Genomic DNA, 57,671 nt, shown 5'->3' on the forward strand with positions numbered 1-57,671 from the left:
GATCGATGAGCCTGAAGCGCGGCGACACGCTGGTGGCCGCGATGACGTTCACGGGATGCAGGAACAGGCGGCCGAGCGTGCGCTCGACCAGCCCCGGCCGGACGGCGCCCGTGGCCGCTTCGGAACCGATGTTGGAAGAAGACATGAAGAACTCTCCGAGGTGATGACGCGAAAATACACAAAAATCTAACGACGTTAGATAACGCGGACATCATAGGCTAACGATGTTAGTTTTGGTCATTCGAACCGCCAAACGCAACACTGTTTGCAAGACGCTTCGCGCGCGTTGTCCTTTCACAATTCGGTGATACACTCCAATAAGAATAGTTCTTATTCAAGTCCCTCGCCCGCTTTTTCAAGCCCGCATGCATGCACGCGGGCCGAAGGCGCCGGGGCTCATCGTCGATGCTTGCGAGAAGGCGGCCGGATGCGCGACCTCGTTCAGGAACTGGTAGCTCACTACGCGGACTTGCGCCGGCAGCTGACCCGCGACCTGAGGGATCCGCACTACGCGGCCGACATCGCGCAGTCCAGCTTCGAGCGCGTCTACGAGTCGGCGCTGAAGGCCCGCGGCGGCGCGCAGGGCGATGCCGCACCAAACGCGCAAGACACCATCGAATCGCCGCGCGCCCTGCTCTTTCGCGTGGCGCGCAACCTGTGCATCGACGACGCGCGCCGCCGCAAGGTCGCGCAGGAGTGGGCCAGCTCGCATGCGGAGGTCGGCATGCACCAGACGGCGCAGTCCAGCGAATACATCGTGGCCCAGCAGCGCGTGCTCGCGCGGGTGGTCGACACCATGGAAAAGCTCCCGCCGCGCCGCCGCGAAGTGTTCCTGCTCTTTCGCGCCTACGGCCACACGCGCGCCGAGATCGCGCAGCGGCTCGACATCACCGAGATGGCCGTGGCCAAGCACCTGCTGCGCGCCACCATCGACTGCTCGCGCGTGTTCGCCGAGCTGCGCGCCGAACTGATCGAGCCGCAGGTGATGCTGAACCGTCCCGGCTTCGACGCGGCGCTGGCCGAAGATTTCTCGTGAGCGGCGGCATGGCCATGGGCGCGCCGCGCGAACGGCTGGTCGAGCGCGCGCTGGCACTCATCCTCGAAGGCGAGATGGCGCCCGGCGATGCCGCGGGCCAGGCCCGCACCGCCCTCAACCAGTGGCGCATCAAGTCGGACGAGCATGCGGCCGCCGTGCAGGAAGCGCGGCAACGCTGGGACGCCCTTGGCGGCATGGCGCACGACCTGCGCGCGCACTTCGACGAGCCCGAAGGCCCGCTGATGGCCAACGCGGCCAACGCGGCCGCTGCGGCGGCCGCAACCGCATCGTCCACCCACCGGCAGCAGCGCCGCAAGATGCTGTTCTCGGTGGCGGGTCTGCTCGGCGCCGGCCTGGTGGCGGGTCGCGGCGTGCAGTGGTACTGGCAGCAGCCGGTGTTTCGCTCGGCCTACCGCACGCGCACCGCGCAGATGCTGAAGGTGACGCTGGCGGATGGACGCAGTGGCCGAAACGGGGCCATCGGGGCCATCGGTGCAACCGGGGCGATGGGCAGCCAGCTCGACCTCGCACCGCAAAGCGCCATCGACGTCACGCTCTACCGCCAGCGCCGCTTCGTCGACATGGCCCATGGCGAGGTGCGCTTCGAAGTCTCTCCCGACCGCGACCGCCCGTTCGAGGTCCACACGCGCAGCGCCACCATCGAGGTGGTCGGCACGGCCTTCACCGTGCGCGACCGCGGCGGCCCCGTGACCGTGGGCGTGGAGCACGGCCACGTGCGGGTGCGCGTGACACCGCCCCGCGGGCTCGCCGGCGCGGAGACCCGGGTGATCGACCTGTACAAGAGCGACCAGCTCGAGATCGTCGACGGCCAGCCCGGTCGCGTGCAGCAGGCCGACACCGCGGCCTTGTCCGCGTGGCGCGACGGCTGGCTGGTGTTCGAGAACACGCCGCTGGGCGACGCCCTGGCCGCGGTCAACAGCTACCGTGCGCGGCCCATCGTCAGCAACAGTGCGCGCATCGACGCGATGCGGCTGTCGGGCCGCTTTCGCACCGGCGACTCCGAAGGCCTGCTGGCCGCGCTGCCGACCATCCTGCCGCTCACGACCGTGGTGCACCCGGACGGCAGCGTGGCGTTGCAGGTGCGCTGACGCAGCAGCCCGCCAGCGCCCGGGGCGCGCGGGGCGCGCGCCTCAGGCGTTGCCGGACCCGCCGCGCGCATTGCCCACGGGGTGCCCCGACTGCACCAGCCCCCACTCGGTGAGCGCGATGTCGAGCGCACGCACATGCAGCGGGTCCTTGCCCAGCCATTGCGTGAGCCGTTCGGCGTTGTCCGGCGTCAAGGCCGCATGCATTCCGGCGAAGAGCGACCAGGCGGTGCGCACATGGGCATCGGTCACGGCACCGGCCCCCGATGCGCCGCCCGCCGCCGGGGCCGTGGACGCAAGGGCATCCTCCGCCGCCCGCACGCACGTCGCGCCCCTCATGCGCCTCATGCGCCTCATTCGAGCCCCCCGGTGGGCGGATGGAGATTCCTGCGGCGGTTGACGGCCAGCGCGGCGCCCGCCAGCGCCCAGAGGCGCAGGGCACGGTCGAAGGCCTGAAGATGCGCAGGCTCTTCACGCACCCAGTGCGTCAACTTCAATGCCACCGTGCGGCACGGGTTCTCTCTGAGTTCCATGTAGAGACGCCATGCGGTCTCCTCGGCGGAGGGCGCCTCCGGACGGTTCTGCGGGGCCACGGCTACTCCAGGCGCTGTGTGGGTGTGGGTTCGGGAGGATGCCCGTGCAGCGGCGCCAGGCGCCAGCGGGTGCGCCTGCGAGGCGCTTCATCCAAAGAGACGATCCACCGGCCCGAATGTTCAACCGGAAGTGCCGGCCCCGGCCGCCGGCTGCCGCAGGGCCGGCCCGGCGGCAGCGGCTGCGGCCTGCGGTTGCCGGCTCCTGGCGCCGGCACGGCGCTTGCGCAGCCAGATCACCACGCCCGTCACGCTGAGCATCGCCACCACCAGGCCCATTGCCGAGATCAGGATGCGCCCCGGCAGCCCGAGGATGCGGCCCGAGTGCACCGGGAACTGCGCCTGCACGAAGATGTCGGCCGCCGTGCCCTTCCACGGCTCGCTGCTGCCGACGAAGCGGCCGTCGCGGCCGTCGATGTACAGCACGCGGTGCCCCACGCCGCCCGCGCCATGCTCGTCTTCGGGCGCAAAGAACTGCGCGCCGTAGATGCCGAACAGCTGCGCGTAGAAGAGCGAACCCACGGGCTCTTCCCACCCCCGGCGCCGAGCCTCCTGCGCGGCCTTGGCAAGCACGTCGGCGTAGCCGAGCAGCGGCACCACGGGCTTGGCCTCGTCGGCGGGCTCGCGCTGCTCGAACGGCGTGGGCGTGACGTTCGACACCATCGACATGACCGGGAAGAACACCTCGCGGTACAGGTTCAGCGAGAACGCCGTGAAGGCGATGACGAACAGCAGCGCCCAGGTCCACAGGCTGCCCGCGCGGTGCAGGTCGAAGTTCAGCTTGTAGCTGCCGGCGCCGCGGCGCACCTTCCATGCGGGCTTCCAGCGCTGCCACCAACGCTTGCCTGCCGGACCATCGGGTGTAACGGCAGCAGCGGCCTTGCGGGGGCGGCGCAGCGGCAATGTCAGGTAGAAGCCGCTGAAGCAGTCGAGCGTCCAGACCAGTGCGATGGTGCCCAGCAGCCAGACGCCCCAGCGGTCGATGCCCCACATCTTCGGCAGGTGCAGGGTGTAGTGCAGCACGTAGAGGAAGGAGACGAAGTTCTCCTTGCCGATGGGCCAGACCGCGCCCCAATCGCGCCGGCCGAGCTCTTCGCCCGACGCCGGATCGACGAAGACCTGATTGAAGCCGGGCTTGAAGCGCTGGCCCGTCGCGGGGTCGACGCGCGGCTCGACGCCGAACGACAGCGAATGCCCCGTCTCGGCGGCCATCGGCAGCGAAGTGACGAGCACCTGCGGATGGCGCGCCTCGAGCTGCCGCGCGAGTTCCAGCGGCGGCAGCGCCGGGCCGGTGGTGCGCGCATCCGTCAGGTGCGGGTTGAGCCATTCGTCGAGCTCGTGGTCCCACGAGATCACGGCGCCCGTCAGGCCCGAGACGAACAGGAACCCTGCAATCGACAGGCCGGCCCAGCGGTGCAGGGCCACGAACATCAGGCGCATTCGAAAGTTCCTTCGACGGTCGGGGCGGTAGTGGGGGCGGTGGCCGCGGCGGTGGCCGTCGGACATGGCCGAGCCTGCCAGCCGCCGCCCATCGCACGATACAGCGAGACCCTCGCCTGCAGGCGTGCCATGCGCAGCTGCACCGACAGGTCCTGCGCAACGTAGAGGGTGCGCTGCGCGTCCAGCAAGGTCAGCAGCGTTTCGGCGCCCGCGCGGTAGCGCGACTCCGACAGGCCGGCCGCACGGCGTGCCTCGGCCAGCTCGACAGCCTGCGCCGCGGCCTGCGCGTCGGTGGCCGATACGGCGTTGAGCGCGGTTTCGGCATCGGCGAACGCGGCGGCGATGGCGCCCCGGTAGGCCGCCAGCAATTCCTCGCGCCGCGCCTGCGCCAGTTGCCGCCCGCCGGCCAGGCGGCCGCCATCGAAGATCGGCGCAGCCAGTCCCGCGGCCAGGCTGTAGACCGGGTTGTCGAACAGCCTGCCGAAGCGGCCCTGCCCCGTCCCCACGGAGGCGCTCAACGAGACGGTAGGCAGCAACGCGGCGCGCGCGGCCAGCACGTTGGCATCGGCGGCGGACAGCTGCGCCTCGGCGCGTGCGATGTCCGGCCGGCGCACCAACAGGGCCGACGGTGCGCCCGCGCCGATGGACGGCACCTGCAGCGCATCGAGGGCCAGGCCCTGCCCCGCGGCCACCGGCGACGTCGCGCCCAGCAGCACGGCCAGCGCGGCTTCGGCGTCGCGCGCCTGCTGCTGTAGCGCCGCCACGCTGCGAACCTGCGAGGCCACCAGCCCGCGCTGCTGCGCCAGGTCGAGCGGCGACGCCGCGCCGGCGCGGCTGCGGGATTCGACCAGCGCGAGCACACGGCGCGCGTTGTCGAGATTGCGCTGCGCGATGCCGGCGCGCTCGCGCAGTGCCTGGCCCAGCAGCCAGGCCGAGGCAACGCTGGCCGTCACGCTGAGCCGCACGGCGTCGCGCTCGAAGGCGCTCGCGCGCAGGTCGTGCAGCGCCTGGTCGCGCCATGCGGCGTCGCGGCCCCACAGGTCGAGTTCGTAGCGGGCGCTGAAGCCGGCGGCATGGGTGCTGCCGTCGACCGCCGCACGGCCGCCCAGCCGGCCCTCGCGGGCGGCGTCGAGTGTGGCCGTGACCTGCGGCCGCGGCGCCGCACCGGCGATGCGGGCCAGCGCATCGGCCTGCGCCACGCGCGCGGCGGCGGCGGCCAGGTCGTTGCTCTGCACTTGCGCGCGCGCAATCAACGCGTCGAGCTCGGTGCTGCCGAAGCCGCGCCACCAATCCGCATCGACAGTGCCCGCCGCGGCTGACGCGGGCGGCGCGGCTTGCCATCCGGACGGCAGCGCCACCGCACGGTCGGCGCGGTCGCCCTGCAGCGCGCAACCGCCCAGCAATGCCATGCCAGACAACAGCCAGGCGGCGCGCAAGGCGAACGACATGCGCGGCATCGTCATTCCCCCGCCAGCGCCACGACCGGGTCGAGCCGCGCCGCATTGCGCGCCGGCATGAAGCCGAAGACCACGCCCGTCAGCACGGCGCAGCCGAATGCGCCGACGCTCGCGGGCACCGAGAACTGCACGGACACGCCCGCCAGCAACAGCGCCACCACGATGCCCAGCCCGGCGGCAACGCCGACGGTGCCGCCCACCGAGGTCACGAGCACCGCCTCGGTCATGAACTGGCGCAGGATGTCGCGCTGGCGCGCGCCGGTGGCCATGCGGATGCCGATCTCGCGCGTGCGCTCGCGCACCGTCATCAGCATCACGTTCATCACGCCGATGCCGCCCACCACCAGCGACACGACCGCAATCAGCCCCAGCATCATCGTCATGGCACGGGCGGTCTCGGTCTGCACGCGCAGGGCCTCGACGCGGTTCCATATCAGCACGTTGCGTCCGGCCTGCAGCCGCTCGAGCTGCGCCTCGATGGCGGTGGCCGTTTCCTGCGCCTTGTCGATGTCGCGCACCTGCACCGCGATCCACGTCGGGTTGGGATGGCCGTAGACCCGGGTGGCGGCCGAAGACAGCGGCACCACCACCCGGTCGTCCTGGTCCTCGCCGTCGGTGGCGCCCTTGGACGCCAGCACGCCGACCACCTGGAACGGCACCTTGTCCACCAGGATGTCCTGGCCGACCGGGTCCTGCCCGTCGGCGAACAGGCGCTTGCGCACCGTCTCGCCGATCACGGCGACCTTGGCGACGCGCCGCTCGTCCTCGGCGTCGAACATCACGCCCTGGCTCACGCCCCAGCCCAGCACACGCGAGAAATCGACCGTGGCGCCCCCGCCCTCCGTGAGATGGTCGACGTTGCCGCGGCGCACCACCACCTTGTCCTCGATGTAGGGCGCGACGCCCTCGACGTTCGCCAGCGTGCGGATGGCCAGCGCGTCGTCCAGCGTGAGCGGCGCGCTCGGGTTGCGCAGGCTGGCGATCTGCGCGGCAACGAACATGGTGCGCGTGCCGAAGGTCTCGAACTGCGCCATCACCTTCTGCTGAGAGCCGCCGCCGACCGCGAGCATCACGATGACCGAGGCCACGCCGATCACGATGCCCAGCAGCGTGAGGCCGGTGCGAAACCTGTTGCTCCACATCACGCGCCAGGCCGCCCGCGTGGCCTCGCGGATGTCGGCCAGCAGCGAGGCGCCGCCGGGCGAGGCCGGGTGCCCGAAGGGCGTCGCCGGCGCAGCGGCGTGCGCGGGCGTGGCCATGGCCTCACCCTCCGCGCTGCCCGCGTCCGCCACGATGCGCCCGTCGCGGATCTCGATCACGCGGCGCGCCTGCGCGGCCACCGTCCGGTCGTGCGTGATGAGGATGATGGTGTGGCCCGCGTCCGCCAGCTCGTGCAGCAGCGTCATCACTTCGGCGCCGCTCTTGCTGTCGAGCGCACCGGTGGGCTCGTCGGCCAGGATGATGCGCCCGCCGTTCATCAGCGCGCGGGCAATGGCCACGCGCTGCTGCTGCCCGCCCGACAGCTGGTGCGGCCGATGGTCGAGCCGCGCGCCCATGTCCAGCCGCTCGAGCAGTGCGGTCGCGCGCGCGCGCCGTTCGGCTTCGGGCATGCCGGCATAGAGCGCGGGGATCTCGGTGTTCTCGCGCGCCGATTCGCTGGGCACGAGGTGGTAGCCCTGGAACACGAAGCCGAAGGCCTCGCGGCGCAGCCAGGCGAGCGCGTCGGCGTCGAAGCTGGCCACGTCCTGCCCGTCGAACAGGTAGCGGCCGGCGCTCGGCCGGTCGAGGCAGCCCAGGATGTGCATCAGCGTGGACTTGCCCGAACCCGAAGCGCCGACGATGGCCACGAATTCGCCGGCATGGATCCGCAGCGAGATGCCGTGCAGCACCGTGGTCGCGGGAGCGCCCGCCGAGGCGTTGTTGCCGCCGTACGACTTGCGGATGTCCTGCAGCTCGATCAGGGGCCGGGGCGTTTCGCCGGAAGCGCTCGCCGCCGGCGTCATGGCTTCGCCGCCCTGGCGGTGACGATGCGTTCCCCCGGCTGCACGCCCTCCAGCACCTGGGCGGAAAGCCGGTTGCGCACGCCGACGCGCAGTTGCCGCGCCTCGACCTTGCCGTCGGGGCGCAGCACGCGCGCGGTGAAGCGGTCGCTGCTGCCGGCCACGGGCACGAGCGCGGCCAGCGGCACGGAAAGCGCGTCCTTCTCGGCGTATTCGACGAAGGCGACCTTGGCCGTCATCTGCGGCATGAGCTCGCCGTCGGCGTTGTCGACGTCGAACAGCGCCGTGTAGACCACCACCTTGCTCGCCGCGCTCGAGGGCTTGGCGCCGCTGTCGCCGCCCGACTTGTTCTCGGGCACCGGTGGCGCGGGCAGCAGCTGCCGCACGCGGCCCTGCCAGCGGCGCTGGCTTTCGCCGAGCGTGGTGAAGTAGACCGGCATGCCGGTCCTGATGCGCCGCACGTCGGCCTCCGACACCTCGGACCACACCGTCATCGACGACAGGTCGGCGATGCGCAGCACGTTGGGCGTCTGGTAGGTGGCGTTGAGGGTCTGGCCTTCACGCGCCTCCACCGACACGACGGTGCCGGCCATGGGCGCGTAGATGCGGGTGTAGCCCAGGCGGGCCTCGTCGGCCTTCAGCGTCGCCTGGGTCTGTGCGACCTGCGCCTCGAACTGGCGCACGCGCGCGCCGGCCGATGCCAGCGTGGCCTGCGCGGCCTGCACGTCCTCGTCGCGCGTGGCGCCGTCGGCCGCCATCTGGCGCTGCCTCGCGTGCTGCTGCCGCGCCAGCAGGTGCTGGGCCTGCTGGTCGTCGCGCTGCGCGCGCAGCCCCGCGAGCGAGGCACGGCCCGCGTCGACGGTGGCCTGCTGCACGCTGGGGTCGATCTCCACCAGCAGTTGCCCGCGCTTGACGACGTCGCCCGGCTGCACGTGCAACCGAAGGATCTGCCCCGAGACCTGCGCGCCCACGTCCACGTAGTGCCGCGGCTGCAGCACGCCGAGCGCCGTGACGCTGGATTCGATGGTGCCGCGCACGAGCGCCACGGACTCGACATCCGCCGCATCGCCGCGCCCCCACAACAGCCCCGCGCCGGCCGCCGCGCACAGGAAGACCAGCAGCCCCGCCACCGCACGGCGGCGCCAGGCGCCTTGACGCACATCGCTCACGCCGCCCTCCCGCTACGCCGCCAGGCGCTGTGCGCGCGCACGCGGACGGGCCAGGAAACCCGCGAGCGGCAGCATCCCGGCATGGCCGCTCGATCCGCTCTCGCTCGATGGCTCACCCGAAGGCTCTCCCGATAGCCCGCCCGACGGCATGCCGGCGCCGGCTTGCCGGCACGCCGCGCAGGCGCCGTGGATCTGCACGTCGAAGGTGCCCGTGGGCGGCAGGCCCTGGTTCAGCGCCACGCGGGTCAGCGCCTCGTGGAGTTCGCGGTCGTGCACCTCGGTGGAGGCGCCGCAGCCGCTGCAGCGCATGCGCACGGTCGCTGCGTCCGCCTGCGCATCGGGCGCGGCGTAGCGGAACACCGCCAGCGCGCCGCCCCGGCTGCGCACCCATTCGCGCTCGATGAGGCCGGAGTGCTCGAACTCCTTGAGGACGCGGTAGACCGTGGTCAGGCTGGCCGAGGTGCCGCGCAGCAGCATGCGGCGGAACACCTCTTCGCCGCGCTGCCACTCGGTGCCCGCGTCCGCCAGCGTCTGCAGCACGCAGAGCCGGACCACCGACGGCCGGATGCGCGCGCCCCGCAGCTGCGTCATGAACGCCGGGCGTTGCACGTCGTTGGGTTCCAGGCCGTCGTTCATGCAGCAAGGCTCTCGAGGTGGGCACGCGGCCGGTCGTCCGCGATGCGGCCGGCGCGCATGGTGATCACGCGGTCGGCCAGGTGAAAGTAGCGGTCGTCGTGCGAGATCACGACCAGCAGGTGGCCCTTGGCGCGAAGCTCGGGCAGCAGCTCGGTATAGAACAGGTGGCGGAAGGTCGGGTCCTGGTCGGCCGCCCATTCGTCGAACACCAGCACCGGGCGCCCTTCCAGGTAGGCGTGCACCAGCGCCAGCCGCTTGCGCTGGCCGGTCGACAGGTCGGTGGTGGTGAAGGCGCCATCTTTCAGGCTCACCTTGTGGGCGATCTCCAGGCGCTCCAGGTAAGGCAACGCGCGCTGCGGCAGCACCTGCATGCTGGCCTCGCCGTGCGCTTCGCCCTCGCCGGCGGCCAGGTCCTCGAACAGGTAGAAGTCGGAGAACACCGTGGTGAAGAGCTGGCGGTAGTCGTCGCGAAGCTCGGGGCCGATCGCGGTGCCGTCGATGGCCACCTCGCCCTCGTGCGGCGCGTACAGGCCGAGCAGCAGCTTGATCAGCGTGGTCTTGCCCGAGCCGTTGTCTCCCACCACGAACACCATTTCGCCGCGGCGCAGCCGCAGGTCGATCGGCCCCAGCGCGAAGGCCTCGCCGCCCTCGGGCGCATCGAAGACGTAGCGCACGCCGCGCAGCGCGATCTCGCCCTCGAGCTTCAGCGGATCGCCGGCGCGCCCCACGTGCAGGTGAGGCTCCGGCGTGGCGAAGCGCGCCGACAGATCGGCAATGCGCCGGAACGCGACACGGGCGCGCCCCACGGCGGGCAGCGCGCCGGCGATCTGGTCCATCGGTCCCTTGAGGTACAGCAGCACCAGCACGAAGCCGCTGAGCACCGCGGGCTCGGTGGGCCGGAACGCGGCCCATCCCAGGATCAGCGCGATCAGCAGGAAGAACAGGCCCGAGCCGAACGCCGCGGCCACGACGAAGGTGTTGATCGCCCGCCCGTTGACGGTGCGGATGTTGTCCACGATGCGTTCGATCTGCCCGCCGAACATGCGCTGGCGGCGCACGCGGTGCATGCGCAGTTCCTTGGCGCCCTCGCTGATCGCGCGGTAGGCCTTGTGCAGCTGGTCTTCGTGTTCGCGCGCCTTCCAGAACCCGTTCACGCCACGGATCTGCGCCACGGTCTGCACCGAGGCGCCGACCACCAGCGCCACCATCAGCACGCCGAACAGCGGCAGCGACAGGTAGGCCAGGTAGGCCAGGCAGCCGAGCGCGGTGACGCAGGCGATCAGCGTTGCCGAGAGCGCGAACGCCACGTCGCTGATCATGTCCACGTCCTGCGACAGCACCGGCATGAGCCGGTGGGTGCGGTAGCGCTCCAGCGCATCGATGGGCGCCGAGAGGATCTTCTGCGCCAGGCTCTTGCGCACCTGCGCAACCACCCGCTGGCCGACGAAGTTGGTCGAGACGTCCGACACCATGCGCCCGAACAGCGCCGCGGCGCACAGGCCGATGAAAGTCAGCAGCAGGCCGCCCGAAAGGCCGCCCTGCCCGTTGAGCACCCGGTTGATGGTGCCCAGCAACGCGACCGTGGCCGCGCCCGCGCCGATGCCCATGACCGCCGACAGCAGGATCCACGGCAGGAACGGCTTGAGCAGGCGTGTGAACTCGCCGTCGGAGGCGGGGGCAGTGGTCATGCAAGAACTCTTTCCGCCCGCAGGCGACTGGGGTCCGGTGGCAGGGACGACCCCTGCCGCCGGACGCGAAACGGATGGCGGCGGCCCTGCCGCGCAAACGCCGGGCTGCCGGCGGCGCCGGACCGCCTGTACCCCTCTAGACGGGTGGCCCGCACAAATGTTCACGCCGCGGTTCGCGCCGTGCGCCATGAACACCCGCGCGGCCCATCCGTCCTAGCTTCATGCACCCTGCAAAACGCCGCGCCGCCGGCGCCCGACCGCCCCATGGCCGCCCCATGGCCGCACCGTGAACGCGCCATGATCGCGCTGCTGGAACCCCTGTTCCAGGGCGATCTGGCGCCGCACGGCGAGGCGCTGCAATGCGCGGCGCGGCCGCCCGCGGGCGCGCTGCGCGTGGCCGACCTGGTGCGCTCCCCCGACCTGCTGGACCGCGTGCTGCGCCAGCATGCGGCGCACCTCGGCGTGGAGGGCGAAGACCTGCGCGCGGTGGCCTCGGCCTGGAGCCTGGACTACCTCGGCATGCTGCTGCCGCCGGCCGCGGCCGCCGCCAGCGTGCTGCAGCACGTGTTCCCGATGGCCGCCGACCAGGTCTGGGTGCGGCTCGACACGCACGCCCACCCCTTGCGCTTTCACATCCGCGAGCTGGGCCGGCCGCAGCGCGGCGCGAGCACCGCGGAACGCTATGCGGTGCTGCTGCGCGGGCACCTGGAGCCGCTCTTCCAGGCGCTGCGCCAGCGGACGGGCATTGCCGCCAAGATCCTGTGGGGCAACGCGGCGCGCAACCTGGAGCCGGTGCTGGACCAGGCCCTGGCGCTGACGGGCGGGTCGCCGCCCATCGCGCTCGATCGCCAGCAACTGCTGCACAACCCCGATTGGGTGGCCAGCAGCCCTTCGCCCGATGCCGCCGATGCCGCCGATGCAACCAATGCAGCCGAAATGGCCTGGACCAACCCCCTGCCCGGCCCGCAGCGCGAGATCCGCGTGCGCTTCGAAGGCCGCGACCACGCCGTGAAGCTGCACCGCCAGTGCTGCCTCTTTCACCTCCTGCCCGGCGAAGGCTACTGCGGCGTCTGCCCGCTGTCGCCGGCGCACCGCTGAATTCGGCCGCGCCTCTTCTGTCTCCTTTCACCCATCAACCGAGCGCACATCCATGTCCAAGGCAAAACTCGTCTACATCATGTCCCTGAGGAATGCGGCGGCCGACAAGGCCGGCCAGCACATCGACTACAAGGGCGGGCAGCGCTACATGAAGTCCCCGCTGGAGTCGCTGGCGCAAGCCCTGGACAGCACGCCGCTGGGCGACGCCTACGCGCTCGAGGCGGTGCTGTTCGACGACGACGAAGGCTCGCCGCGCGACCGCAAGGCGCTGCAGGACTACGGCTTCGGCTTCGAGCCGTCGCGCCAGTGGATCTTTCCCGGCGAGCTCCAGGCGCAGGGACGCCGCGTCAACGACATGTTCCACAACGTGCCCTCGACCTACCGGCGGCTGCCGCTGGACGCCACCACCGAACGCGCCGCCGGCAAGAAGGACTTCGAGCAGCGCCTGCTCGAGCGCCTCCATGCGCTGGAAGCCGACGTTGTCGTGCTCGACGGGCTGCTGGTGATCCTCGACCAGCTGGCGCGGCCGGAAAGCCCGTTCTTCCGCCGGATCGTGAACATCCACCCCGGCATCACGCGGCTGGAGTCGCCCTTCGAGCGCCGCGGCGCCTGGGCCACGCTCGACGCGCTGCACGGCGCCCGGGGCCAGCGGGTGGTCGACTGGCGCACGCGCGAGACGGTGCCGGTCGAGCCGGTGCTGAAGACCGGCGCGTCCTTCCACTACGTGGACACCGGCATCGACTCCGGCGAAGTCATCTTCGACGTGCTGGGCACCGACATCGATCCCGCGGACACCATCCTCGAGCTGCGCTGGAACAACTTCAATCGCAGCCTGTTCCCGGCGCTCCACCAGGGCCTGGCCCTGATGGCCGAGACCGTGGACGCGTGAACATCCGGCGCCGCCGACCGTCTTCTTACACACGGCCCAGGGCCGGCCGCCGCGCACGGCGCGCCGCCCTCCACCACAGGAGTTGATTTCCATGCCACACGTCCATGATCTGGTCGGGATCGGGTTCGGCCCGTCCAACATCGCCCTGGCCATCGCCCTCGAGGAGAAGCGCCACGCGGGCCGGCCGCTCGACGCGCTGTTCATCGAGAAGCAGCTGAGCTTCGCCTGGCATCCGCACATGCTGCTGGACCACGCGCACATGCAGATCTCCTTCCTGAAGGACCTGGCGACGCTGCGCAACCCGACCAGCCGCTTCACTTTCGTCAACTACCTGCACGAAAAAGGCCGGCTGACCGACTTCGCCAACCTGAAGAGCTTCTTTCCCAGCCGCCACGAATTCAACGACTACCTCTCGTGGGCGGCCGAGCAGTTCGAGGACGCCTGCGCCTACGGCGAGGAGGTGTTCGAGGTGCTGCCCGAGGACCAGGGCGGCGAGGTGGCGCTGCTGCGCGTGCGCTCGCGCAACCACGCGGGCAAGCTGGTGGAGCGCCTGACGCGCAACCTCGTGGTCAGCATCGGCGGCACGGCCAACATTCCCGATGGCTTTCGCACACTCCGCAACGACCCGCGCGTGTTCCATTCGAGCAGCTACCTGCAGGACATCGCGCAGCATCCGGAGGCCCGGCGCATTGCCGTGGTGGGCGCAGGGCAGAGCGCGGCCGAGATCTTCATGGACCTGCAGGGCCGCCCCGGCGCGCCGCAGGTCGACCTGGTCACGCGCGCCCGCTCGATCCGCCCGGCGGACGACAGCCCCTTCGTGAACGAGATCTTCAACGCCGAGTTCACCGACTACACCTTCAGCCGCTCCGAGGACGAGCGCGCCGCGCTGCTCGACGAGTTCTGGCACACCAACTACGCGGTGGCCGACCTGGAGCTGATCCAGCAGATCTACAAGGCCTTCTACCAACAGCGCGTGACCGGCGGCAACCGCCTGCGCTTCCTGCGCCAGCACGGCATCCGCAACGTCGTGGCCGACGCCCAGGGGGTGCATCTCACGCTGTGGGACCAGAACGCCCAGCGCGAGCACGCCGTGCGCTACGACGCCGTGGTGCTCGCCACCGGCTATGCGCGCGAGCAGCACAAGGCCCTGCTGGCGCCGCTGGCGGGCTACCTGGGCGACTACACGGTCGACCGCCAGTACCGCCTGCAGGCCACGCCCGACTTCCATCCGGCCATCTACCTGCAGGGCGCCTGCGAGGATTCGCACGGCCTGAGCGACACCCTGTTGTCGGTCACCTCGGTCAGGACCGGCGAAATCGGCAGCGCCCTGCTGGCCACGCCGGCCGGCGCCGCGCAGCACCTGCGGCGGGAGGCCGAGGCCATCCAGACCTGAAATTTCGCGGTGCGTGCGCGCTGACGAAAAAATGTGACGGGAAGGTGTCTCTGTTTGATGAGTTCGAACGTCTTACTCATAGATGCGCCATGGACCGGAAGTTGGGCCGGCGTCCGCACCTGAATGTGAATGCGTCGTAATTCAAAAAACTGGAGTTGCCTTTTTATGCGTCCCCTGCCTCGTCAACATCTGCTGAATGCCGCGCTTGCCGCGGCGTTCGGTTCCGTTCTCACCGTCTGGGCCCCCGTGGTTTCGGCACAGGCTTCCGGCCAGGCCGTGGCGAAGGTGTTCGACGTGAAGGTGCCCTCGCAGGCCCTCGGCGCGGCGCTCAACGAGTTCTCGCGCCAGACCGGCGTGCAGGTGTTCGCCGCCGGCGAGGTGGTCGCCGGCACCAGTTCGCGCGCCGTCGAAGGCAAGCTGACGGTCGACCAGGCCCTGCGCCAGATGCTCACGGGCACCGCGCTGGAAGCCACGCGCACCGCCAACGGCGGCTTCGCGATCCGCCGCACCGCGGACATCCCCGCCTCCCAGAGCACCCTGCCCGCGGTGCAGGTGGTGGCCAGCGCCGAGGAATCGCCCACCGGACCGGTGACCGGCTATGTCGCCCGCCGCAGCATCACGGCCACCAAGACCGACACGCCGGTGCTCGAAGTGCCGCAGTCGATCTCCATCATCGGCCGCGACGAAATGGAAGCCCGCGGCGCCCAGGACATCATGGACGCGATCCGCTACACGCCCGGCGTCACGACCAGCATGTACGGCCCCGACAACCGCGGCTGGGAAGACATCCTGCTGCGCGGCTTCGGCACCTACAACAGCAGCTACCGCGACGGCCTCGCGCAGACGCCGTTCAGCGTCAACTACTACATCTCCGAGCCCTACTCGCTCGAGCGCGTCGAAGTGCTGCGCGGCCCGTCGTCGATGGTGTTCGGCCGCGGCGACGCCGGCGGCATCATCAACCGCGTGAGCAAGCAGCCCACCGGCGAGCCGATCCGCGAGATCGAGGTGCAGTACGGCAGCTTCCAGCGCAAGCAGCTGGCCTTCGATCTCGGCGACCGCATCGGCAACACCGACCTGAGCTACCGGCTGGTGGGCGTCTCGCTCGACAGCAACGACCAGGACCGCTACTCCGACGGCCAGAAGCTCAACCGCACGCGCGCGTACCTCGCGCCGTCGGTGCGCTGGCAACCCAACGCCGACACCTCCCTCACGGTGTTCGGTGAATTCCTCAAGAACCGCTCGGGCGAGGACCCCTACTACATCAACGCCAACGGCCGCTTCACCAACGTGAAGATGGGCGACCCGAGCTTCAGCGGCATCAAGCAGGAACAGGCATCGCTGGGCTACCGCTTCGAGACCAAGCTCGCCCAGGACTGGACACTGCGCCAGAGCTTGCGATACACCACCATCGCGCTCGACCGGCGCGTGGTCTGGGCCGATTCGGCCGCCGAGGACGAGCGCACCATCTACCGCATCGCGCGCACGTGGAACGACCCGCTCAAGCAAAGCGTGTTCGACACCAACGTGCAGGGCAAGGTGCGCGCGGGCATCACGGAACACACGCTGCTGTTCGGCGTCGACTGGAACGAGCTGAAGGGCAAGTCACGCCAATTCCGCGGCGCCGCGCCCGACCTGGACCTGTACCTCCCGGTCTACAACCAGCTGGTGACGCCGCCCACCGATCCGCTGCAGAACTACCGGCAGACGACGCGCCAGATCGGCATCTACGCGCAGGACCAGATCAAGATCGCCGACAAGTGGATCGTCACGCTGGGCGGCCGCCAGGACCGCGTGACCTCGATCACCGACGACATCCTGAACACGACCTACACCAAGAACCGCGACGACGCCTTCAGCGGACGCGCCGGCCTGACCTACCTGGCGGGCAACGGCTGGGCGCCCTACCTGAGCTACAGCGAATCCTTCCTGCCCAACAGCGGCGTGGACGGCAACAACGAACCCTTCAAGCCCAGCCGCGGCAAGCAGGTGGAAGTCGGCCTCAAGTACCAGCCCGAAGGCACCCGCACCTCGTTCACCGCCGCGGTGTTCGACCTGCGCAAGACCAACGTGGTGACGTACGACCCGGTGACCTTCGAAGGCCGCCAGATCGGCAAGCAGCGCTCGCGCGGCCTCGAGCTCGAGGCCAAGGGCGAACTCGCGCCGGGCCTGAACATCGCCGCCTCGTACACCTGGCTGGACATGAAGGTGCTCAACAGCGCCGACCCGGACGAACTCGGCAAGATCCCGCCGCTGGTGCCCAAGCAGTCCGCCTCGGTCTGGCTGGACTACACGCTGGGCAACGGCCTGGGCTTCGGCGGCGGCGTGCGCTACATCGGCAAGCGCCAGAACGACGAGCACAACACATCCTATGAACGCGGCGTGACCGTCGCCGACGCGGCCGTGCACTACGAGACCGGCCCGTGGCGCCTCGCACTCAACGTCACCAACCTCTTCAACAAGAAGTACTTCTCGATCTGCTATCACGGCGAGTGCTACCGCGGCAACGAACGCGCGGTGACCATGACGGCACGCTACAAGTTCTGATGCCGCGCGGCGCCACGCGCGCCGCCTCCTCATCGCTGTCACACGACCATCGGCCCCCGCCGCCTTGCGCGCCGGGGGCCGAATCGTTTGAATGCGACCGCAGCGTCAGGCCGACTCTGCAGCTTCCTCTTGCGCTTGCCGCACCTCGGCAAGTGCCTCGCGCACCGCCTCGAACAGCCCGGCGTCGCGCACGATCCCCTGGTGGTTCGTGTCGACGTCCGTGCCCACGCGCGCACGGCCGCGCAGTTCGTGCAGCAGCTGCACGCGGTCCTGCGCGGTGCGCCCCCTGCTCCACCAGACGTGCGCTTCGGCCTGCAGCACCGGCAGCGCGGGCATTGCCGCGGTGGCCGCATTGAAGCGGCGCGACATCGCGATGCGCTCGCCGACGTCCACCTCTCCCATGTCGATGCCGAGCGTGCCCAGGATCTCGGCCACGGCGCGGTCGACCACCGCGTCGGACGCATTGCGGATCGACTCGAAGCGATCGAGCAGCGCGTCGACCTGCGCCTTGCCCGCGCTCTCGTAGGCCAGGTCGGCAACGAACTGCCGCAGCTCGTCGTACCAGTCGCCCGCGTCGAAACTGTCGTCCATCACGAAGCTGTCCACCAGGCCCACGAAACTCACGGCCACACCCTGGCGCTCGAGCACGTGCGCCACGTGCACGGCCATGACCGTGCCCAGCGACCACCCGAGCAACGCGATCGCGCCCACGGGATGCGCGGCACGGATGCGCTCGGCATAGCGCTCGGCCATCTGCCCGACCGACTCGGGCAAGGGCAGCCCGCTGTAGCTCACGCCGTAGACCGCGCGGCTGCCCTCGAGATGGCGCGCCAGCGGCTGGTAGTCGAACGCGTTGCGCAGGCCGGGCGCAATGCAGAACAGGGGCACGGCGCCGGGCGGCTGCGTGGCCTCGTTCAGGCGCTCGACCGCCTCGCGCGCACGCCCGGTGTCGCTCGAAGCCGTGAGCCGCGCCAGCGTCGGCTTCTGGAGCAGGTCCTGCAGGGAGAACTTCATCCGCGGATCCTGCGTCCGCTGGATGTGCGCGAGCAGCTTGAGCGCCACCAGCGAATCGCCGCCGAGCTCGAAGAAGTTGTCGTGGCGGCCGACCCGCGGCACGTCCAGCACCTCGGCCCAGATTGCCGCCAGCGCCTCCTCGAGCGCGCCGCGCGGCGCCTCGCAGGCCTTGTCGATCGCAAAGGCCGGCGCGGGCAGCGCCTTGCGCTCCACCTTGCCGTTCGGGTTCAGCGGCAGCGCGTCGAGCACCACGAGCGCCGAAGGCACCATGTGCTCGGGCAGCGTGTCGCCCAGCCGCGCACGCAGCGCCGGCGGCGCAAGCGACTGGCCCGGTTGCAGCGAGACATAGCCCACCAGCCGCGCACCCGCCGGGCCTTCGTCGGCCACCACCACGGCCTCGCGCACCTCGGGCTGCGCCAGCAGCAGCGCCTCGATCTCGCCCAGCTCGATGCGGAACCCGCGGATCTTCACCTGGTGGTCGATGCGCCCGATGAACTCGAGCTGGCCCTCGTGGTTCCAGCGCACGAGGTCGCCGGTGCGGTAGAGCCGCCCGCCCCGGTCGTCGAACGGGTCCGCGACGAAGCGCTCGGCGCTCAGCCCGGCGCGCCCCAGGTAGCCGCGCGCCAGCCCGTTGCCGCCGAGGTACAGCTCGCCGACCGCGCCCAGCGGCACCCGCTCCATGTCGGGGCCGAGCACGACCGCATGGCGCTCGCCCACCACACGCCCGATCGGCGCGCAGTTCCACGCGCCCCGCTCCTCGGCATCGGCGCTCCACACGCAGGGCGTGACCACGCATTCGGTCGGCCCGTAGGCATTGAACAGGCGCCGCGGCGCGAAGGCCTCGGCGGCGGCGCGGAAATCGGGGTTCGCCCAGGCTTCGCCGCCCGCGATGCACATCTTCACGCCGGGCAGCCCGCCGGACGGCGCCCCTGTCATCTCCGCCAGTTCGGCCAACGCCGCCTGCGCCAGGTGGCGCATGTAGGCCGGCGCGAAATACAGCACGTTGACCTCGGTGCGCCGCGCCAGCGCGAGCAAGTCGCCAGGCGACTGCTTGCCGGGCGGCGGCAGCACGATCGACGCACCCACGCCCAGCGGCAGCAGCCACTGCTCGCCGGCCGCATCGAAGTTGATCGACGCGAACTGCAGCAGCCGGTCGGTGCGCGCCAGGCCGTACACCCCGGCAACGGACCGCATGTGCATCGCGAGCGGCCCGTGCGCCACGGCCACGCCCTTGGAACGCCCCGTGGACCCCGAGGTGTAGATCACGTAGGCCACGTTCTGCGCGTGCAGGCGCACGGCCAGGCCATGCCCGGGTTCGGCGCGGGTGTCGATGCGGTCGACCACGAGCGACACGATGCCCGGCCCCTGCGGCGCGCGCGCCTGGACCGCGCTGTGCGTCAGCACGACGGCGACGGCGCTGTCCTGCACCATGTGGGCCAGCCTGTCGGCCGGGTAGTCGGGGTCGAGCGGCACATAGGCACCGCCCGCCTTCAGGATGGCCAGCAGGCCGATGAACATGTCGGCGCCGCGAGGCATCGCAATGCCCACCCTCACCTCCGGCCCGATGCCGCGCCGCACCAGCGCATGCGCCAGCCGGTTCGCCTGCACGTCGAGTTCGCGGTAGCTCAGCACGCGCTCGCCGTCGATGAGTGCCACCGCGTCCGGGTACCGCGCCGCCTGCTGTTCGAATTGCCGATGCGCCAGCGCCGGGTCGTGCATGCCCTGGTCCTGCCTTTGCGAGGGCTGGGCAGGCTGGACGGACTGCGTGCCCGGCATGTCCCGCGCGTCGAACAGCTCGATGTCCCCCACGCGCAGCTGCGGCGCATCGGCCAGGGCCTGCAGCAGCAGCTGGTAGTGCGCCGCCATGCGCTGCATGGTGGCCGGCTCGAACAGCTCGCGGGCGTAGGTCAGTGTCACGTGGACGCCGCCGCGCTCGTCTTCCAGCAGTTCGAGCGTGAGTTCGAACTGCACCGTGCGCTCGGCCAGCGCCTGGTCGTGCAGCGTGAGGCCGGGCAGTTCGGCCAGTGCCTGCATGCGGCTGCGCTGGTGGTTCACCATCACCTGGAACAGCGGCGTGCGGCTGGCGTCGCGCTCGGGCTGCAGCGCGTCCACCAGTTGCTCGAAAGGCAGGTCCTGGTGCATCTGCGCACCCAGGGCCGTCTCGCGCGTCTGCAGGAACACCTCCTGCAAGGTCTTGCGGGCGTCGATGCGGCCGCGCAGCACCTGCGTGTTCACGAAGAAGCCCACCATGCCTTCGGTGCCCGGGCGGTGGCGGTTGGCCACCGGCAGGCCGACGCGGATGTCGGGCTGGCCCGTGTGGCGGTGCAGCAGCACATGGAAGCAGGCCAGCAGCGCCATGAAGAGCGTGCCGCCCTGGGCCTGCGCCTGGCGTTGCAGGCGCTGCACCAGCGCGGCCGGCAAGGTGAGGCCGTGGTGCGCGGCCGCGTAGTGCGCGCGCGCCGGCCGGGGATGGTCGGCGGGCAGCCGCAGCACCGGCTGCTCGCCGCCGAGCTCCTGCTGCCAGTAGGCCAGCTGCCGCGCGCTCTCGCCGGCCTGGAGCCAGTCGCGCTGCCACACGGCGTAGTCGGCGTACTGCACCGGCAGCGGCGGCAGCGGGTTCGCCCGCCCCTGCACGCCGGCGCGGTAGAGCGCCACGAACTCGTCCACGATCACCTGCACCGACCAGCCGTCGGAGACGATGTGGTGCATCACCACCACCAGCACGTGCGAGCGCGGCTCGAGCCGGATCAGCTCGACGCGCAGCAGCGGCCCGCGCCCGAGATCGAACGGCGTCTTGTGGGCCAGCCGCACCAGCGCGCGCGTCTCGTCCTCGCGCGCAATGGAGCCCAGCGCGCTCAGGTCGGCCAGCGGCACCTCGAAGCCGGGCGACGGCAGCACCACCTGGTCGGCCAGGCCGTCTTCGCGCGCACGGAACACCGTGCGCAGCGACTCGTGGCGCTGCACCAGGCTGCGAAAGCTCTCGCGCAGCACCTCGACGGACAGCACGCCCTCGAGCCTCAGGCCACCGGCCACGTGATAGACGGTGCTGGACGGGTCCAGCTGCCACAGGAACCACTGGCGCGCCTGGGCATGCGACAGCGGCAGCGCGCCCGCGCGCAGGTGCGGCGCGAGCCGGGCGATCGGAGCAATCGCAGCCACGGGCGCCAGCGACTCGGACGAAGAAAGTGCGTCGCCCGTTTCACCGCCGTCGCCTTCCACCGCCTCGCTCACGGCCGCCAGTGCCGCCACCGTCTGCCGCTCGAGCAGCTGCCGCGGCGTGACCCGGCGGCCCGCCGTGCGCAGCCGCGCGACGATCTGCAGGCTCAGGATCGAATCGCCGCCCAGCTCGAAGAAGTTGTCGTGGCGGCCCACGCGCGCCACGCCGAGCACCTGCGCCCACACGTGCGCCATCAACACCTCCGCCTCGCCCTGCGGCGGCGCATAGGCACTGTCGCCGGTGAACTCCGGCGAGGGCAAGGCCTTGCGGTCCAGCTTGCCGTTGGGGTTCAGCGGCAGCGCCTGCAGCACCACCAGCGCCGCGGGCACCATGTGCTCGGGCAAGGCCGCCGCGAGCCGCGCGCGCAGCGCGGCCGGCTCCATCGCGCAAGCGGCCTGCAGCGAGACATAGCCGACGAGCCGCGCGCCCGCCGGCCCCTCGCCGGCCACGACCACCGCCTCGCGCACTTCGGGTTGCACCAGCAGCTGCGCCTCGACCTCGCCCAGCTCGATGCGAAAGCCCCGCACCTTCACCTGGTGGTCGATGCGCCCGAGGTACTCCAGCTGCCCGTCGCCGTTCCAGCGAACCAGGTCGCCGGTGCGGTAGAGGCGCGCGCCTTCGCCGCCGAACGGATCGGCCACGAATTTCTCGGCGCTCAGCGCCGGGCGTCCCAGGTAGCCGCGCGCCAGCAGGTCGCCGCCGATGCAGAGCTCGCCCGCCGCGCCCTGCCGCACCAGCGACAGGTCGGGGCCCACCACGCGCAGCGCGCGGCCGGCCAATGCGCGGCCGATGGGCATCTGGCGCGGCAGCGGCGCCTGTGCATGCAGGCTGGCCGTGCAGTCGAGCGTCGAGGCCGTGACGACCGCTTCGGTCGGGCCGTACGCGTTGATCACCGCCACATGCCCGAGCCCTGCCCGGCGCCAGGCATGCAGCCCCTCGCCCGACATCGCCTCGCCGCCCACGTGCACCTGGCGCAGCGCACCGAAGGGCCGCGGGCCGTGGCGCGCGAAGTCCTGCGCAAGCAACAGCCAGTACGGCGTGGTGAGGTCGGCGACGGTGATGCGCCGCGCCAGCAGCTCGCGGTAGAAGGTCTCGCTGTCCCACAGCGCCGTGCCGCGCAGCACGATGGCCGCGCCGGCGGCCAGGGGCGGAAAGACCTGCTCGATGAAGCTGTCGAAGTTCGGCGTCGAGAACTGCAGCACCCGGTCGGCCGGCGTCAATGCGCCGTAGCGAACGGTCTCCTGCACGTGCGCGGCCAGCGCCGCGTGCCCGATGCCCACGCCCTTCGGACGGCCGGTGGAACCCGAGGTGTAGATCAGGTAGGCCAGGCTGCCGCCGTGCAGCTCGCGCCGCGGGTCGTGCACCGGCTCGCCGGCAAGGTCCAGCGTGTCGAGCTGCAGCACCGCGAGCGACGCCCCGGCGGCAAAGCGATCGGCCAGCGACGACTGCGTGAGCACCAGCGCAACGCCGCTGTCACCGATCATGTAGGCCAGCCGCTCGGCGGGATAGTCGGGGTCGAGCGGCACGTAGGCACCGCCCGCCTTCAGGATCGCGAGGATGCCCACGATCATGGCCGGCGAGCGCTCCACCGAAATGCCCACGCGCGACTCCGCCGCGACGCCCAGCGCCACGAGCCGGTGCGCCAGGCGGTTGGCCTCGGCGTTGAGTTGCGCGTAGCTGCGCGTCTCGTCGCCGAAGACCAGCGCCGCGGCGTCCGGCTGCGCCTGCGCGCGGCGCTCGAACAGCCGGTGCACCGGTGCGTCGCCCGCATGCCGCAGCGTGTTGACGCCCTGGCTGCGAAGCGCGGCGCGCTCGGCCTCGTCAAGCAGGTCGATGTCGGCAAACAGCCGGTCCGGGTCGGCCGTGAGGGCTTCCAGCAAGCGCACGTAGCAGGCGGCCAGGCGCCTTGCCGTGGCCTGCGAGAACAGGTCGGTGTTGTATTCGAGCTGGGCACTGGCGCCCTTCGCGTCGATCTGGAAGTCCAGCGAGAGATCGAACTTCGCGCCGATGTGCTCGGCCTCCAGCAGCTGCGCGTGCGCATCGCCGAACCTGAGCTCGACGGCGGCATCCACCATCTGCACGCCGAACATCACCTGGAACAGCGGCGGCCGCGCGGCATCGCGCTGCACCTTGCGGCTGGCCAGCAGCACCTCGAACGGCAGGTCCGCATGCTGCAGCGCGGACAGCGCGTCGGCGCGCACCTGCCGGCAGATCTGCCGCAGGCTCAGCTGCGGGCCGAGCCGCGCCCTGAACACCTGCGTGGTGATGAAGAAGCCCAGCAGGTCGCGCACCTCGTCGCGATGGCGTCCCGCGTTGGGCGTGCCGATCGCGAAGTCGTTCTGCCCGCTGTACCAGCCCAGCAGCATCTGCCAGGTGGCCAGCAGGATCATGAACGGCGTGCACTTCTCGGCGCGGCAGAGCTTCTGCAGCGCGATGCTCAGCGGCGTGTCGAGCGCGAAGCCCAGCGTGGCGCCGTTGAAGGTCTGGCGCGGCCCGCGCACGCCGTCCACGGGCAGGTCCAGCGGCGGTACCTCGTCGCCCAGGTGCCGGTTCCAGTGCGCGAGCTGGCGCGCCAGCTCGTCGCCCTGCACGCGTTCGCGCTGCCATACCGCGTAGTCGGCGTATTGCACCGGCAGCGCGGGCAGATGCACGTCGGCGCCGGTGCGCGAGGCGCGCTCGTAGGCCTCGGCAAGGTCCTTTGCCAGGATCGGGTTCGACCAGGCGTCCGACACGATGTGGTGCAGGCACACGGCCAGCACATGCTCGGCGGGCCCCAGCGTGACCAGCCGCGCCACCAGCGCGGGCGCCACGCCCAGGTCGAACACGTGCAGCGCGGTGCGCCGAAGAATCTCGTCGACGCCCGCCTGCCGCGCGTCGTCCGCCAGCGCGCGGAGGTCGATGCGCTCCAGCGAAAAATCGACCCGCGGCTGCACCACCTGCACCGGCACGCCGTCGCGCTCGAAGAAGCGCGTGCGCAGGATGGCGTGGCGCCCGATCACCGCGCGGAACGCACGCTCCAGCGCGGCCGCATCCACCGCGCCGCGCAGCCGGAACATGCGCGGCAGGTTGTAGGCCGTCAGGCCCGGCTCCAGGCTCTGCAGGAACCAAAGCTGCTCCTGCGCGCAGGAAAGGGGCGCCTCCTCGCCCTCGGGAACCCGGCGCACGATCCGGTCTTCTTCTTCGTCGTCCTCGTCGTCGAGCCAGGCCGGGTCTGCGGGGACGCGTTGCGCTGCGTGGGTGCTGCTGTTCATCGATGTTCCGTGCGGCGGGCGCGTCATGCGTCCTGGGTGGCCCGCGAGGGCATTGGAGAAGTCGTGGCCGGCTGGCTGGCCTGGCGGTGCGCCTGCGCGAGCGCTTCCATGCGCGGCACGTCGTTCGCTTCGTCGGCGCGCAAGGCCGCGGCCAGCTCGGCCGCGCTGGCGTGGTCGAACACCAGGCCCGGCGCCACCTCGGTCTGCAGCAGCTTGCGCAGCCGCGCAACCAGCTTGATCACCAGCAGCGAGTGGCCGCCGAGTTCGAAGAAGTCCTCCTCCACGCCGATGGCGTCGCGCTGCAGCAGGCGGGCCATGGCTTCGGCCAGCACGAACTCCAGTGCGTCGCGCGGCGCGGTGGCCCGCGGCTGCTGCGCGTCTTGCATGGCCAGCGCCGACAGCGAAAGCCGGTCGATCTTGCCGTTGGGCAGGCGCGCGAACGCCTCCACGAAGGTGTAGCCCGAGGGCAGCATGTGCGCGGGCAGCAGCGTTGCAAGCTGCGCCGCGAGCGCGGCGCGCGCGGCGTCCAGGGCGAGCTCCGGGCCGGGCACGACAAAGGCCGACAAGGTCGCGCCGGCGGCGGCACCGGCGGCGGGCAGTGCCAGCACCACGGCCTGCCGCACACCGGCTTGCGCCAGCAGCGTGGCCTCCACCTCCGCCGGCTCCACACGGAAGCCGCGGATCTTGACCTGGTGGTCCGCGCGCCCGGCCAGGCGGATGCCCCCTTCGGGCAGCACGTGCGCCAGGTCGCCGGTGCGATAGAGCCGCTCGCCCGGCCGGAACGGGTCCTCCACGAAAGCGCCCTCCACGTCGCGGTTCAGGTAGCCGCGGCACAACTGGGCGCCGCCCACGTACACCGCGCCCAGCCCGCCGCTGGGCACCAGCTGCAACGCCTCGTCGAGCACATGCACGCGGTTGTTGGCCAGCACGCGCGACAGCGGCAGCACCGGCACCGCGGCATCGGCCGACGACACGCGGTGCACCATCACGCCCACCGTGGTCTCGGTCGGCCCGTAGTGGTTGTAGACCGCGCATTCCGGCGCCAGCCGCGCCAGCCGCTCGACCAGCGCGCGCGGCGTGGCCTCGCCGCCCAGCACCAGCGTGCGCGGCAGCACCGGCGCGTCGTCCTCGAGCAGCGCCTCGAGGTGGGACGGCACCATCTTGAGCGCGTCGATGCGGCGCTCGCGCATGAAGCCGGCAAAGGCGCGCGCGTCCTTCACGTCGGCGTCGCCGGCCACCACCAGGCATGCGCCGTTGAAGAAGGCGCCGAACAGCGCGGTGTTGCCCAGGTCGGCCACCACCGAGCTGGTCAGCCCCCAGCGGCGGCAACGCGCGAGGTCCATGGCCGCCGATGCCGACGCCACGTAGTTGAGCAGGTTCGACTGTGCGATCACCACGCCCTTGGGCGTGCCGGTGGACCCCGAGGTGTAGAGCACGTAGGCCAGGTCGTCCATCGATGCCGCATGGCCGGGCGGGCTGTCGGGGAAGTCGCCGAGCTCGATGTCGGCCGGCACGGCCTGCGGCCATGCGGCCTCGTCACCGGGTTGCGGCGCCACCGCCTGCAGCACCAGCGAAGGCGCGGCGTCGGCCAGCACGGCGCGCCGGCGTGCCGCGGGCCACTCGGGGTCCAGCGGCAGGTAGCTCGCGCCCACCCGCCAGGCGGCCAGCATCGCGACCAGCAGGTCGGCCGACCTCGGCAGCTCGAGCGCCACCCGGCCGCCGGCCGCGACGCCACGCGCCTTCAGCCAGTGCGCCATGCGGTTGATGCGCGCATCGAACTCGCGGTAGCTCATGCGCAGCTCACCCGCTTCGAGCGCGGGTGCGTCCGGCGTGGTTTCGGCCCAGCGGGCGACATGCGCCGCCAGCGTGCGGTCGCCGAAATCGACGGCCGTGCCCTGGGCCGCCAGCAGCATCGCGCGCTCTTCGGCCCCCACCACGGGCAGGCCGGACACCGGTTCATCGGGCCGTGCCGCCGCGCCGTCGAGCAGCGTGGCCAACTGCAGCAGCAGGCGCTCGGCCGCGCGCGGCGTGTAGCGCGACGCGTCGGCGTGCAGGGCCAGCGTGAACGTGTCGCCGCTGCGGTTCACCTGCAGCGCCAGCTCGAAGCAAGGCATCGGGCCCGGCGCCTCTTCCACGCGCCATACCGTGCCCGTGCCCGTTCCCATGCCTGCTTGCATGTGCGCGTGTTCACTGACCGCGAAGCCCACGGCGAGGTGCGCCACGGTCTCCGGCGCGTCGACGGCCCAGTACTCCTGCGCTTCGGCATGCGCGCCCAGTGTCTCGCCCAGGCGCACGGCCCAGTCCGCGAACGGGGTGTGCGGCGCCAGCTCGATCCGCACCGGCAGCACCTTCTCGAACACGCCGACGGCCCCTTGCATGACCTCGTAGTCGCGGCGGCAGTCGTGCTGCCAGCCGCCGGCGAACGGCCGGTAGCCGTTCAGCCGCGCAACGAGCGACCACCACGCGGCCTGCAGCAGCGTCTCCACCGGGATGTTCGCGGCGGTGGCGGCGCTGCGCAGCCGGGTGGCGAGCTCACTGTCGATGCGCTGCGTGCGCGAAAAGCGCGCAGGTAGAAGTGCAGGTGCCTGCGACGCGGAAGCGCCCTCGCCCCGCAGGTCCAGGCGCGGCGCCGACAGCGTTGCCGCATCGCCGACGTGGCCGCGCCAGTACGCACGGCCTTGCGGCGCTTCGTCGCCGCCGTCCAGGTCCTGGCGCCATTCCACGAATTGCGCGTACTGGAAAGTCTCTTCTTCGTCGGGCGCCTGGCCGCCGGCATGGGCAGCGGCGATCTGTGCGAACAGGGTGTGCAGGCTGCCCGCATCCGCCGCGAACGCGCTGGCCGCCAGCGCGAGCCTGTGGCGCGTCTCGCCCAGCCGAACGAGCCCGGCGCGCACCGGCACGCCGTCGGCCACGTCCAGCGGCTCGTTGGCGAACGCGGCGAACCAGTCGGCGAACACGGCCGCGCTGTCGGCGCTGTCGCGCAGGTCCAGCGCCTGCCAGCGCAGCGGCGGCATCGCGTCGCGCGTGCGCTGCCGCAGGCCGCGGAAACCGGGGACCTGCAGCACCGCGCAACGCAAGGCGCCGTGCGCCTGCAACACGGCCTGCACGGCGGCCTTCAGGCGCGGCGCGTCGAGCGCACCTTCGATGTCGGCGAGCAGCACGAGCGTCGCGCCGGCCGCCGACGTCTCCGCCGGCAGCATGGCCGCGACGGCCCGCTGCTCGGGGCTCAGGGCGAAGGTGGCGCCGGTGGTGTCTTCGAGAATGGCAGCCATCGGTCAGCCTCCCGCCGCCAGCGCGAGCGCCGCTTGCGCCGAGGGGTTCGGCACGCCCTGTACCCGATCGGGCGGCGCCTCCAGCGCGGCGCGATCGCACATCGCGCCCATCGCCACCACGATCTTGCGCGGCCCCTCGTACGGGTCGCGCGCATGGGCGGCCAGCATGTTGTCGAGCATCACGACGTCGCCCTGGCGCCAGTCGAAACGCACGGCGCATTCTTCGTAGGCACGGCCCACGACGGCCATGGTCTCGTCGGCGATCGGCGAGCCGTCGCCGTAGGTCACGTGCCGCGGCATGCGGTCCAGCCCGGCCATGGCCACCAGGTCCTCGCGCACGTCGGGCTCGAGGCAGCTCACGTGGTGCAACTGCACCTGGTTGAAGAACACGCGGTCGCCGGTGACGGGGTGCGTGATCACCGCCGGGCAGCGGGTGCGGGTCTGCAGCGTGTCTTCGTCCAGCCAGCGCCAGCCGATGTCGGCAGCCGCGAGGCGGGCCTCGACCTCGGCCCTGCTGTCGGTCTTGAAGAAGGTCTGCCAGCTCACGTCGAAATTGGGCGTGAACGTGCGCACGTAGAGCAGCCCCTTGCGCTCGAACCCGGCGACCACGTCGGCCGGCAGGCGGCGCAGCATCTCGCGGCAATCGACGATGGGCGTGGCGCCGCCCACGGGCGACGGCAGCTCGCAGAAGAACCACTGCTTGCGCGGCCAGCGGTCCAGGTGCGAGCTCTCGTTGTGGTACAGGATCATCTGGCGCTCGGGGTACGGCGTGGAGCGGTAGGTCTTCTTGCCGCCCTCCTTCTTCGGCAGGTCGCCGTAGCTGCCGTAGAGCTCGGGTTCGATCACTTCCGCGAAGGCCTCGAACTCCTGCGGCGTGCGCAGGCCGAAGTTGCGCAGCAGGATGCCGCCATGGGTGCGCAGGCTGGCCTCGATGAACTCGCGCTGCTCGCGCGCCCAGGCCACCGCATCGATGTCGCCGCCCGTGGCTTCGATCACGAGCGGGAAATCGCGTTGCGGCGACAGGAACGAAGTGCGCACCGGCAGGCGCGGCGCCGGCGCGCCGGTGCGGTCCTTGTCCACGAGTTTCTTGAGCTTCTGCAGCTTGCCCAGCGCGGGAGACGGAGATGACATGGTCGGGGTTTCCAGTGGAATGGGAATGACAAGGTTCTCCAGCATTCCGGTTGGCGATGTGGCTACCTGTTGCAGGAGGTCGCGCCACGCGGCGGCGGCCTGTTCGATCGACTCGCGCCGGTACAGGCTGGTGGCGTAGACCCAGTTGGCCGTGAAGCCCGTGCCTGCCGAGGTGCTTTCGCTCACGAACACGGCCAGGTCGAACTTCGATGCGACCACGGGTTGTTCCACGGCCTCGATGACGATGCCGGGAATCTCGAGCCGGCTCGCCGGCATGTTCTGCATGACGAACAGCACCTGCACGAGCGGGTTGTGCTGCTGGCTGCGGGGCACGCCCGCGAGCTCGACGATCTGCTCGAAGGGCACGTCCTGGTGCTCGAAGGCCGACAAGGTGCTCTCCTTGACCTGCGCCAGCCACTGCGCGAACGTGAGCCGCGGCGCCAGGCGCGAGCGCAGCGGCACGACGCCGACGAAGAAGCCGATGAGCTTTTCCAGGTCGGGATGGCCGCGCCCGGCCACGTCGGTGCCGACCACCACGTCGTTCGAGCCGGCCTGCCGGTGCAGCATCAGCAGGAACACCGAGAGCAGCAGCGTGTAGAGCGAGGTGCCGTGCCGGCGGGCCAGCACGCCCAGCGCCTGCGCCAGTTCCTTGTCGACCTCGATGGCGACGGCGTCGCCGGCCGTCGATGCCGTGCGGGGGCGTGCGTGGTCGGGCCTGAAGGTGGACAGCGCGGGCGCACCGTCGAGGTAGCCGCGCCAGAAGGCCGACTCGGGGGCGAAGCGCTGCGCGAGCTTGCGGTGGTGCCAGTCGGCGTAGTCGGCGTACTGCACGCGAAGCGGCGGCAGCGAGGCATGCCGCCGCTCGCGCAGCGCGGCGTAGATCGCCATGAAGTCCTGCACGAAGATCGACTCCGACCATCCGTCGAACACGATGTGGTGCACGCACAGCAGCAACAGGTGCGTCTCGGGCGCGGTGCGCAACACCGTGGCGGCCAGCAGCGGCCCCGCGGCCAGGTCGAACACCGTGCGCGCATGGGCGTCCTGCGCGGCCTGCACCCCGGCTTCCTGCTGCGCCGGCGCAAGGCCCGTGAGGTCGTGCAACGGCACGGCGAGCGGGCCGGGCAACTGGACGCACGCCACGGGCTCGCCCTCGTCGTCCTGCGGGTAGGTGGTGCGCAGCACCTCGTGCCGCGCGACGATGGCGTCGAGCGTGGCGCGCAGCACATCCGCGTCCAGCGCGCCCCGAAGCCGCAGCGCCGCCGTGATGTTGTAGGCGGCCCCCTTGCCGGACAGGCGGTCGACCAGCCACAGCCGCTGCTGCGCGGGCGAGAGCTTCATCTGCGCGGCGCGCGCCACCGGCTCCAGCACCGGCACCGGCACGGCAACTGCCTCGCTGCCTGCGGGATGGACGCCATGCGCGTCCTGGAGGTGGCTTGCCAGCGCATGCAGCACCGGATGCTCGAAGACCCGGCGCAGCGGCAGTTCGATGTTGCGCGCCGCACGCACGCGCGAGGCGATCTGCGTGGCCAGCAGCGAGTGGCCGCCGATCTCGAAGAAGTTGTCGTTGCGCCCGACGCGCGGCACGCCCAGCACCTGCGCCCAGATCGCCGCCAGCGCCTCCTCGAGCTCGCCCTGCGGCGCCTCGTAGGCGAGGTCGTTCGTGAATTCCGGCGGCGGCAGCGCCTTGCGGTCCACCTTGCCGTTGGGGTTCAGCGGCAGCGCGCCGAGCACCACGATCACCGACGGCACCATGTAGTCGGGCAAGGCGCCCCCCAGCCGCTCGCGCAGCACGGGCGCGTCGATCGCCTGCGCGGCGTGCAGCGACACATACCCCACCAGGCGCGCACCCGCCGGGCCTGCGCCGGCGACCACCACGGCCTCGCGCACTTCCGGCTGTGCCAGCAGCTGGGTTTCGATCTCGCCCAGTTCGATGCGGAAGCCTCGGATCTTCACCTGGTGGTCGATCCGCCCCAGGTACTCGAGCCGGCCCTGGCCGCTCCAGCGCACGAGATCGCCCGTGCGGTAGAGCCGCCCGCCCGCCGTGTCGAACGGGTCCGCCACGAAGCGTTCCGCGCTCAGCGCGGCGCGGCCGAAGTAGCCGCGCGCCAGCCCGATGCCGCCCAGGTAGAGCTCGCCCGCCACGCCGGCCGGCGCCAGGTTGAGCGCTTCGTCGAGCACGCGGACCTGCGTGTCGGCAATGGCGCTGCCGATGGCCGGCACGCCGTGCATGCCGTTCACGCCGTTCGCGCTGTTCACGCGGTCCGCCGTCGACCAGATGGTCGTCTCGGTCGGGCCGTACATGTTCCAGAGCTCGATGCCGAGTTCGCACAGGCTGTGCGCCAGGTCGGCCTGCAGCGCCTCGCCGCCGCACAGGCCCTTCAGGCGCGCGGGCCGGCCGTGCAGCCGCAGGTCTGCCTCGAGCAGCCGCCAGCCCGAAGGCGTCGACTGCAGCACCGTGGCGCCGCTGTCGCGCAGCAGGCGGCCGAGCGCTTCGCCATCGCGGGCCACGTGCTTCGCCGCGAGCACCAGCCGCGCGCCGCACACCAGCGGCAGATACAGCTCGAGCGCCGCGATGTCGAAGGACAGCGAAGTCACCGCCACCAGCACGTCGTCGGCCGACAGGCCGGGTGCCTCGCGCATGCTCGACAGGAAGTGGCTCAGTGCGGCGTGCCGCACCATCACGCCCTTGGGCTTGCCGGTCGAGCCCGAGGTGTAGATCACGTAGGCGAGGTTGTGCCCGTTCGACGGCACCTGCGGGTCGCTGGCCGGCGGGTCTGCCGGTGCGTCTGCCGGTGCATTGGCCAGTTCATCGTCGGTCGGCAAGGTATCCAGCGCAAGCACCCGCAGCCCCTCGGCCGCGGCCGAGAGCTGCGCCACCAGTTCATGCTGGTGGCTCTGCGCGAGCAGCAGGCGGATGCCGCTGCTGGCCACCATGTAGGCCAGGCGGTCGGGCGGGTACTCCGGGTCCAGCGGCACATACGCGCCGCCGGCCTTCAGGATCGCAAGCAGGCCCACCACCATGTCGATCGAGCGCTCGGCGGCAATGCCCACCATGCTTTCCGCCTTCACACCCAGCGCCATCAGCCGGTGCGCCAGGCGGTTCGCCCGCGCATCGAGTTGTGCGTAGCTCAGGGCCTCGTCGCCGAACACCAGCGCCACCGCCTCGGGCGTCTGCCGGGCCTGGCGCTCGAACAACCGGTGCACGGGGGTTTCGGCGTCGTGGCGTCGCGCATTCACGCCCCAGCCGTGCATTTGCGCCTGCTCGGCTTCGCCCAGCAACGCCACGCCGCCCACCGGCTGCTCGGGATGGTCGGCCAGGGCACTCAGCACTGCCAGGTAATGACCCGCCATGCGCGCCATCGTCTGCGGTTCGAACAGCTCCGACGCGTAGCGCAGGCTGGCCTGCACGCGGCCCTCGGCGTCTTCGGTGGTTTCCAGCGTGAGTTCGAACTGCGCCGCCTGCACACCCAGGTCGCACTCGGTCAGCGAGAGGCCGGGCATGCCTTGCAGCGCACCGGCGTCGCCGCGCTGGTGGTTGAACAGCACCTGGAACAGCGGGTTCGCGCCCAGCACGCGGTCGGGCTGCAGCGCTTCCACCAACTGTTCGAAAGGCAGGTCCTGATGGGCTTGCGCACCAAGCGCGGCATCCTTAGCGCGGGCCAACACTTGCGACAAGCTCTCGCGCGCATCGAGCACGCTGCGCAGCACCTGCGTGTTGACGAAGAAACCGATCACGCCTTCGGTCTCGGCCCGGTGCCGGTTGGCGATGGGCACGCCCACGCGAACATCTGGTTGGCCCGTATAGCGGCTCAGCAGCACCTGGAAACCCGCGAGCAGCGTCATGAACAGCGTGGCGCCCTGCGCCTGCGCGCGACGCAGCAGGCCTCCGGCCAAGGCAGGCGGCAGTTCGAAGGCGTGGCGCGCCAGGCTGTAGCGGCCATCGGTGCGCCGGGCATGGTCCGCCGGCAGTTGCAGCACCGGTTGCTCGGTGCCGACGTGCTTTGTCCAGTAGGCCAGTTGCCGCTCGCGCTCGCCCGCCTCCAGCCAGTTGCGCTGCCACGCGGCGTAGTCGGCGTACTGGACCGGCAGCGGCTGCAGCACCGGCACACCGCCCTGCACACGCGCGGCGTACTGCGCCACGAACTCGTTCACGAGGATCTGCATCGACGCGCCGTCGGACACGACGTGGTGCATCACCACGACGAGCATGTGTTCCTCGTCCGCAAGGCGGACCAGGCCCACGCGCAGCAGCGGCCCTTCGGCGAGGTCGAAGGGCGTGCGGCTCAGGCGGCCGGCCTCCGCCTTGCTGCGCGCCTCGCGTTCGTCCTGCGACGTCACGCCGCCGAGATCGAGCACCGTGAAGCCGGGCTCCACACCCTCGCGGATCACCGCTTCGGCGGCGCCGCCGTCCGCGGGGCGAAAGACGGTGCGCAAGGACTCGTGGCGCTCCACCAGCGCGCTGAAGCTTGCGCGCACCGCGTTCACGTCGAGCCGGCCCGCCAGCATCAGGGCGCCGCCGATGTGGTACGCCGTGCTCTGCGGATCCAGCTGCCAGAGGAACCATTGGCGCACCTGCGCATACGAGAGCATGCCGCGCGCCGAGGGCTGCGCCGCGACGATCGGAAGGCGCGCGAAGTCGATCTTCTGCTGCTGCAGCAAGGCCAGGAAAGCCTTCTGCTTCTCGGTGGACAGGCGGGCGAATCGCTGCGCCAGTTCGTGTTTCTTGTGTTCCATCAGTCTTCCAGTGCTTCCAGCAGGCTGGCCATCTGGTCCAGGTCGCCGGCTTCCTCGGTGAGCTCGGTCGAACGCATCTGCGTCACGGCCTCGCCGATCGCGACCAGCGACATGCGCTGGAAATAGATCGCGAGCGGCAGCCGCACGCCCAGCTCGGCCTGCGTGCGCGTCTGCGCCTGCAACACGGCCAGCGAGTGGCCGCCGAGTTCGAAGAAGTTGTCGTGGCGCCCCACGCGCTGCACACCCAGCACCTCCGCCCAGATCGCGGCCAGCTTCTCCTCCGTCTCTCCCTGCGGCGCTTCGTATGCGTTGCCCGCCGAGAACTCCGGCGCGGGCAGCGCCTTGCGGTCCACCTTGCCGTTGGTGTTCAGCGGCAGGGCATCGAGCACCACCAGCACGGAAGGAACCATGTAGTCCGGCAGTGCTTCGCCGAGGCGTTCGCGCAAGACGTTTGTGTCGATCTCCTGACCCGACACGTAGCCCACGAGCCGCGTGCCCGTCGGGCCCTCGTTGGCGATCACCACCGCCTCTCGCACTTCGGGCTGCGCCAGCAAGCCTGCTTCGATTTCTCCCAGCTCGATACGGAAGCCCCTCACCTTCACCTGGTGGTCGATGCGTCCCAGGTACTCCAGCTGGCCTTCGTTGTTCCACTTCACCAGGTCGCCCGTGCGGTAGAGCCGCTCCCCGCCTTCGCCCGCGATGAAGCGCTCGGCCGTCAGGCCTTGCCGATTCAGGTAGCCGCGCGCCAGCCCGGCGCCCGACACATACAGCTCGCCTGCCACGCCCAGCGGCGCGGGGTTCAGCTGGCCATCGAGCACCTGCAGGCCCAGGTCGGGAATCGCAATGCCCACGGGGCTGCGCGACCGGCCCAGGTCCGCCGCGGTGATGCGCCGGTAGGTCACATGCACCGTGGTCTCGGTGATGCCGTACATGTTGATCAACTGTGGGCTGTCGTCGCCGTGGTGTTCGATCCAACCGCGCAGGCGCTGCGGGTCGAGCGCTTCGCCGCCGAAGATCACCGTGCGCAGAGCCAAGTCATGAGCCTGCGGCAGGCTGGCCAGCTGGCCGAAGGCCGAGGGCGTCTGGTTGAGCACCGTGACGCGCTCACCGCGCAGCAGCTGCAGGAAGTCCTCCGGCGAGCGGCTGACCCAGAACGGCACCACCACCAGCTTGCCGCCGGTGCACAGCGCGCCGAAGATCTCCCACACGGAGAAGTCGAAGGCGTAGGAGTGGAACATCGTCCATACGTCGGCCGGACCGAAGTGGAACCACGCGTCGGTGGCGTCGAGCAGGCGGCTCACGTTGCGGTGGCACAGCTGTGCGCCCTTGGGGCGCCCGGTGGAGCCCGAGGTGTAGATCACGTAGGCGAGGTTCTCGCCGTGCAGGTCGAGATCGGGGTCGGTGTCGGACTCCCCGCTCACGTCGAGCGTGTCCAGTGCCAGAACTTCCAACGCCTCGGTGCCCGGCACCTGCAAGTGGCTCTGCGTGAGCAGCAAGGCGATGCCGCTGTCCTCGACCATGTAGGCCAGGCGGTCGACCGGGTACTCCGGGTCCAGCGGCACATACGCGCCCCCGGCCTTGAGGATCGCGAGGATGCCCACGACCATCTCGAGGGAACGCTCCACCGCGATGCCTACCTTGGTCTCGGGCTTCACGCCCAGATCGATCAGTCGATGCGCCAGGCGGTTGGCCCGTGCGTTGAGTTCGCCGTAGCTCAGGGCCTGTTCGCCGAACGCCAGAGCCGGAGCCTCGGGGCGTTCACGCACCTGCCGTTCGATCAGCCGATGGATCGGATCGCTGGCCTCGGCCGGCTGCCTGCATGCGCCCCACGACGCCAGTTGCGTGCGCTCGGCCTCGCCGAGCAACGCCACGTCGCCCACCGTCTGCCCGGGATGGTCGGCCAGCGCATTCAGCACTGCCAGGTAATGACCCGCCATGCGCGCCATGGTCTGGGGTTCGAACAGCTCCGACGCATAGCGCAGGTTGGCGTGCACGCGGCCATCGGCGTCTTCGGTGGTTTCCAGCGTGAGTTCGAACTGCGCGGCCTGCGCGCCCAGGTCGCACTCGGTCAGCGTCAGGCCGGGCAGTCCCTGCAGGGCCGCGGCATCGCCACGCTGATGGTTGAACAGCACCTGGAACAGCGGGTTCGCACCCAGCACGCGCTCGGGCTGCAGTGCTTCCACCAATTGCTCGAAAGGCAGGTCCTGATGGGCTTGCGCGCCCAGGGCGGCATCTTTCGCGCGGGCCAGCACCTGAGACAGGCTCTCGCGCGCATCGAGCACGCTGCGCAGCACCTGCGTGTTGACGAAGAAGCCGATCACGCCTTCGGTCTCGGCCCGGTGCCGGTTGGCAATGGGCACGCCCACGCGCACGTCCGGCTCGCCGGTGTAACGGTTCAGCAGCACCTGGAAGCCTGCAAGCAGGCCCATGAACAGCGTTGCGCCCCGGGCCTGCAAGCGCTTGTGCAGCTTGCGAACCAGATCGCTCGGCAGCTCGAAGCCGTGGCGCACCGCGCTGTAGCGGCCGTCCGCGTTGCGTGCGCGGTCGGTGGGCAGTTGCAGCACGGGCTGGTCGGTGCCGAGGTGCTGCGTCCAGTACGCGAGTTGGCGCTGGCGCTCGCCGGCTTCCAGCCAGTCGCGCTGCCATGCGGCGTAGTCGGCGTACTGGATCGGCAGTGGCGGCAACGAAGCCGCCGTGCCCTGCACGCGCGCGCTGTACTGCGCCACGAATTCATCGACCACGATCTGCATCGACCAGCCGTCGGACACGATGTGGTGCATCACCACGACGAGCATGTGCTCTTCATCTGCAAGGCGGATCAGGCCGACGCGCAGCAGCGGGCCTTCCCCCAGGTCGAAGGGCGTGTGGCTCAGGCGCAGCGCCTCTTCGCTGCTGCGCGCTTCGCGTTGCCGTGCATCGGGCAGCGCGGAGAGATCGACCAACGTGATGTCGAGCGGCGCGGCATCGCGGACCCGTTGCGCGGCCAGGCCCTGTGCGTCGGTGCGAAACACGGTGCGCAGCGATTCGTGGCGCTGCACCAGCGCGTCGAAGCTGGCGCGCAAGGCCTGCGTGTCGAGCTTGCCCACCAGCTTCAGCGCACCGCTGATGTGGTACGCCGTGCTTTGCGGATCGAGCTGCCACAGGAACCACTGGCGCATCTGCGCATGGGACAGCGCCAGCGTGCCGGCACGCTGCGCCGGCGTCAGCGGCGGGATCGCCGGTGCGTCCAAAGCCGCGCCGCCCTGCACGGCGCGCGCGATGCGCGACAGGCTCTGGTGCTCGAACACCTGGCGGGGGCTCAGCGGCACGCCGGCCCTGGCCGCGCGTGCGGTCACCTTGAGGCTCAGGATCGAATCGCCGCCGAGCTCGAAGAAGTTGTCATGGCGGCCGACCTGGGCCACGCCCAGCACGTCGCGCCAGATCGCTGCGAGGGCCTGTTCGACTTCACCTTCGGGCGTTTCATACGCCTTGTCGCTGGTGAACTCGGGGGCCGGCAGCGCCTTGCGGTCGACCTTGCCGTTGGCGTTCAGCGGCAGCGCATCGAGCACCATCAGCACGCTGGGAACCATGTAGTCGGGCAATGCTTCGCCGAGGCGCTCGCGCAGCACCGCGGTGTCGATGCCCTGGCCGGACACGTAGCCCACGAGCCGAGCGCCTGCGGGGCCTTCGTTCGCGACGACGACGGCTTCGCGTACTTCGGGTTGCGCCTGCAGCTGCGCCTCGATCTCGCCCAGCTCGATGCGGAAGCCGCGCACCTTGACCTGGTGGTCGATGCGGCCCAGGTATTCCAGCTGGCCTTCGTTGCTCCAGCGCACGAGGTCGCCTGTGCGGTAGAGCCTGTTTCCGTTCTCCGTTGCAATGAAGCGCTCGGCGGTCAGGCCAGCGCGCTTCAAATAGCCGCGTGCGAGGTTGATGCCGCCCAGGTACAACTCTCCGGCAACGCCGACAGGGACTTCGTTCAGGCTCTCGTCCAGCACATAGGCCTGCGTGTCGCTGATCGGCCGGCCGATCGGCACCTGCGTGCTGCCGTCATCCCGGCACGTCCACTGGGTGACGTGGATGGTGGTTTCGGTTGGGCCGTACAGGTTCTGCAGCGTGGCACCGCTCAGGCGTTGCAACGCTTCCTTCTGCGTGGCCGCGGGCATCGCTTCGCCGCCGCAGATGATGTGCTTGAGCTTCGTCGTCGCCTCGATGCCCTCATACGCCAGGAAGGCCTGCAGCATCGAGGGCACGAAGTTCAGCGTCGTGATCTGGTGCTTCTGGATCAGTTCGACCAGGCGGACCGGGTCGCGGTGATCGCCGGGGTTGGCAATGACCAGCCGGGCACCAGAAGTCAATGGCCAGAACATTTCCCATACCGACACGTCGAAGCCGAACGGGGCCTTGTGCAGGACCGTATCGGCACCTGCGAGCGTGTAGAAATCCTGCATCCAGGCCATGCAGCTGAAGAGCGCCGCATGGCGGATCGCAGCGCCCTTTGGGCGACCGGTCGAGCCGGAGGTGTAGATGACGTAGGCGAGGTGTTCGCCGTGAAGAGCAATTTGCGGATCGAACTCGGACTCCGAAGAGGTATCGAGCGTGTCGAGTTCCAGCACCTGAAGCGAATCGGCGCCAGGGATCAGCGACCGCAGATGGCTTTGCGTGAGCAGCAGCGAGACGCCGCTGTCCTCGACCATGTAGGAGAGGCGGTCTGCGGGGTATTCGGGATCGAGCGGCACGTAGGCACCGCCCGCCTTCAACACCGCGAGGATGCCCACAAGCATCTCTGTGGAGCGCTCTACGCAGATGCCGACCAGCGTGTCCTGCCTGACGCCCAAGGCCGTCAAGCGATGCGCCAGCTTGTTCGCGCGCACGTTGAGTTCCGAGTAGCTCAGCGCCTCGTCATCGAAGACCAGCGCAGGCGCCAGGGGCCTCGACTTCGCATGCGCCTCGATCTGCCGATGCACAGGCTGAGAGCCTTCGTGCCGGCGCGTGTTCTCGGTCCACGCCACCAGTTGCGCGCGCTCCGCAGCACCTACCAACGCCACATCGCCCACCGCCAGTTCAGGCTGCCCAGCCAGCGCCTCCAGTACCGCCACGTAGTGCCCCGCCAGCCGCTCGACCGTCTCACGGTCGAACAGCTCGGCCGCATACAGGAAGGTCGCCTCGACCCGCCCGTCCTCGAACTCCAGCGTCTGCAGCGTCAGCTCGAACTGCGCGTCTTCTTCCTCGAAGTCCAGCCGTTCGACCGACACGCCGGGCCATTCGGCCAGCGAGCGATGGTCGCGCCGCACGTGGTTGAACATCACCTGGAACAGCGGGTTCGCGCTCAGGCTGCGCTCGGGCCGCAGTGCGCCGACCAGTTGCTCGAACGGCAGGTCCTGGTGGGTCTGCGCGCCGATGGCGGTGTCGCGGGTCTGCACCAGCAGTTGCGCCAGCGTGGTCCGCGCGCCGATCTGCGAGCGCAGCACCTGCGTGTTGACGAAGAAGCCCACCACGCCCGCCGTGTCCGCGCGGTTGCGGTTGGCAATGGGCACGCCCACGCGCGCATCGCTCTGGCCGGTGCGGCGAAACAGCAAGGCATTGAAGCCCGCGAGCAGCGCCATGAACAGCGTCGCGCCCTTGCCCTGCGCCTGCCGGCGCAGCCGGGCGAGCGTGCCGGCGGGCAAGGCGACGGTGACGCGCGCCGAGCCGTAGCGGCCGTCGGCGTTGCGCGGGCGGTCGGTGTGCAGCGAGATCACCGGTTGCCCGGTGCCCAGGTGCTCGCGCCACCAGGCGAGCTGGCGTTCGCCCTCGCCGCCGTCGAGCCACTGGTTCTGCCACACGGTGTAGTCGGCGTACTGCACAGGCAATGCGGGCAGCGCCGCGGCCTGGCCGCTCACGCGCGCGGCGTACAGCGCAGCCAGTTCGTCGAGCGTGAGCTGCACCGACCAGCCGTCCGACACGATGTGGTGCATCACCACCAGCAACCGGTGCGCCTGCGCCTCGGTCTTCAGCAGCACGGCGCGCATCAACGGGCCGCGCGTGAGGTCGAAGGGCTCGGTGCGAATGCGCTGCACCTCGCGCTCGACCGCCGCTTCGCGCGCCGCGGTGTCCAGCATGCACAGGTCCACGCAAGGCAACTCGATCTCCACGGCCTCCTGGATGACCTGCTCGGCGTCGCCGTCGCCCGCCTCGCGGAACACGGTGCGCAGCGACTCGTGGCGGTCGACCAGCGCCTGCATGCCCGCGCGCAGGGCATCGGTGTCGAGCGGGCCGGCGAGCACCAGGCCGCCGCTCAGGTGATACGCCGTGCGGGCCGGGTCCAGCTTCCACAGGAACCACTGCCGGCGCTGCGCATGGGACAGCGGCGCGCGGTCGCGGTGCGGGCGCGGAGGAATGGCGCTCGTGCCGGCCTGCTGCATGCCGGTGCTCGCGCCGCGCAACCGCTCCTTCAGCTTGGCACGCTGGTCCGCGCTCAGGTTGGCGCGGCGCTCGGAGATGTCGTGGATTTCGGGCATGAGGGGTTCTTCAGACGGTGGCGGAGACAGCGGAGAGGCGATCGGACACAGCGGGTGCAGGGGACGCCGCGGCAGCGGCCTCGTCGGCGTTCTCGATCTCTTCGATCAGCCGGGTCTCGACCAGCAAGGCCAGCTCGGCGATGGTGGGCGCCTTGAAGAAGGCGGCCGGGTGCAGCTCGATGTCATAGGCCTTGCGCGCGCGCGCCAGGATCTGGATGGCCAGCAGCGAGTCGCCGCCGAGCTCGAACAGGTTGTCGTTCACGCCGATGGCGGCGATGCCCAGCATGTCCTGCCACAGCGCGGCCAGGCCGGTCTCGAGATCGCCGTCGGGCGCGACGAAGGGCGTGTCGAGCGCGGGGCGCGGGTGGTTGCGGCGCGTGCCGCGCGCGGCATGGGCCAGCGGGCCGTTCTCGATCAGTTCGAGCATGCCGCTGTCGAGCTTGCCCAGGCGCTGCGCGAGGTCGGTGGTCGAGATCACGACCTGCGCATGGGCCGGGCCGTTGACGATGCGCTCCAGCGCCAGCGCGCCTTCGGGGCCGTTCATGCCCACGCCCTCGGGCAGCACCATGCCGGCGGCCATGCCCAGGTCGCGCCAAGCGTCCCAGTTGACCGAGATCACGGGGTGGCCGGCGTCGCGCTGCGCCTGCGCGGCCAGCGCGTCGAGGTAGGCGTTGGCGGCGGCATAGTCGCTCATGCCCAGGCCGCCGGCCATGCTGGAGATCGACGAACACAAGAGCACGAAATCGAGTGGTTCGCCGCGCACCGCCTGCAGCAAGGCTTGCGTGCCGCGCAGCTTGGGCGCGAACACGGCGTCGACCATGGCGCGCGTGCGCTGGCCGATCATGCCGCTCGCGGCATGGCCCGCCGCATGGATCACACCGTGGATGGCGCCGAAGCGTTGCCGGGCCTGCGCGGCCACGGCCTGCATCTGCGTGGCATCGGTCACGTCGGCCGACAGCGCGAGCACCTCGCCGCCCAGCGCTTCGAGCTCGAGCAGCTGCAGCAACTTCTGGCGCAAGGACGCGGGCTGGTCGGGCGACGCCGCCAGCGATTCCCACGCGGCGCGCTCGGGCAGCGGCGAACGGCCGAGCAGCACCAGCCTGGCCTGCCACGACTTGGCGAGATGCCGCGCCACCGAAAGCCCGACGCCGCCCAGGCCGCCGGTGATCAGATAGACACCCTGCGTGCGAAAGCGTTGCCGCGGGCCGGCCCCTTGCGCCGGCAGCGCCAGCGGCTCGTAGACCTTGGTCCAGCGATGCGGCCCGCGGAAGGCCACCAGCGGCTCGTCGCGCGAGGCGGGTGCATCTGCCGCGAACTGTGCCGCAAGCTGCGCCACCAGCCATGCCTCGGCCTGGCTGGCAGCCGCGGGCAGCACCACGTCGACCACGCGGCAATCGATGTGCGGGTACTCCTGCCCGATCACCTTCGCCAGGCTGAACAGCGTAGCTTTCTCAGGGCACAGCGGCTCCGTGCCCGAGACGTCTTCCATCTGGTTGGCGACGACCTGCAGCGACAGCTTGCGCTCGCGGCCGGCCGCGGTGCTGTCCAGCGCCTGCGCCAGGGCCAGCAGGCTGAAGTAGCCGCGCTCCAGCAGGTCGCTCGACGAGGACGGCGCTGCGGCTTCCGTGTCGACACCCCACAGGTGGTGGACCCTGGCCACCGGGCCGATCGCGGCGTGCACCTTGCGCAGCAGTTGCTCGTGGTCGGCGCGCTCGCCGGGCCGCACGGCGTAGTGGCGCGGGCTGATCTCCACGAAGCCCGGGCCCTGCTCCACCCACACCACGGGATGCGCGTCCGCGCCTTCGTGCAACCCATGAAGTTCGTGCAGGTGGCGGATCAGCCGGTCGGCAAGGCCGCCGGTTTCACCGAACACCAGCGTGCAGCTGCCGGCCGGTGCCGGGCCCTGCACCGCGCGCAGCGGCTCGGTGCGCTTCCAGGCCGGCACGTAGAACGCACCGGCCGCAGGGCCCGAAAGGCCCGACGATGCACCGGCCGCGAAGCTGCCCGCCTCCACCCAGTACGACTGGCGCTGGAACGGGTAGCTCGGCAGCGGCACCTGGCGGCGCGGCTGGCCCGCGCGGCAGGAGGCCCAGTCGATCTCGACACCGGCGCACCACAGCGCGCCGGTCACGCTGGCCAGCTGCCGCTCGTTGCGGGCCTGTTGCTGCGGATGCGCCTGGCTCGCCCAGATGCCCGCGGCCGAAGCGGCCTGCGGATGCTGCCGCGCCAGGCCAGCCAGCGTTTCGCCGGGGCCCACTTCGAGCACCACGCGCCCTTGCACGCGCAGCAACGCGGCCAGCCCATCGGCAAAGCGCACCGTGCCGCGCAGGTGACGGCCCCAGTAGGCCGGATCGGTCGCCTGCCCGGCCGTGACCGGCTGGCCCGTGACGTTGGAGATGAACGGAATGCGCGGCGCATGGCGCGGCACCGCGGCGATCACCTTCTGCAGTTCGCCCACGATCGATTCGGTCATGGCCGAATGCGATGCGATGGCCACATGCAGGCGGCGCGGCAGCAGGCCGCCGGCGAGCATCTGCTGCTCGGCCGCCTCGATGGCGTGCAGCGGGCCCGAGAGCACGCAGAGCTGCTCGCCGTTGACGGCGGCGATGTCGCAGCCGGCGCCGAGGAACGGCGCGAGCTCAGCTTCGGCCAGCGCGATGGCGGTCATGGCGCCCGCGGGCATCGACTGCATGAGGCGCCCGCGCGCGGTGACGATGCGCAGCGCGTCTTCCAGGCTGAACACGCCGGCCAGGCAGGCCGCCACGTATTCGCCGAGGCTGTGGCCCAGCATCACGGCCGGCTGCACGCCGCGCGCCATCCATGCGCGGGCCATGGCGTACTCGACGATGAACAGCACCGGCTGCGTGTACTCGATGCATGCGAGCTTCCGGTCGGCCTCGGCCTCCATGCCCGCCGCCGGGTACAGCAGCTCGCGCAGGTCCATGCCCATGGCGCCTTCGAGCAAGGCGCAGCAGCGGTCGACCTCGCCACGGAACACCGGGTCGTCGCGGTACAGCGCGGCGCCCATGTTCGCGTGCTGCGTGCCGCCGCCGGGGAACAGGAAAGCCACCTCGGGCGCGCCGGCCGGCGCGCGCATCACCTGCTCGAAACCGCCCTCGGGCGAGAGCAGCGCCTGCGCAGCCATCGCATGGCCGTTGGCGACGATGGCCGCGCGCAGCGGCATCGCGCGGCGGCCGCTTTGCAGCGTGTGCGCGATGTCGGCGAGCGGCTGATCGGGCGACGCTTCGAAATGACGGCCCAGTTGCTGGCCGGCCTGTTGCAGCGCGGCAGCGTTCTGTGCCGACAGCGGCAGCACCTGCCAGTCGGGTGCGTGGGCCGCGGCCTTTTCAGCCGGCGCCTCTTCGAGCACCACATGCACGTTGGTGCCGCCGATGCCGAACGAGCTCACGCCGGCGCGGCGCGGCGTGGCGCCCGCGGGCCAGGGCCTGGTCGCGGCGTTGACGTAGAACGGGCTGGCCGCGAAGTCGATCTGCGGATTCGGCCGCTCGAAGTGCAGGCTGGCCGGCAGCGTCCGGTGCTTCAGCGCCATCACGGTCTTGATGAGGCCGGTGACACCGGCCGCCGCATCGAGGTGGCCGATGTTGGTCTTCACGGAGCCGACGGCGCAGTAGCCGGTGCGCCCGGAGCCCGCCTGGAAGGCCTGCGTGAGCGCGGCCATCTCGATCGGGTCGCCGAGCACCGTGCCCGTGCCGTGCGCCTCGATGTAGCCCACCGATTCGGCGTCCACGCCCGCGATGAGCTGCGCCGCGCGAATCACCTCGGCCTGGCCGTTCACGCTGGGCGCGGTGAAGCCGACCTTGTCGGCGCCGTCGTTGTTGGCGGCCGTGCCCTTGATGACGGCGTGGATGGTGTCGCCGTCGCGCAGCGCGTCGTCCAGCCGCTTGAGCACCACGAGGCCGGCACCGCTGCCGATGACCGTGCCCGCGGCCTTCTCGTCGAAGGCGCGGCAGTGGCCGTCGGGCGAGAGGATGGCGCCCTCTTGATACAGGTAGCCACCGTCCTGCAGCAGGTTGAGCCACACGCCGCCGGCCAGCGCCATGTCGCAGTCGTAGCCGAGCAGAGCCTGGCAAGCCGTGTGCACCGCGGCCAGCGAGGTCGAGCAGGCGGTCTGAACCGTCACGGCGGGACCGCGCAGGTCGAGCTTGTAGGCCACGCGGGTGCACAGCGAGCCGCCGGAGTTGCCGCTCATGAGGCCCAGCAGCTCGGCAATGCCGCGCCCGTCGCCCAGGCCGAAGACCGGCAAGAGGTGCCGCATGAGGTACAGGTTGGGGCCTTCGCCCGCGTAGACGCCGACCTTGCCCGGCCAGTTCTGCACGTCGCAGCCGGCGTGCTCGAGCGCGGCCCATGCGCACTCCAGGAAGATGCGCTGCTGCGGGTCGAGGTACTCGGCCTCGCGCGGCGAGTAACCGAAGAAGCCGGCGTCGAACTGGTCGAAGCCCTTGAACTGGGTGCCGGCCTTGACGTAGGCCGGGTCGTCGAGCAGTTCCTGCGCAACGCCTTGGGCGCGCAGTTGCTCGTCGGTGAATGCGGCCACGGACTCCACGCCGTCGCGGATGTTGCGCCAGAACGCATCGACGTCGTCGGCGCCGGGGAAGCGGCCCGCCATGCCGACGATGGCGATCTCGATGCCGGTCGCGCCGGATTGCTCAGGCTGGCCGGACGGTTCGTTGAGGGTGTGCATCAGTTGACTCTTTCCGCGGCTTTGCGGCGTTGAAGCAAGGCGGCGCGCTGGCGCAGCGCGCGGTCGTCGCCGGCCGTGGGCGACGAAGCGGGCGCGGCGGCGCCGCGCGCCATCCACTGGGCCAGCGAGCCGACCGTGGGGTACTTGAAGAGATGAACCAGCGGGATCGCGGTGCGCAGCCTGTCTTCGAGCAGGCGGTGCACGCGCACCAGCAGCAGCGAGTGGCCGCCGAGGTCGAAGAAGTTGTCGTGGACGCCGACCTTGTCCAGCTGCAGCACCTCGGCCCAGATGGCGGCGAGGGTTTCGGCGATCGGGCCCTGGGGCGCTTCGTAGGGTTTGTCGCTGGTGAACTCGGGGGCTGGCAGCGCCTTGCGGTCGACCTTGCCGTTGGCGTTCAGCGGCAGCGCATCGAGCACCATCAGCGCGCTCGGCACCATGTAGTCGGGCAATGCTTCGCCGAGGCGCTCTCGCAGCACCGCGGTGTCGATGCCCTGGCCGGACACGTAGCCCACGAGCCTTGCGCCTGCGGGACCTTCGTTCGCGACGACGACGGCTTCGCGCACTTCGGGTTGCGCCTGCAGCTGCGCCTCGATCTCGCCCAGCTCGATGCGGAAGCCGCGCACCTTGACCTGGTGGTCGATGCGGCCCAGGTACTCGAGCTGGCCTTCATTGCTCCAGCGCACGAGGTCGCCTGTGCGGTAGAGCCTGTTTCCTTTCTCGGTTGCGATGAAGCGCTCGGCGGTCAGGCCAGCCCGCTTCAAATAGCCGCGTGCGAGGTTGATGCCTCCCAGATACAGCTCTCCCGCCACGCCGACCGGCACTTCGTTCAGGCTCTCGTCCAGCACATAGGCCTGCGTCTCGCTGATCGGCCGGCCGATAGGCACCTGCGTGCTGCCGTCATCCCTGCACGTCCACTGGGTGACATGAATCGTTGTTTCTGTGGGGCCGTACAGGTTCTGCAGCGTGGCGCCGCTCAAGCGTTGAAGCGCTTCCTTCTGCGTGGCCGCAGGCATCGCTTCGCCGCCGCAGATGATGTGCTTGAGCTTCGTCGTCGCCTCGATGCCCTCATACGCTAGGAAGGCCTGCAGCATCGAGGGCACGAAGTTCAGCGTCGTGATCTGGTGCTTCTGGATCAGTTCGACCAGACGCACCGGGTCGCGGTGATCGCCGGGGTTGGCAATGACCAGCCGGGCGCCGGAAGTCAATGGCCAGAACATCTCCCATACCGACACGTCGAAGCCGAACGGGGCCTTGTGCAAGACCGTATCGGCACCTGCAAGTGTGTAGAAATCCTGCATCCAAGCCATGCAGCTGAAGAGCGCCGCATGGCGGATCGCAGCGCCCTTGGGGCGGCCGGTGGAGCCGGAGGTGTAGATGACGTAGGCGAGGTGTTCGCCGTGAAGAGCAATTTGCGGATCGGACTCGGACTCCGAAGAGGTATCGAGCGTGTCGAGCTCCAGCAACTGAAGCGAATCGGCGCTGGGGATCAGCGATCGCAGGTGGCTTTGCGTGAGCAGCAGCGAGATGCCGCTGTCCTCGACCATGTACGAGAGACGGTCTGCGGGGTACTCCGGATCGAGCGGCACGTAGGCACCGCCCGCCTTCAGCACCGCGAGGATGCCCACCATCATTTCGGTGGAGCGTTCCACACAGATGCCGACCAGCGTGTCCTGCCGGACGCCCAAGGCGATCAGGCGATGCGCCAGCTTGTTCGCACGCGCATTGAGTTCCGAGTAGCTCAGCGCCTCGTCACCGAAGACCAGCGCGGGCGCCAGGGGCTTCGACTTCGCATGCGCCTCGATCTGCCGGTGCACAGGCTGAGAGCCTTCGTGCCGGCGCGTGTTCTCGGTCCACGCCACCAGTTGCGCGCGTTCAGCAGCACCCACCAGCGCCACATCGCCCACCGCCAGTTCAGGCTGCCCAGCCAGCGCCTCCAGCACCGCCACGTAGTGCCCCGCCATCCGCTCGACCGTCTCCCGGTCGAACAGTTCGGCCGCATAGACAAAGCCCAGCGTCAGCCGACCCTCGGGCGTCTCGCGCGCTTCCAGCACCAGCTCGAATTGCGCCTCCCCGTCGGGCAGCGCGTAATGCGCCACCTCGAGCCCCGGCAGTTGCGCCAGCGCCCGGTGGTCTTCGACGAGGTGGTTGAACATCACCTGGAACAACGGGCTCTGGCTCAGGCTGCGCTGCGGCTGCAGCGCCTCGACCAGTTGCTCGAACGGCAGGTCTTGGTGCGTCTGCGCGCCCAGCACCGCCTCGCGCGCCTGCGCGACGACCTGCGACAGGCGCATGCGCGCGCCGATCGGGTTGCGCAGCACCAGCGTATTGACGAAGAAGCCGACGATGCTTTCGGCCTCGACGCGGCTGCGGTTGGCCACCGGCGCGCCGACGCGGATGTCTTCGAGCCCCGTATAGCGGTGCAGCAGCGCCTGGAAGCCGGCCAGCAGCAGCATGAACAGCGTCGCGCCTTCTGAGGCGGCGGACTGGCGCAGGCCTTGCAGAAGTGCGGTGGGCACCTCGAGGCTGTGGCGTGCCGCGCTGTGGCCGATCTGCGCGGTGCGCGGACGGTCGGTCGGCAGGGCCAGCACGGGGTGCGCGTTGCCGAGCTGCGCGCGCCACCAGGCCAGTTGCCGCTCGGCCTCGCCGGCGGCCAGCCAGTCGCGCTGCCACATGGCATGGTCGACGTACTGGACGCGCGCTGCGGCGCGGCGTTGGGTGTCGCCCCGCAGCCGCGCGGCGTAGCCGGCGGCGAGTTCGTCGAGCAGCACCTGCATCGAGGCGCTGTCCGAAATGATGTGGTGCATCACCAGCATGAGCAGGTGCGAGGTGTCCGACAGGCGCACCAGCGCCACGCGCAGCAGCGGGCCCTGCGTGAGGTCGAAGGGCGTGGCGTGCAGGCGCCGCACCTCGTCGGCGGCGCGCGCCTCGCGCTCGGCCGGTGCGAGATGGCGCAGGTCGACGAGGGCCAGCAACGGCGCCCACGACGAACTGACCAGCTGCTCGGCCGTGCCGTCCGCACCGGCCGTGCTGGCCAGGAACACCGTGCGCAGCGACTCGTGACGCGCGGCCAGGTCTTCGAACGCGGCGTGCATGGCGGCCGCGTCCAGTGCGCCCGACAGGCGCAGCGCGCCGCTCATGTGGTACGCCGTGCTTTGCGGGGAGAGCTTCCACAGGAACCACTGCCGCTCCTGCGCATGCGAGAGCGGCAACGGCTGCAGCCGGCGCTCGGCCGACAAGGGCTCGATGGCCGCGTCGTTCTCGCGGGCTGGGTTGGCGCTGCGGCTGCGCACGACGTCCGCGCAGGCGTGCAGCTTCGGCTGTTCGAACAGGTCGCGCAGGCTGAATTCGATGTTCCAGCGGCGCGCGATGCGCGCGGCCACCTGCACCGCGGCGAGCGAGTTGCCGCCCGAGGTGAAGAAGTGGGCATCGTGCGCCAGTGCGCGGCCCTCAGGCAACTTGAGCACTTCGCGCCAGATGCCGGCCACCGCCTGCGCGACATCGTCGGGCAGCGCCGCCTCGGCTGGCATCGATGCACCGCTGCCGCCGAGGGTGAAGGCGCCGTGTTCATGGATGGCGTAGGCATCGAGGCTGCGCGCCGCGAGCCCCGCGCGGCAGGCCTGGCGCTGCAGCTTGCCGCTCGAGGTCTTGGGCAATGCGCCGGGGTTCAGCAGCACGACGGCGGCCGGCGCTTCGCCGAACACCTCGCTCACGGCGGCGCCGAGCGCTTCGACGAGCGCGTGCGGCGGCACCAGTTTCTGCATGCTGCGCGACACCTCGGCCGCCACGCCGATGCCCTCGCCTTGCGGCCCGGTCACCGCGAACGCGGCGACGCGCCCCTTGCGCACGGCTTCCACTTCGGCTTCGACGGTGCGCTCGATGTCCTGCGGGTAGATGTTGTGGCCGCGCACGATGATCAGGTCCTTGATGCGGCCCGTGACGTAGAGCTGTCCGTCGTGCTGGAAGCCCAGGTCGCCGGTGCGCAGCCAGCGCTTGCCCTCGAGCTCGGCGAAGGTCTCGCGGGTCGCCTCGGGCTTGCCCCAGTAGCCCGCGCAGATGCTCGGGCCGCTGGCCCAGATCTCGCCGACGCGGCCTGCGCCGAGCGCGGCCAGCGATGCCGGGTCGGTGATGCGCACCTCGTGGCCTTCGGGCACGGCGCCGCAGCCGACCAGCAGGGTGCCGTCCACACCGTCCACACCGTCAACACCGTTAGCGCTGTCCACGCACTCGACGCCCTCGCCTCTTGCGAGCGCCACGCTCGAGAAGCTGCGCGCGACCAGCCCGCCGCCGCGCTGTCCGCCGGTGACGAACAGCGTTGCTTCGGCAAGGCCGTAGCAGGGGTACGCGGCACCGGGGTCGAAGCCCACGGGTGCGAAGCGTTCGATGAATTCGGTTTCGGTGTCGGCACGCACGGGCTCGGCGCCGGTGTAGGCCACGCGCCACGTCGAGAGGTCGAGCCCCGCGAGCCGCGCGCCTTTCACGCGGTCGAGGCAGAGGCGGTAGGCGAAGTCGGGGCCGCCGCTGAGCGTGGCGCGGTGGCGCGAGATGAGTTCGAGCCAGCGCACCGGGCTTTCGAGAAAGTAGCGCGGCGAGGCCAGCACCAGCGGAATGCCGCTGTACAGCGGCTGCATGAGGCCGCCGATCAGGCCCATGTCGTGATAGAGCGGCGCCCATGACACGAACTTGTCGTCCGGCCCGATGCCCATGCCGTCGCGGATGGCGCGCTCGTTGGCCATGAGATTGCCGTGCGTCACGATCACGCCCTTGGGCGCGGAGGTCGAGCCCGAGGTGTATTGCAGGAAAGCGGGGTCGTCCTGCGCGGGCGAGAACGGGGTCCACGCGCCGGCGAGCGCGATGTCGACCGCATCGACGGCGACCATCGTGGCCTGCGCGAACGACGCGGCGGCGCCTTCGGTCGCGGCCTGCACTGCGGACTGCATCGCCGAAGAGGTCAGCACGCAGCGGGCCTGCGAATCGCCGGCGATGCCGGTCAGGCGCGCGAGGTGCTGGGGCCGCATCGATTCGGGCGGGAACACGGGCACCGCGATCACGCCGGCATAGAAACACGCCAGCATGCTCACGGCGTAGTGGTCGTCGTTGTCCAGCATCACCAGGGCGCGGTCGCCCTTGTCGAACTGCTGCTGCAGGCAGGCCGCGAGCGCGCGCACGCGCGTCTCGAAGACGGCATAGCTGAAGGTCTTCTCGGCATGCGCGCCGTTCGCTTCGCCGGCCACGGTGAGCCAGATGTCGTCGGGCCGCGACTGCGCCAATGCGCGCAGGTGCTCCACGAAGTTCGCGGACGCGGGGTGTCCCGCGTTCAGCGCCGCTGTCGTTGTCGTTGTGCCTGCCATCTCGCTCACTCCAGATAGTTAGAAAGGGGCGCCGCTGGCACCGGGCCGGCGGCACTGGCTCATGCGGGTGTCCTGGCGCGCCACGCCAATGCCGCCGCATAGCCGCAAGGCGCAGGCAGCGCGATGGCGGTGAAGGCCGACCACCCGGGCACGGTGGACGCGATGGACAGCCCGCCGCCCGCCCGCGGATGGATGCCGACGCACAGCAGGTGCTCGGGCACGCCGACGCCCACGGCCTTGAGCAGCGCCTCCTTGCCGACCCAACGCAGGTAGAGGGCCTGCATGCGATCGCCGGCGCCGCCCGCTTCACCGGCATCGCGCACCTCGCGCGCCTCCTGCAAGGTGAAGGCAAGCTCGAAGAGGGCCTCGGCATCGACGTCGTCGCGGCACTGCTCGATGTCGATGCCCACCTCGCTGACCTCGCGGCCGTCGGCCAGGACGATCAGCGCGTGGCCGCCCGAATGGGACACGTTGAACAGCGGCATGTCGCCGGCCGCGTCGACGAAGGGCTTGCCGTGCACGCCGGGCGACAGCGGCACGTCGCAGGGGCCGCAACCCATGCGCCGCGCGAGCAGCCGGCGCGTTGCGGCGCGCGCGGCCGCGAAGCGCACGCGGTCGGCGCGCCTGGCGAAGCGGCATGCGCGCTCGTGTTCGACACGCGACAGCACGGACCACGCGTCGCGGTCGTCGCGCGTCAGGTCGAAATCCAGGCGATACACCTCCATGCCCGCGGGCAAGGCGTCATGCAACTGCATGAGGTGCATGCCGTCCTCCGGCCAGGGCCAGCGCCTGGCTCACGCGCCGCGCCAGCACATCGAGGAACGCAGCCTCGCGCTGGCGGATGAAGAAGTGGCCGCCGTCGAACCAGTCGAGCGTGAACGCGTCGCCGGCATGCGCCGACCAGGCTTGCATGCGCGACGCGTCGATGTCGTCCTGCCGGCCCGCGAAGACATGCAGGGGCATGGGCAGCGGCGCATCCGGTGTGTCTGGCGTGTAGGCGAAGCTCTCGCAGACGCGGTAGTCGGCGCCGAGCGTGTCGAGGGTGATGCGCATCAGCTCGGCGCTGGCGAACACTTCCTCGGGGGTGCCGCCCTGCTTGCGCAGGTCGGCCGTCAACGCGGCGTCGTCACGCGTGTCGGGCAGGCGATCGGGGTCGCGCTGCGACGGGACCGAGCTGCCCGACGCGAGCAGCGCGCGTGGCAGCGGCCGGCCCAGCGCGCGCAGCCGCTGCGTGACACCGTAGGCCAGCAGCGCGCCCATGCTGTGGCCGAAGAGCATGAAGCTGCCCTGCATCGCATCGGCCTGTTCGGTGCAGATGCGCGCGACCTGCGCATCGAAGCTTTCGACGAAGCGCTCGCCCATGCGCATGCCGCGGCCCGGCAACTCGACGGGCACGATCTCGATCCAGCGCGGCAGCAGGGGCCGCCAGCGCAGGTACATGGTTGCGCTGGCACCCGCGCACGGCAGGCACAGCAGCGACACCCTCGCCGGCACGCTCATCGAAGCGCTGCGGCTTCAGCGGCGGGCGTTCCTTCCTGCGCGGCCATCCAGTCGCGCAGCGACTTCGGGCGCATGTCGGTCCAGTTCTTCTCGACATAGTCGAGCGCGGTCTTCTTGTCGCCCTTGACGCCGTCGACGGCCTTCCAGCCGCCGGGCACGGCCTTCCAGTGGGGCCAGATGGAGTATTGGTCTTCGTGGTTGACCAGAACGATGAAGGTTTCGTCTTCGCGGTCGAAGCAGCTGGTAGACATGGTGCGTCCTTGTGCGGTTGATCGGGGAAGCGGGCGGGCAACCGGGCCGGCGGGCGGCCGATTGCTGCGCTTCTGATCAACATGACGGTTCAGGCGCGAATCTGTTCACCCTCGATGCGGGTGATCAGGGGCACACGGCGCTCAGGTGTCGTCGCCGGGCGCGGGGCGGTCCTGTGCCTGGCCCTGCGTCTTCTTCCATGCCTCGACGTCGACGGCGGGCGGCACGAGGCCCGCGAGCAGCCAGAGGCGCGCGGCCTTGTCGTAGGCCTTGCGATGGGCCGGGTCGGCAAGCAGCCATGTCACCATTTCGACACGCGCGGCTTCGCCGAAACCTTCGCGGTCGTGTTCGCGCCGCACCCAGGCCCATGCGGTGCGCCAGATGAGGTCGTCTTGCTCTTGTGTCATGCGCGTATGGTTTTTACCTTACACCGATCGCGCACGAGAAGGAAAGCGAGCGCACCCCCCTTTCGGGGCTGGCTTTGGTGGACGCGCGCGCTGCCCCGTGCGTCAGTCGTTGATGAGGTGGCGCATGCCGCCGATGGCTTCGTCGGCCTCGGCGATCAGCCGGTTCACGAGGCCGAGCGCACAGCCCAGTTGCACCGCGATGTCGCGCTGCGTGAGGCCCTCGAGCCGGTAGAGCTGGAATGCGACGCGGGTTCGCGCGGGCAGCTGCGACAGCGCCTGCTCGATCAGCCCGACGACCTGGCGGTCACGCATCACGCAGTCCGGCGACGGCGGGCCGGGCACGTCGAGCGTCTCCACGTCGACGTCGAAGGTGCGGTAGGTGGCCTCGAGCGACTGGCGGCGGCAATGGTCGAGCGCGAGGTTGCGCACCACCTGGCAGCAGTAGCCCATGGGCTTGTCGATCTTGCGGCCGCCGGCGCCGTCGGCAATGCGCAGGTAGGCGTCCTGCACCACGTCGTCCGCGAGTTCGGTGGTGCGCACGATCCTGCGGGCAACATGCCAGAGCTGGGCCCGGTTGGCGACGAAAACATCTCCCAGCGATGGCTCGAACGTAGGTGACAGCATCTTTGAACAACTCCAGATGGGGGGCCAGGCGTCGAAATTCGAAACGGCGCGCGCGATGCGCATTGGCGTGAATGCAACCCATCCGGATCCGGTGCAGGGGCTGCATATTAAATAAGAATCATTACTATTTAATGGCGAACAACCTCCCGAATTCGTGAGGTGTCCTTACCCATAAAGACGTTCGAGCGCACCAAACAGAGACACGTCGAACACGTCGGCGTGGTTGCAAGACGTATCCAGGGGAGGCTCGGCGCGGGCCACTAAAATCCCGCCCCTTGCCTGTTTTTCCCGGCGTTTCCGGTTTTCCCGCTGTCACGCCGCGTCCCGCGTCCCCGCTCCCCCTCTCCCCCAATGAACATCGTCGTCAACGAAGACCTCAAAGCCTATATAGACCCCCTGACGCCGGAGGAATACGAAGCCCTCGAACGCAGCATCCTGGCCGAGGGCTGCCGCGACGCGCTCGTGCTGTGGGGCGACGTGCTGGTGGACGGCCACAACCGCTACGGCATCTGCCAGAAGCACGGCCTGCCGTTCCAGACGGTGCAGAACACGCGCTTCAAGTCGATCGACGACGTGCACCTCTGGATGATCGACCAGCACCTGGGCCGGCGCAGCATCTCCGACTTCCTGCGCGGCGTGCTCGCGCTGCGCAAGAAGGACATCGTCGACCTGCAACGCGCCCGCACGGTGGCGCCGCCGGCTGCGTCTTCGGATGCTGCCGCGCACGACCCGTCCGACCCGCCGTTCGATGTCGATCCGCCCGCCGACGGCGACGCCCCCGCCGTGCCGCCGCCCGCCCCGCTGAACAGCCGCGAAGCCATCGCGCGCGCCGCGCGGCTGAGCAGCAGCCAGGTGGGGATGATCGAGAAGATCCAGAAGCAGGCCGCACCGGAACTGGTGGCGGCCGTGAAGTCGGGCGTGATCTCGATCAACACCGCGGCCGCCGTGGCCACGCTGCCGGCCGAGGAACAGGTCTCCGCCGCGATCGCCGGCAAGGACGAGCTCAAGCAGGCCGCCAAGCGCGTGCGCGATTCGAAGAAGAAGCCGCGCGAAGAGTCCGCCGAGCCGGCTTCGGACGAAGCGCAGCAGGACAAGCCCGATGCGGTTCAGGCGCTGGAGCAGCGCGTGGCCGAGCTCACGGCCGAGAACGAGGCCTTGCGCAAGCAAGTGGCCGAGCTGCGGGCGCAACTCGGCCAATGACGCCGGCGGGCTTTCAGGCCCTCAGGCCCCTCAGCCCCTGATGCCTACAGCTGGATCTCGCTGATCTTCGCGCCAGAGAGCGAAACGCCGGCTTCCAGCCCGATGTTGGTCATCACGAAGCCCACCACCGGCTGGCGCAGCGTGTTGGTGTCGATGCTGCCGTTGGCGCCGATGGTCGCGAGCGCCACCGTGGCGTCGGCACCGGCCGTCCAGCCCTTGCTGTTGCGGAACTTGTCCAGCGCCGCCTGCGTGGTGAACAGGTAGATCACCGCCTTCGACTGCGCGCCGGCCTGGAAGCCGACCGAGCCGGCGGTGGTGCTGTAGTACGACTGCGTGCGCCCGTTCACGCGCAAGGCACCTCGGCCGTATTCGGCACCGACCCCCAGGCTGCCCCCCACCACGGCGGGGAACACCAGCACACCGCTGGAGCGCGCCACCAGTTCGCGCGAGCCCTTCACCGAGTCGTAGAGCTTGGACAGCGCGGCGTCGGCCTGGGCGTCGATGGACGTGCGCGACGACGCGCTGCTGGCCTGATCTTGCGGTCGCGTCGTGGTGCAGCCGACAAAGGCCAGGCTGCACGCGGCGAAAGCGGACGAGAGCGCAAGCGTTCTGAAGTTCATGGCTTTCATGACGAAATCCTTTGCAAAGAAGGTGGATCGGCGAGGAAAACCCCGCTTTTGTCTGCCAACAGCGGCAGGTGCGCTCATGCTAAGACGCGAAAACCGGCCCCCGCCCACCTTGAGAAATCCGCCTACGCGAAGACACGGTGTCCATGAATGGCCTGAAACTTCGCTCCGTAATCTTGTGTTTTTATTTGCAACAAGTGTTATATTTTTATCGTCATTGGTCGAGATAGTCCTGTAGTACTACTTTCGATGGCCCTTCAAACCGGCCGCCGAAGTCCAGCCGGGGAGCCTGCTTTGCAATCAGAACGGCGTTCACGCCCAAAGTTGGTGCTGTCGGTGCCGGCATGACAACAGCCGCCCATCCCGCCCTCAAAAGCCAGCGCGCCTTGCTGAGCTTCAGCGTCGAAGGCCTGCCGCCGCGCGAAGAGCTGCTGTTCAAGTCGCTGGTCCGCCTGCTCGACCACCGCACCCACCAGCACTGGGCCTGGAGAGCCGGCCCGGCCGATCTGCGGGTCGTCGGCGAAAAGCTGCCACCCGTGGGCGACGCGCCGGCGGTGCCGGTGCTGGCCGTGGGCCAGACCGACCCGCAACGCGGCGGCCACTTCCTCGCACTGCCGCTGCATGCCGACGCGCTCGAGCAGACGCTCAACCGCCTGGGCGCCATGGTCGTCCACGCCCGCGGGCTGGGCCTGGCGGCGGCCGAGGCAGACCTGGCCGAAGACGACGAGTTCCGCCTGCTGCGCTGGCCGCCCGCCGCGCTGCTCGAGGCACCCCACCGCATCCGGCTCGCCACGCTGATGACAGGGCGCCCCACCTCGCTCGGCGTGCTGCGCCAGCGCTCGGGCCTCGGCGTGCAGGAATGCCTGGACTTCATTGCCGACCTGCGCCGCAGCGGGCTGCTCGAAAGCGCACAGGAGACAGCACAGGCGGCACAGGCGGCACAGGCGGTGCGAGCCGCGCAAGACAAGCAGGCTGCGGCAGCCACCGCCAATTCTGCTTTCTTCGACAGCGTCGCCCCCGACAGCCGCCCCGCCCTCCCGTATCCGCCGGTGCGCGACGCCGTGCAGCCCGGCTTGCTGGCCCGCATCCGCAGCCGGCTCAGCCTGCTGACCACAGGGCCCCGATGACCGTCGAACACAAGATCCTCTTCACCGGCACGATGGGTGCCGGCAAGACCACCGCCATCGGTGCCGTGAGCGAGGTCCCGCCCGTGAGCACCGACGTGCGCAACACCGACACCTCGGTTGCCAAGGCCACCACCACCGTCGGGCTCGACTACGGCGAACTCACGCTCGACAACGGCGAGAAGCTGCGCCTGTACGGCACGCCGGGCCAGATGCGCTTCGACTTCATGTGGCGCATCCTGGCGCGCGGCGCGCTCGGCCTGGTGATCCTGGTCGACAACAGCCGGCCCGATCCGCTGGCCGACCTCGACGTGTATCTCGACGGTTTCGCCGAACTGATCGCCACCACCGCGTGCGTGGTGGCGGTGGGACGCATGGAGTCGCATCCGCAGCCCGACATCGACGCCTACGCGCGCCGCGCCGAGGCCAAGGGCGTGCTGTGCCCGGTGCTGCCGGCCAACGTGACCGACCCGCAGCAGGTCGTTCAGTTGCTGGAGCTGCTGCTGCTTCAACTCGAGGCCTGAGCCTCTCTTTTCTTCATTTCCGGGCAGCCATGAACATCACCCCCCAGATCAAGCTCGCCGCCGAATCCGCCATCGACACGCTGATGAGCGAGATCAAGGGGGTGAAGGCCGTGGTCATCTCGACCGAGGACGGCCTGGAGCTGGCCGCGCGCGTGGAGAACACCGCGCAGGTGGCCCGCCTGTCGGCCATTGCCAGTTCGCTGGCCGCGCTGGGCGCCGTCGCGGGCGAGGAGAGCGACCTCGGCGACTGCGACAACGTGACCATCGAGGCAACGCACGGCCACATCCTGATGCTGCAGGCGCGCCACCCCGAGCTCACGCTGATCGTGAGCGTGGTCACCGGCAAGGACGCGATCATCGGCCAGGTCCTGTACTTCGCGAAGCAGGCGACGCTCGCGCTGCAGCACGCCTGAGGGCGGCCGCGCACCGGCGCCGATCCGGCACACCCGTTCGACAACACCGGCAGCCGCCCACCTCTTCGCCCGGGTGGCCGCCGACTCCAAGGGGCGAGGGACTACGAAGGATTTCGATGGCAAATATCAAGCAATCCATGGACGACCTGATGACCTGCGACGGCGCGCTGTGCGCGGCGCTGGTGGACTCGAGCAGCGGCATGATCCTGGGCCAGATCGGATCGGGCGTCGACCTGGAAGTCGCGGCCGCGGGCAACACCGAGGTCGTGCGCGCCAAGCTGCGCACCATGCGCGACCTGGGCTTGAACGATGTCATCGAGGACATCCTCATCACGCTCGGCAAGCAGTACCACATCATCCGCCCGATGCAGAAGAAGGAAGGCCTGTTCGTCTACCTGGTGCTGGACAAGGCCAAGTCGAACCTCGCGCTGGCACGCCGCAAGGCGCTGGACGTCGAACAGAACATGACGGTCTGACGCCGGCAGGCCGGTGGCGGGCCAGGCGCCACCGGCGGTCACGTGAGGCCACCCACGGCCACGGGCGGCGCAATGTTCGCGCAATGCTGATTCATAGCATCGCAGGTCTCTTGCGGGCGCGCGCTCCCAGCGGCCCGCCATCCGGCAACCGAACCGACCCTGCGCACCCCGATGACATTCGACCCTGCAAGGCTGCCTCGCTACTCGACCGCGGGCGGCTCGCTGAAACCCTCGAACCCCACCGCCAACGCCGCCATCCATCCGCGCACCTCGCCGGCGCCCGCCGCGCGGCGGCTCGAGCTGCTCGACGCCCTGCGCGGCTTCGCGCTGCTCG

General features: G+C 70.4%; 34 protein-coding genes (2 of these 34 only partly in view). 13 read left to right on the plus strand and 21 right to left on the minus strand.

Annotated elements, in window-relative coordinates; genetic code table 11:
* Positions 1–145, minus strand: partial view of a siderophore-interacting protein gene (locus tag BM004_RS09225; protein ID WP_093212722.1) — the beginning only. It extends 626 nt beyond the left edge of the window; the window shows 145 of its 771 coding nt (coding positions 1–145); it begins with the start codon at positions 143–145; its stop codon lies off the left edge, out of view.
* 282 nt (positions 146–427) lie between these two features.
* Here BM004_RS09225 and BM004_RS09230 point away from each other — a divergent pair, with 282 nt between their 5' ends.
* Together BM004_RS09230 and BM004_RS09235 are read left to right on the plus strand one after the other, a co-directional pair.
* On the plus strand, positions 428–1,036 hold the full coding sequence (locus BM004_RS09230; RefSeq protein ID WP_093212724.1) for an RNA polymerase sigma factor: 609 nt from the start codon (positions 428–430) through the stop codon (positions 1,034–1,036).
* Entirely contained in the window at positions 1,033–2,145 is a 1,113-nt protein-coding gene (locus tag BM004_RS09235; RefSeq protein WP_256219837.1) for a FecR family protein, read from the plus strand. The genes BM004_RS09230 and BM004_RS09235 overlap by 4 nt, the downstream gene beginning before the upstream one ends.
* Positions 2,146–2,187: 42 nt before the next feature.
* Here BM004_RS09235 and BM004_RS09240 read toward each other — a convergent pair whose 3' ends face one another.
* The 8 genes from BM004_RS09240 to BM004_RS09275 all read right to left on the minus strand — a co-directional run bounded on the left by BM004_RS09240 (position 2,188) and on the right by BM004_RS09275 (position 11,122).
* Positions 2,188–2,481, minus strand: a complete 294-nt coding sequence (locus BM004_RS09240) for a hypothetical protein (RefSeq protein ID WP_093128160.1) — start codon at positions 2,479–2,481, stop codon at positions 2,188–2,190.
* Positions 2,482–2,495: 14 nt separating this feature from the next.
* Positions 2,496–2,735: a hypothetical protein gene (locus tag BM004_RS09245; protein WP_256219838.1), complete on the minus strand. Its 240-nt coding sequence runs from the start codon at positions 2,733–2,735 to the stop codon at positions 2,496–2,498.
* Positions 2,736–2,855: 120 nt separating this feature from the next.
* Positions 2,856–4,172 carry a PepSY-associated TM helix domain-containing protein gene (locus tag BM004_RS09250; RefSeq protein ID WP_093212728.1) on the minus strand — a complete coding sequence of 439 codons (1,317 nt, stop codon included), beginning with the start codon at positions 4,170–4,172 and terminating at the stop codon, positions 2,856–2,858.
* Positions 4,163–5,635 (minus strand): efflux transporter outer membrane subunit, encoded by a 1,473-nt coding sequence (locus BM004_RS09255; protein WP_256219839.1) that lies wholly within the window; start codon positions 5,633–5,635, stop codon positions 4,163–4,165. The genes BM004_RS09250 and BM004_RS09255 overlap by 10 nt, the downstream gene beginning before the upstream one ends.
* Positions 5,632–7,632, minus strand: a complete 2,001-nt coding sequence (locus BM004_RS09260) for an ABC transporter permease (protein WP_093212730.1) — start codon at positions 7,630–7,632, stop codon at positions 5,632–5,634. Before BM004_RS09260 ends, BM004_RS09255 begins: the two co-directional genes overlap by 4 nt.
* Positions 7,629–8,789: an efflux RND transporter periplasmic adaptor subunit gene (locus tag BM004_RS09265; protein ID WP_371269120.1), complete on the minus strand. Its 1,161-nt coding sequence runs from the start codon at positions 8,787–8,789 to the stop codon at positions 7,629–7,631. Before BM004_RS09265 ends, BM004_RS09260 begins: the two co-directional genes overlap by 4 nt.
* Before the next feature lie 21 nt (positions 8,790–8,810).
* Entirely contained in the window at positions 8,811–9,434 is a 624-nt protein-coding gene (locus tag BM004_RS09270) for a Fur family transcriptional regulator (RefSeq protein WP_093212733.1), read from the minus strand.
* Complete coding sequence (locus BM004_RS09275; RefSeq protein WP_093128151.1) at positions 9,431–11,122, minus strand: cyclic peptide export ABC transporter; 1,692 nt, start codon at positions 11,120–11,122, stop codon at positions 9,431–9,433. Before BM004_RS09275 ends, BM004_RS09270 begins: the two co-directional genes overlap by 4 nt.
* A 264-nt stretch (positions 11,123–11,386) precedes the next feature.
* On the opposite strand from BM004_RS09275, the gene fhuF reads away from it, so the two are divergent.
* From fhuF to BM004_RS09295, 4 genes are all read left to right on the plus strand, one after another.
* Positions 11,387–12,220: a siderophore-iron reductase FhuF gene (gene fhuF, locus BM004_RS09280; RefSeq protein WP_256219841.1), complete on the plus strand. Its 834-nt coding sequence runs from the start codon at positions 11,387–11,389 to the stop codon at positions 12,218–12,220.
* A gap of 52 nt (positions 12,221–12,272) precedes the next feature.
* A complete protein-coding gene (locus BM004_RS09285) occupies positions 12,273–13,109 on the plus strand; it encodes a N(5)-hydroxyornithine transformylase PvdF (RefSeq protein ID WP_093212735.1) in 837 nt (278 codons plus the stop codon).
* Between the two features lie 91 nt (positions 13,110–13,200).
* Positions 13,201–14,502 (plus strand): lysine N(6)-hydroxylase/L-ornithine N(5)-oxygenase family protein, encoded by a 1,302-nt coding sequence (locus BM004_RS09290; RefSeq protein WP_093212737.1) that lies wholly within the window; start codon positions 13,201–13,203, stop codon positions 14,500–14,502.
* A gap of 165 nt (positions 14,503–14,667) precedes the next feature.
* Positions 14,668–17,046: a TonB-dependent siderophore receptor gene (locus tag BM004_RS09295; protein ID WP_093212739.1), complete on the plus strand. Its 2,379-nt coding sequence runs from the start codon at positions 14,668–14,670 to the stop codon at positions 17,044–17,046.
* Positions 17,047–17,151: 105 nt separating this feature from the next.
* Here BM004_RS09295 and BM004_RS09300 read toward each other — a convergent pair whose 3' ends face one another.
* From BM004_RS09300 to BM004_RS09350, 11 genes are all read right to left on the minus strand, one after another.
* Positions 17,152–24,528, minus strand: a complete 7,377-nt coding sequence (locus BM004_RS09300) for a non-ribosomal peptide synthetase (protein ID WP_177206443.1) — start codon at positions 24,526–24,528, stop codon at positions 17,152–17,154.
* Positions 24,529–24,551: 23 nt separating this feature from the next.
* On the minus strand, positions 24,552–27,800 hold the full coding sequence (locus BM004_RS09305; RefSeq protein WP_093212743.1) for a non-ribosomal peptide synthetase: 3,249 nt from the start codon (positions 27,798–27,800) through the stop codon (positions 24,552–24,554).
* Positions 27,801–27,803: 3 nt separating this feature from the next.
* The gene (locus tag BM004_RS09310) at positions 27,804–33,665 is read right to left on the minus strand and encodes a non-ribosomal peptide synthetase (RefSeq protein WP_093212745.1); all 5,862 of its coding nucleotides are present in this window, start codon (positions 33,663–33,665) and stop codon (positions 27,804–27,806) included.
* Positions 33,665–40,144: a non-ribosomal peptide synthetase gene (locus BM004_RS09315; protein ID WP_093212747.1), complete on the minus strand. Its 6,480-nt coding sequence runs from the start codon at positions 40,142–40,144 to the stop codon at positions 33,665–33,667. Before BM004_RS09315 ends, BM004_RS09310 begins: the two co-directional genes overlap by 1 nt.
* 10 nt (positions 40,145–40,154) lie before the next feature.
* A complete protein-coding gene (locus tag BM004_RS09320; protein WP_093212749.1) occupies positions 40,155–44,846 on the minus strand; it encodes a type I polyketide synthase in 4,692 nt (1,563 codons plus the stop codon).
* A complete protein-coding gene (locus BM004_RS09325) occupies positions 44,846–50,194 on the minus strand; it encodes a non-ribosomal peptide synthetase (RefSeq protein WP_093212751.1) in 5,349 nt (1,782 codons plus the stop codon). Before BM004_RS09325 ends, BM004_RS09320 begins: the two co-directional genes overlap by 1 nt.
* A 59-nt stretch (positions 50,195–50,253) precedes the next feature.
* On the minus strand, positions 50,254–50,958 hold the full coding sequence (locus tag BM004_RS09330; RefSeq protein WP_093212753.1) for a 4'-phosphopantetheinyl transferase family protein: 705 nt from the start codon (positions 50,956–50,958) through the stop codon (positions 50,254–50,256).
* Entirely contained in the window at positions 50,936–51,694 is a 759-nt protein-coding gene (locus BM004_RS09335) for a thioesterase II family protein (RefSeq protein ID WP_177206445.1), read from the minus strand. The genes BM004_RS09330 and BM004_RS09335 overlap by 23 nt, the downstream gene beginning before the upstream one ends.
* On the minus strand, positions 51,691–51,945 hold the full coding sequence (locus BM004_RS09340) for an MbtH family protein (RefSeq protein ID WP_093135819.1): 255 nt from the start codon (positions 51,943–51,945) through the stop codon (positions 51,691–51,693). The genes BM004_RS09335 and BM004_RS09340 overlap by 4 nt, the downstream gene beginning before the upstream one ends.
* A gap of 141 nt (positions 51,946–52,086) precedes the next feature.
* On the minus strand, positions 52,087–52,350 hold the full coding sequence (locus BM004_RS09345; RefSeq protein WP_093212755.1) for a DUF4880 domain-containing protein: 264 nt from the start codon (positions 52,348–52,350) through the stop codon (positions 52,087–52,089).
* Between the two features lie 102 nt (positions 52,351–52,452).
* Positions 52,453–52,974 (minus strand): sigma-70 family RNA polymerase sigma factor, encoded by a 522-nt coding sequence (locus tag BM004_RS09350; RefSeq protein WP_093135813.1) that lies wholly within the window; start codon positions 52,972–52,974, stop codon positions 52,453–52,455.
* Between BM004_RS09350 and BM004_RS41770 the strand changes: the two genes are divergently transcribed.
* Positions 52,883–53,089 (plus strand): hypothetical protein, encoded by a 207-nt coding sequence (locus BM004_RS41770; RefSeq protein ID WP_218153059.1) that lies wholly within the window; start codon positions 52,883–52,885, stop codon positions 53,087–53,089. The two genes, BM004_RS09350 and BM004_RS41770, sit on opposite strands and share 92 nt — an antisense overlap.
* Before the next feature lie 236 nt (positions 53,090–53,325).
* On the plus strand, positions 53,326–54,174 hold the full coding sequence (locus BM004_RS09355) for a plasmid replication/partition related protein (RefSeq protein ID WP_093212757.1): 849 nt from the start codon (positions 53,326–53,328) through the stop codon (positions 54,172–54,174).
* 44 nt (positions 54,175–54,218) lie between these two features.
* Here BM004_RS09355 and BM004_RS09360 read toward each other — a convergent pair whose 3' ends face one another.
* Positions 54,219–54,803, minus strand: coding sequence for a BPSL1445 family SYLF domain-containing lipoprotein (locus BM004_RS09360; RefSeq protein ID WP_093135808.1), 585 nt, complete (start codon positions 54,801–54,803; stop codon positions 54,219–54,221).
* A 341-nt stretch (positions 54,804–55,144) separates the two neighbouring features.
* On the opposite strand from BM004_RS09360, the gene BM004_RS09365 reads away from it, so the two are divergent.
* The 5 genes from BM004_RS09365 to BM004_RS09385 all read left to right on the plus strand — a co-directional run.
* Complete coding sequence (locus BM004_RS09365) at positions 55,145–55,927, plus strand: hypothetical protein (RefSeq protein ID WP_177206447.1); 783 nt, start codon at positions 55,145–55,147, stop codon at positions 55,925–55,927.
* Positions 55,924–56,448 (plus strand): GTP-binding protein, encoded by a 525-nt coding sequence (locus BM004_RS09370; RefSeq protein WP_093135803.1) that lies wholly within the window; start codon positions 55,924–55,926, stop codon positions 56,446–56,448. The genes BM004_RS09365 and BM004_RS09370 overlap by 4 nt, the downstream gene beginning before the upstream one ends.
* 29 nt (positions 56,449–56,477) lie before the next feature.
* On the plus strand, positions 56,478–56,861 hold the full coding sequence (locus BM004_RS09375; RefSeq protein ID WP_093212761.1) for a roadblock/LC7 domain-containing protein: 384 nt from the start codon (positions 56,478–56,480) through the stop codon (positions 56,859–56,861).
* A 116-nt stretch (positions 56,862–56,977) separates the two neighbouring features.
* Complete coding sequence (locus BM004_RS09380; RefSeq protein WP_093135798.1) at positions 56,978–57,337, plus strand: hypothetical protein; 360 nt, start codon at positions 56,978–56,980, stop codon at positions 57,335–57,337.
* Between the two features lie 171 nt (positions 57,338–57,508).
* Positions 57,509–57,671, plus strand: partial view of a DUF418 domain-containing protein gene (locus tag BM004_RS09385; protein WP_093212763.1) — the beginning only. It continues 1,160 nt past the right edge of the window; 163 of the gene's 1,323 nt are visible here — the first part of the coding sequence; the start codon lies at positions 57,509–57,511; the stop codon falls past the right edge of the window.

The sequence above is a fragment of the Variovorax sp. OK212 genome, from assembly GCF_900112425.1.
GTDB lineage: Bacteria > Pseudomonadota > Gammaproteobacteria > Burkholderiales > Burkholderiaceae_C > Variovorax.

What these genes read in the sequence shown, in the direction of transcription:
- BM004_RS09380 (WP_093135798.1), top strand. Translation starts at nt 56,978, where the DNA reads ATGGCAAATATCAAGCAATCCATGGACGACCTGATGACCTGCGACGGC.
- BM004_RS09355 (WP_093212757.1), top strand. Translation starts at nt 53,326, where the DNA reads ATGAACATCGTCGTCAACGAAGACCTCAAAGCCTATATAGACCCCCTG.
- BM004_RS09240 (WP_093128160.1), bottom strand. Translation starts at nt 2,481, where the DNA reads ATGAGGGGCGCGACGTGCGTGCGGGCGGCGGAGGATGCCCTTGCGTCC.
- BM004_RS09350 (WP_093135813.1), bottom strand. Translation starts at nt 52,974, where the DNA reads ATGCTGTCACCTACGTTCGAGCCATCGCTGGGAGATGTTTTCGTCGCC.
- BM004_RS09270 (WP_093212733.1), bottom strand. Translation starts at nt 9,434, where the DNA reads ATGAACGACGGCCTGGAACCCAACGACGTGCAACGCCCGGCGTTCATG.
- BM004_RS09290 (WP_093212737.1), top strand. Translation starts at nt 13,201, where the DNA reads ATGCCACACGTCCATGATCTGGTCGGGATCGGGTTCGGCCCGTCCAAC.
- BM004_RS09365 (WP_177206447.1), top strand. Translation starts at nt 55,145, where the DNA reads ATGACAACAGCCGCCCATCCCGCCCTCAAAAGCCAGCGCGCCTTGCTG.
- BM004_RS09315 (WP_093212747.1), bottom strand. Translation starts at nt 40,144, where the DNA reads ATGCCCGAAATCCACGACATCTCCGAGCGCCGCGCCAACCTGAGCGCG.
- BM004_RS09340 (WP_093135819.1), bottom strand. Translation starts at nt 51,945, where the DNA reads ATGTCTACCAGCTGCTTCGACCGCGAAGACGAAACCTTCATCGTTCTG.
- BM004_RS09310 (WP_093212745.1), bottom strand. Translation starts at nt 33,665, where the DNA reads ATGGAACACAAGAAACACGAACTGGCGCAGCGATTCGCCCGCCTGTCC.
- BM004_RS09360 (WP_093135808.1), bottom strand. Translation starts at nt 54,803, where the DNA reads ATGAAAGCCATGAACTTCAGAACGCTTGCGCTCTCGTCCGCTTTCGCC.
- BM004_RS09330 (WP_093212753.1), bottom strand. Translation starts at nt 50,958, where the DNA reads ATGCACCTCATGCAGTTGCATGACGCCTTGCCCGCGGGCATGGAGGTG.
- BM004_RS09305 (WP_093212743.1), bottom strand. Translation starts at nt 27,800, where the DNA reads ATGGCTGCCATTCTCGAAGACACCACCGGCGCCACCTTCGCCCTGAGC.
- BM004_RS09295 (WP_093212739.1), top strand. Translation starts at nt 14,668, where the DNA reads ATGCGTCCCCTGCCTCGTCAACATCTGCTGAATGCCGCGCTTGCCGCG.
- BM004_RS09345 (WP_093212755.1), bottom strand. Translation starts at nt 52,350, where the DNA reads ATGACACAAGAGCAAGACGACCTCATCTGGCGCACCGCATGGGCCTGG.
- BM004_RS09335 (WP_177206445.1), bottom strand. Translation starts at nt 51,694, where the DNA reads ATGAGCGTGCCGGCGAGGGTGTCGCTGCTGTGCCTGCCGTGCGCGGGT.
- BM004_RS09370 (WP_093135803.1), top strand. Translation starts at nt 55,924, where the DNA reads ATGACCGTCGAACACAAGATCCTCTTCACCGGCACGATGGGTGCCGGC.
- BM004_RS09260 (WP_093212730.1), bottom strand. Translation starts at nt 7,632, where the DNA reads ATGACGCCGGCGGCGAGCGCTTCCGGCGAAACGCCCCGGCCCCTGATC.
- BM004_RS09230 (WP_093212724.1), top strand. Translation starts at nt 428, where the DNA reads ATGCGCGACCTCGTTCAGGAACTGGTAGCTCACTACGCGGACTTGCGC.
- BM004_RS09275 (WP_093128151.1), bottom strand. Translation starts at nt 11,122, where the DNA reads ATGACCACTGCCCCCGCCTCCGACGGCGAGTTCACACGCCTGCTCAAG.
- BM004_RS09250 (WP_093212728.1), bottom strand. Translation starts at nt 4,172, where the DNA reads ATGCGCCTGATGTTCGTGGCCCTGCACCGCTGGGCCGGCCTGTCGATT.
- fhuF (WP_256219841.1), top strand. Translation starts at nt 11,387, where the DNA reads ATGGCCGCCCCATGGCCGCACCGTGAACGCGCCATGATCGCGCTGCTG.
- BM004_RS09285 (WP_093212735.1), top strand. Translation starts at nt 12,273, where the DNA reads ATGTCCAAGGCAAAACTCGTCTACATCATGTCCCTGAGGAATGCGGCG.
- BM004_RS09255 (WP_256219839.1), bottom strand. Translation starts at nt 5,635, where the DNA reads ATGACGATGCCGCGCATGTCGTTCGCCTTGCGCGCCGCCTGGCTGTTG.
- BM004_RS09320 (WP_093212749.1), bottom strand. Translation starts at nt 44,846, where the DNA reads ATGCACACCCTCAACGAACCGTCCGGCCAGCCTGAGCAATCCGGCGCG.
- BM004_RS09375 (WP_093212761.1), top strand. Translation starts at nt 56,478, where the DNA reads ATGAACATCACCCCCCAGATCAAGCTCGCCGCCGAATCCGCCATCGAC.
- BM004_RS09325 (WP_093212751.1), bottom strand. Translation starts at nt 50,194, where the DNA reads ATGGCAGGCACAACGACAACGACAGCGGCGCTGAACGCGGGACACCCC.
- BM004_RS09300 (WP_177206443.1), bottom strand. Translation starts at nt 24,528, where the DNA reads ATGAACAGCAGCACCCACGCAGCGCAACGCGTCCCCGCAGACCCGGCC.